At 64.8% G+C, this 57,671-nt stretch carries 54 protein-coding genes and 1 tRNA gene (2 of these 55 running past the window's edge); 28 read left to right on the forward strand and 27 right to left on the reverse strand.

Annotated elements, in window-relative coordinates; all coding sequences use genetic code 11:
- On the forward strand, positions 1 to 661 hold the 3' portion of the coding sequence (locus tag GAU_RS03210; protein WP_012682120.1) for an ABC transporter ATP-binding protein. Its footprint begins 56 nt before the window's first position; 661 of the gene's 717 nt are visible here — the last part of the coding sequence; the start codon falls outside the window, past its left edge; it ends in the stop codon at positions 659 to 661.
- Positions 658 to 2,274 (forward strand): ABC transporter permease, encoded by a 1,617-nt coding sequence (locus GAU_RS20305; RefSeq protein WP_012682121.1) that lies wholly within the window; start codon positions 658 to 660, stop codon positions 2,272 to 2,274. The genes GAU_RS03210 and GAU_RS20305 overlap by 4 nt, the downstream gene beginning before the upstream one ends.
- Positions 2,275 to 2,310: 36 nt before the next feature.
- Here the strand turns inward: GAU_RS20305 and ruvA are convergent, their stop codons facing one another.
- From ruvA to GAU_RS03245, 5 genes are all read right to left on the reverse strand, one after another.
- Complete coding sequence (ruvA, locus tag GAU_RS03225; protein WP_012682122.1) at positions 2,311 to 2,904, reverse strand: Holliday junction branch migration protein RuvA; 594 nt, start codon at positions 2,902 to 2,904, stop codon at positions 2,311 to 2,313.
- The gene (gene ruvC / locus GAU_RS03230; RefSeq protein WP_012682123.1) at positions 2,901 to 3,446 is read right to left on the reverse strand and encodes a crossover junction endodeoxyribonuclease RuvC; all 546 of its coding nucleotides are present in this window, start codon (positions 3,444 to 3,446) and stop codon (positions 2,901 to 2,903) included. Before ruvC ends, ruvA begins: the two co-directional genes overlap by 4 nt.
- A complete protein-coding gene (locus GAU_RS03235; RefSeq protein ID WP_012682124.1) occupies positions 3,443 to 4,186 on the reverse strand; it encodes a YebC/PmpR family DNA-binding transcriptional regulator in 744 nt (247 codons plus the stop codon). The genes ruvC and GAU_RS03235 overlap by 4 nt, the downstream gene beginning before the upstream one ends.
- 121 nt (positions 4,187 to 4,307) lie before the next feature.
- Positions 4,308 to 5,183 (reverse strand): DnaB-like helicase C-terminal domain-containing protein, encoded by an 876-nt coding sequence (locus GAU_RS03240; RefSeq protein WP_012682125.1) that lies wholly within the window; start codon positions 5,181 to 5,183, stop codon positions 4,308 to 4,310.
- A gap of 4 nt (positions 5,184 to 5,187) precedes the next feature.
- Positions 5,188 to 5,583, reverse strand: a complete 396-nt coding sequence (locus tag GAU_RS03245) for a hypothetical protein (RefSeq protein ID WP_012682126.1) — start codon at positions 5,581 to 5,583, stop codon at positions 5,188 to 5,190.
- 70 nt (positions 5,584 to 5,653) lie between these two features.
- Between GAU_RS03245 and GAU_RS03250 the strand changes: the two genes are divergently transcribed.
- From GAU_RS03250 to GAU_RS03270, 5 genes are read left to right on the forward strand one after another with little or no spacing between them, the layout of a single operon-like run.
- A complete protein-coding gene (locus GAU_RS03250; RefSeq protein WP_012682127.1) occupies positions 5,654 to 7,216 on the forward strand; it encodes a response regulator in 1,563 nt (520 codons plus the stop codon).
- A 28-nt stretch (positions 7,217 to 7,244) separates the two neighbouring features.
- Positions 7,245 to 9,164, forward strand: a complete 1,920-nt coding sequence (locus tag GAU_RS03255; RefSeq protein ID WP_012682128.1) for an ABC transporter ATP-binding protein — start codon at positions 7,245 to 7,247, stop codon at positions 9,162 to 9,164.
- A gap of 6 nt (positions 9,165 to 9,170) precedes the next feature.
- Complete coding sequence (locus GAU_RS03260; RefSeq protein WP_012682129.1) at positions 9,171 to 10,286, forward strand: glycosyltransferase; 1,116 nt, start codon at positions 9,171 to 9,173, stop codon at positions 10,284 to 10,286.
- A complete protein-coding gene (locus GAU_RS03265) occupies positions 10,283 to 11,122 on the forward strand; it encodes an ABC transporter permease (RefSeq protein WP_012682130.1) in 840 nt (279 codons plus the stop codon). The genes GAU_RS03260 and GAU_RS03265 overlap by 4 nt, the downstream gene beginning before the upstream one ends.
- Before the next feature lie 50 nt (positions 11,123 to 11,172).
- Positions 11,173 to 12,333: an aminotransferase class V-fold PLP-dependent enzyme gene (locus GAU_RS03270; RefSeq protein ID WP_012682131.1), complete on the forward strand. Its 1,161-nt coding sequence runs from the start codon at positions 11,173 to 11,175 to the stop codon at positions 12,331 to 12,333.
- Positions 12,334 to 12,404: 71 nt separating this feature from the next.
- Here the strand turns inward: GAU_RS03270 and tyrS are convergent, their stop codons facing one another.
- Entirely contained in the window at positions 12,405 to 13,691 is a 1,287-nt protein-coding gene (tyrS, locus tag GAU_RS03275) for a tyrosine--tRNA ligase (RefSeq protein WP_012682132.1), read from the reverse strand.
- Between the two features lie 64 nt (positions 13,692 to 13,755).
- Here tyrS and GAU_RS03280 point away from each other — a divergent pair, with 64 nt between their 5' ends.
- The 3 genes from GAU_RS03280 to GAU_RS03290 all read left to right on the forward strand — a co-directional run bounded on the left by GAU_RS03280 (position 13,756) and on the right by GAU_RS03290 (position 18,163).
- Positions 13,756 to 15,909, forward strand: a complete 2,154-nt coding sequence (locus GAU_RS03280; RefSeq protein WP_012682133.1) for a penicillin-binding protein 1A — start codon at positions 13,756 to 13,758, stop codon at positions 15,907 to 15,909.
- A gap of 87 nt (positions 15,910 to 15,996) precedes the next feature.
- Positions 15,997 to 17,346: an amidohydrolase family protein gene (locus tag GAU_RS03285; RefSeq protein ID WP_231847951.1), complete on the forward strand. Its 1,350-nt coding sequence runs from the start codon at positions 15,997 to 15,999 to the stop codon at positions 17,344 to 17,346.
- A gap of 229 nt (positions 17,347 to 17,575) precedes the next feature.
- Positions 17,576 to 18,163, forward strand: coding sequence for an HNH endonuclease (locus GAU_RS03290; protein ID WP_012682135.1), 588 nt, complete (start codon positions 17,576 to 17,578; stop codon positions 18,161 to 18,163).
- A gap of 49 nt (positions 18,164 to 18,212) precedes the next feature.
- Here GAU_RS03290 and GAU_RS03295 read toward each other — a convergent pair whose 3' ends face one another.
- The 6 genes from GAU_RS03295 to GAU_RS20310 all read right to left on the reverse strand — a co-directional run bounded on the left by GAU_RS03295 (position 18,213) and on the right by GAU_RS20310 (position 24,836).
- The gene (locus GAU_RS03295; protein ID WP_012682136.1) at positions 18,213 to 18,860 is read right to left on the reverse strand and encodes a hypothetical protein; all 648 of its coding nucleotides are present in this window, start codon (positions 18,858 to 18,860) and stop codon (positions 18,213 to 18,215) included.
- A gap of 12 nt (positions 18,861 to 18,872) precedes the next feature.
- Positions 18,873 to 20,702: a hypothetical protein gene (locus tag GAU_RS03300; RefSeq protein WP_169307577.1), complete on the reverse strand. Its 1,830-nt coding sequence runs from the start codon at positions 20,700 to 20,702 to the stop codon at positions 18,873 to 18,875.
- Between the two features lie 224 nt (positions 20,703 to 20,926).
- Positions 20,927 to 22,345, reverse strand: coding sequence for a sigma-54-dependent transcriptional regulator (locus GAU_RS03305; protein WP_012682138.1), 1,419 nt, complete (start codon positions 22,343 to 22,345; stop codon positions 20,927 to 20,929).
- A 9-nt stretch (positions 22,346 to 22,354) separates the two neighbouring features.
- Positions 22,355 to 22,939 carry a hypothetical protein gene (locus GAU_RS03310; protein ID WP_012682139.1) on the reverse strand — a complete coding sequence of 195 codons (585 nt, stop codon included), beginning with the start codon at positions 22,937 to 22,939 and terminating at the stop codon, positions 22,355 to 22,357.
- Entirely contained in the window at positions 22,936 to 23,448 is a 513-nt protein-coding gene (locus tag GAU_RS03315; RefSeq protein ID WP_012682140.1) for a hypothetical protein, read from the reverse strand. The genes GAU_RS03310 and GAU_RS03315 overlap by 4 nt, the downstream gene beginning before the upstream one ends.
- On the reverse strand, positions 23,445 to 24,836 hold the full coding sequence (locus GAU_RS20310; RefSeq protein ID WP_052574213.1) for an ATP-binding protein: 1,392 nt from the start codon (positions 24,834 to 24,836) through the stop codon (positions 23,445 to 23,447). Before GAU_RS20310 ends, GAU_RS03315 begins: the two co-directional genes overlap by 4 nt.
- Before the next feature lie 40 nt (positions 24,837 to 24,876).
- Between GAU_RS20310 and GAU_RS03325 the strand changes: the two genes are divergently transcribed.
- From GAU_RS03325 to GAU_RS03340, 3 genes are all read left to right on the forward strand, one after another.
- The gene (locus tag GAU_RS03325) at positions 24,877 to 26,466 is read left to right on the forward strand and encodes a class I adenylate-forming enzyme family protein (protein ID WP_012682142.1); all 1,590 of its coding nucleotides are present in this window, start codon (positions 24,877 to 24,879) and stop codon (positions 26,464 to 26,466) included.
- 41 nt (positions 26,467 to 26,507) lie between these two features.
- A complete protein-coding gene (locus GAU_RS20315) occupies positions 26,508 to 28,781 on the forward strand; it encodes an NYN domain-containing protein (protein ID WP_083765421.1) in 2,274 nt (757 codons plus the stop codon).
- Between the two features lie 105 nt (positions 28,782 to 28,886).
- A complete protein-coding gene (locus tag GAU_RS03340; protein WP_197526041.1) occupies positions 28,887 to 29,495 on the forward strand; it encodes a DNA-3-methyladenine glycosylase in 609 nt (202 codons plus the stop codon).
- 109 nt (positions 29,496 to 29,604) lie between these two features.
- Here the strand turns inward: GAU_RS03340 and GAU_RS03345 are convergent, their stop codons facing one another.
- The 3 genes from GAU_RS03345 to GAU_RS03355 form a co-directional block, all read right to left on the reverse strand.
- On the reverse strand, positions 29,605 to 30,801 hold the full coding sequence (locus GAU_RS03345; RefSeq protein WP_012682145.1) for a glycine C-acetyltransferase: 1,197 nt from the start codon (positions 30,799 to 30,801) through the stop codon (positions 29,605 to 29,607).
- A gap of 52 nt (positions 30,802 to 30,853) precedes the next feature.
- On the reverse strand, positions 30,854 to 31,879 hold the full coding sequence (gene tdh, locus GAU_RS03350; RefSeq protein WP_012682146.1) for an L-threonine 3-dehydrogenase: 1,026 nt from the start codon (positions 31,877 to 31,879) through the stop codon (positions 30,854 to 30,856).
- 284 nt (positions 31,880 to 32,163) lie between these two features.
- Positions 32,164 to 32,553 (reverse strand): hypothetical protein, encoded by a 390-nt coding sequence (locus tag GAU_RS03355; protein ID WP_156798882.1) that lies wholly within the window; start codon positions 32,551 to 32,553, stop codon positions 32,164 to 32,166.
- A 56-nt stretch (positions 32,554 to 32,609) separates the two neighbouring features.
- Here GAU_RS03355 and GAU_RS03360 point away from each other — a divergent pair, with 56 nt between their 5' ends.
- Positions 32,610 to 32,927 carry a histone gene (locus GAU_RS03360; protein ID WP_156798883.1) on the forward strand — a complete coding sequence of 106 codons (318 nt, stop codon included), beginning with the start codon at positions 32,610 to 32,612 and terminating at the stop codon, positions 32,925 to 32,927.
- Positions 32,928 to 33,019: 92 nt separating this feature from the next.
- On the opposite strand, the gene GAU_RS22130 is transcribed toward GAU_RS03360, so the two are convergent.
- Together GAU_RS22130 and GAU_RS03365 are read right to left on the reverse strand one after the other, a co-directional pair.
- The gene (locus GAU_RS22130) at positions 33,020 to 33,196 is read right to left on the reverse strand and encodes a hypothetical protein (protein WP_012682148.1); all 177 of its coding nucleotides are present in this window, start codon (positions 33,194 to 33,196) and stop codon (positions 33,020 to 33,022) included.
- Positions 33,197 to 33,412: 216 nt separating this feature from the next.
- Entirely contained in the window at positions 33,413 to 34,123 is a 711-nt protein-coding gene (locus GAU_RS03365) for an SAM-dependent methyltransferase (protein WP_012682149.1), read from the reverse strand.
- Between the two features lie 205 nt (positions 34,124 to 34,328).
- On the opposite strand from GAU_RS03365, the gene mutM reads away from it, so the two are divergent.
- Positions 34,329 to 35,123, forward strand: coding sequence for a bifunctional DNA-formamidopyrimidine glycosylase/DNA-(apurinic or apyrimidinic site) lyase (gene mutM, locus GAU_RS03370; protein ID WP_012682150.1), 795 nt, complete (start codon positions 34,329 to 34,331; stop codon positions 35,121 to 35,123).
- Here mutM and GAU_RS20320 read toward each other — a convergent pair.
- The 8 genes from GAU_RS20320 to GAU_RS03410 form a co-directional block, all read right to left on the reverse strand.
- The gene (locus GAU_RS20320) at positions 35,055 to 36,317 is read right to left on the reverse strand and encodes a glycosyltransferase family 4 protein (protein WP_012682151.1); all 1,263 of its coding nucleotides are present in this window, start codon (positions 36,315 to 36,317) and stop codon (positions 35,055 to 35,057) included. The two genes, mutM and GAU_RS20320, sit on opposite strands and share 69 nt — an antisense overlap.
- A gap of 118 nt (positions 36,318 to 36,435) precedes the next feature.
- Positions 36,436 to 37,719, reverse strand: a complete 1,284-nt coding sequence (locus GAU_RS03380) for a class I SAM-dependent rRNA methyltransferase (protein WP_197526042.1) — start codon at positions 37,717 to 37,719, stop codon at positions 36,436 to 36,438.
- Positions 37,716 to 38,543 (reverse strand): glycosyltransferase family 2 protein, encoded by an 828-nt coding sequence (locus GAU_RS03385; RefSeq protein ID WP_012682153.1) that lies wholly within the window; start codon positions 38,541 to 38,543, stop codon positions 37,716 to 37,718. The genes GAU_RS03380 and GAU_RS03385 overlap by 4 nt, the downstream gene beginning before the upstream one ends.
- A gap of 21 nt (positions 38,544 to 38,564) precedes the next feature.
- The gene (mltG, locus tag GAU_RS03390; protein ID WP_012682154.1) at positions 38,565 to 39,617 is read right to left on the reverse strand and encodes an endolytic transglycosylase MltG; all 1,053 of its coding nucleotides are present in this window, start codon (positions 39,615 to 39,617) and stop codon (positions 38,565 to 38,567) included.
- Positions 39,614 to 40,120 carry a Holliday junction resolvase RuvX gene (gene ruvX / locus GAU_RS03395; RefSeq protein WP_012682155.1) on the reverse strand — a complete coding sequence of 169 codons (507 nt, stop codon included), beginning with the start codon at positions 40,118 to 40,120 and terminating at the stop codon, positions 39,614 to 39,616. The genes mltG and ruvX overlap by 4 nt, the downstream gene beginning before the upstream one ends.
- A 5-nt stretch (positions 40,121 to 40,125) precedes the next feature.
- Entirely contained in the window at positions 40,126 to 41,379 is a 1,254-nt protein-coding gene (gene rho / locus GAU_RS03400; RefSeq protein ID WP_012682156.1) for a transcription termination factor Rho, read from the reverse strand.
- A 94-nt stretch (positions 41,380 to 41,473) separates the two neighbouring features.
- Positions 41,474 to 41,547 (reverse strand) — tRNA-Arg (locus GAU_RS03405).
- Positions 41,548 to 41,633: 86 nt separating this feature from the next.
- Entirely contained in the window at positions 41,634 to 42,461 is an 828-nt protein-coding gene (locus tag GAU_RS03410) for an AraC family transcriptional regulator (RefSeq protein WP_156798884.1), read from the reverse strand.
- Positions 42,462 to 42,695: 234 nt separating this feature from the next.
- Here GAU_RS03410 and GAU_RS22135 point away from each other — a divergent pair, with 234 nt between their 5' ends.
- The gene (locus GAU_RS22135; RefSeq protein WP_012682158.1) at positions 42,696 to 42,845 is read left to right on the forward strand and encodes a hypothetical protein; all 150 of its coding nucleotides are present in this window, start codon (positions 42,696 to 42,698) and stop codon (positions 42,843 to 42,845) included.
- 19 nt (positions 42,846 to 42,864) lie between these two features.
- Here the strand turns inward: GAU_RS22135 and GAU_RS03415 are convergent, their stop codons facing one another.
- On the reverse strand, positions 42,865 to 44,076 hold the full coding sequence (locus tag GAU_RS03415; protein ID WP_012682159.1) for a tetratricopeptide repeat protein: 1,212 nt from the start codon (positions 44,074 to 44,076) through the stop codon (positions 42,865 to 42,867).
- Positions 44,077 to 44,313: 237 nt separating this feature from the next.
- Between GAU_RS03415 and GAU_RS03420 the strand changes: the two genes are divergently transcribed.
- From GAU_RS03420 to GAU_RS03450, 7 genes are all read left to right on the forward strand, one after another.
- A complete protein-coding gene (locus GAU_RS03420; protein ID WP_012682160.1) occupies positions 44,314 to 44,790 on the forward strand; it encodes a hypothetical protein in 477 nt (158 codons plus the stop codon).
- A gap of 27 nt (positions 44,791 to 44,817) precedes the next feature.
- A complete protein-coding gene (locus GAU_RS03425) occupies positions 44,818 to 45,669 on the forward strand; it encodes an NAD(P)-dependent oxidoreductase (protein WP_012682161.1) in 852 nt (283 codons plus the stop codon).
- A gap of 33 nt (positions 45,670 to 45,702) precedes the next feature.
- The gene (locus GAU_RS03430) at positions 45,703 to 45,885 is read left to right on the forward strand and encodes a hypothetical protein (RefSeq protein WP_012682162.1); all 183 of its coding nucleotides are present in this window, start codon (positions 45,703 to 45,705) and stop codon (positions 45,883 to 45,885) included.
- 227 nt (positions 45,886 to 46,112) lie between these two features.
- Positions 46,113 to 47,645 carry a protein kinase domain-containing protein gene (locus GAU_RS20325; RefSeq protein ID WP_012682163.1) on the forward strand — a complete coding sequence of 511 codons (1,533 nt, stop codon included), beginning with the start codon at positions 46,113 to 46,115 and terminating at the stop codon, positions 47,643 to 47,645.
- Positions 47,646 to 47,743: 98 nt separating this feature from the next.
- Positions 47,744 to 48,562 (forward strand): DUF3108 domain-containing protein, encoded by an 819-nt coding sequence (locus GAU_RS03440; RefSeq protein ID WP_012682164.1) that lies wholly within the window; start codon positions 47,744 to 47,746, stop codon positions 48,560 to 48,562.
- A gap of 128 nt (positions 48,563 to 48,690) precedes the next feature.
- Entirely contained in the window at positions 48,691 to 49,284 is a 594-nt protein-coding gene (locus tag GAU_RS20330) for a YceI family protein (protein WP_012682165.1), read from the forward strand.
- A gap of 46 nt (positions 49,285 to 49,330) precedes the next feature.
- Positions 49,331 to 50,701, forward strand: a complete 1,371-nt coding sequence (locus GAU_RS03450; protein WP_012682166.1) for a hypothetical protein — start codon at positions 49,331 to 49,333, stop codon at positions 50,699 to 50,701.
- Positions 50,702 to 50,801: 100 nt separating this feature from the next.
- Here GAU_RS03450 and GAU_RS20335 read toward each other — a convergent pair whose 3' ends face one another.
- Positions 50,802 to 51,902, reverse strand: a complete 1,101-nt coding sequence (locus GAU_RS20335) for a cyanophycinase (RefSeq protein WP_052574214.1) — start codon at positions 51,900 to 51,902, stop codon at positions 50,802 to 50,804.
- A gap of 169 nt (positions 51,903 to 52,071) precedes the next feature.
- Between GAU_RS20335 and GAU_RS20340 the strand changes: the two genes are divergently transcribed.
- The 5 genes from GAU_RS20340 to GAU_RS03480 all read left to right on the forward strand — a co-directional run.
- Positions 52,072 to 52,917 (forward strand): DUF1028 domain-containing protein, encoded by an 846-nt coding sequence (locus GAU_RS20340; protein WP_052574215.1) that lies wholly within the window; start codon positions 52,072 to 52,074, stop codon positions 52,915 to 52,917.
- Positions 52,918 to 52,949: 32 nt separating this feature from the next.
- On the forward strand, positions 52,950 to 53,576 hold the full coding sequence (locus GAU_RS03465) for a YbhB/YbcL family Raf kinase inhibitor-like protein (RefSeq protein ID WP_156798885.1): 627 nt from the start codon (positions 52,950 to 52,952) through the stop codon (positions 53,574 to 53,576).
- A gap of 169 nt (positions 53,577 to 53,745) precedes the next feature.
- Entirely contained in the window at positions 53,746 to 55,206 is a 1,461-nt protein-coding gene (locus GAU_RS03470) for a hypothetical protein (protein ID WP_197526043.1), read from the forward strand.
- A 16-nt stretch (positions 55,207 to 55,222) separates the two neighbouring features.
- Positions 55,223 to 57,136, forward strand: a complete 1,914-nt coding sequence (locus tag GAU_RS03475) for a cytochrome c peroxidase (protein WP_052574217.1) — start codon at positions 55,223 to 55,225, stop codon at positions 57,134 to 57,136.
- A gap of 38 nt (positions 57,137 to 57,174) precedes the next feature.
- On the forward strand, positions 57,175 to 57,671 hold the 5' portion of the coding sequence (locus tag GAU_RS03480) for a glycosyltransferase family 4 protein (RefSeq protein ID WP_012682172.1). 667 nt of this gene lie beyond the right edge of the window; the window shows 497 of its 1,164 coding nt (coding positions 1-497); it begins with the start codon at positions 57,175 to 57,177; the stop codon falls past the right edge of the window.

Consider the following 57,671-nt stretch of genomic DNA (forward strand, 5'->3'; position numbering starts at 1 on the left):
CAAGGCGGGGCACGACGTGCTGTCGATCGATTCGCTGACCATCGCTCGTGGCGAGACAGTGTTTCTGCATGGGCCGAGCGGCAGTGGCAAGACCACGCTGCTCGGCCTTCTCGCAGGGGTGCTGCAAGCCACCAGCGGTGAAGTGCGTGTCCTGGGAGAGAACTTCGCCGCCATGTCGAGCGGTGCGCGTGATGCTTTCCGCGCCCGCCATCTGGGCTATGTGTTTCAGATGTTCAACCTCATCCCGTACCTCTCGGTGCGGGAGAACATCCTGTTGCCGATCCGCCTCGAACCGCTGCGTCGCCAGCGACTCGGTGCGCAGTCGTTCGATGCCGCGGTGCAGGATGTGGCATCACAGCTCGATATCGCACGCTATCTCGATTCACCCATCGCAGAACTGAGCGTGGGACAGCAGCAGCGTGTCGCGGCTGCGCGGGCGCTGATTGGGCATCCGGAAGTGGTGATCGCTGATGAACCCACCAGTGCACTCGATACCGACCGTCGGGAGCAGTTTCTCGAGTTGTTGTTCCGTTCGTGCGAGAAGGCAGGTGCCACGCTGATTTTCGTGAGTCATGATCACACGCTGATGCCCCTGTTCTCGCGCATCGTGGAGCTGGCGGAGATCAACAAGGCCGCGCAGCGCGCAGGAGCTGGCGCATGATGCTCATTTTGCGACTCGCCCTGGCGTCTTTGCGCAGTCGACTGCTCACCACGGCCTTGACGGTTGCGTCGATCGCGCTGTCGGTGACGCTGCTGGTGGGGATCGAGACGGTGCGCGCCGGTGTGCGCGAGAGTTTTGCCGGCACCATTCGTGGCGTCGATCTCATTGTCGGTGCGCGGGGTGGCACACTGCAGATTCTGTTGAGCAGTGTGTTCGGCATCGGTTCTCCGGCCGGTTCGGTGAAGGTCTCCACCATGGAACACTGGGCGGAGCATCCGGCGGTGAAGTGGGTGGTGCCGTATTCACTCGGCGACAGCCACCGCGGGTTCCGCGTGGTGGGCACCAGCACCGAGTTCTACGAGCGATATCGCTTCCGGCAGAACAATCAGATCACGTTTGCGGCCGGCCGTGCGGCACAGTCCGACAACGAAGTGGTGGTTGGCAGCGAGGTCGCGGAGCGTCTCAAGTACACGGTGGGCACGCCGGTGGTGGTCACGCATGGCATGCGCGACATCGGCACTTCCAGCCACGATGCCCATCCGTTCCATGTCGTTGGTGTGCTCGAGCGCACGTTCACGCCGATCGACCGGTCGGTGTACGTCACGCTGGAGGGCATCGAAGCGATGCACGAGGGCACGGAAACGGCGGAGCCCAAAGTGCTGTCGCCGCGCCCCGATTCAGCGCCCAAGCGTGCCACCGCTGCTCGTCCGGCGCCTGGCTCGAAGGAATCGATCATCGAGGCCAACAAGCGTCGAGCGGCTGCCGTGCCGGTGGCTCCACCGCCAGGTACACCGATGGCGATGCCCGGTGCGGAGCCGCCTCCGGGTACGCCCATGGTGATGCCGGGTGCTTCTCCGCCGCCGGCCGCTGCCGCCTCTCCAGCGCAGGGGGCACCACTGGTCATGCCCGGTGCAGAGCCGCCGCCTGCGGTGATGGAGCAGGTGAACAGGGCGGCCGATGCGGCGCGTGCCGCTGCGGCCGAGCGTCGCCAGCAGACGGCCGCACCGACGCCGGCGCCCGCGGAAGCGGATAGTGCCGAAGAACATCATGATCACGGCGACCATCAGATCACGGCGTTTTTTGTGGGCACGAAGAACCGTTTCGAAGCCCTGATGTTGCAGCGTGAGATGAACACGGATCTCGTGGAGCCACTGACCGCGATCATCCCTGGTGTCGCACTCGGCGAGCTGTGGCAGAACATCGGCAGCGCCGAGGTGGGGCTGCGGGTCATCGCGATCTTCGCGGTGGCGATCAGCATCACCGGCATGCTGGTGGCGCTGTATTCGTCGCTGGAAGCGCGTCGACGTGAGATGGCCATTCTGCGTGCCATCGGTGCCGGCCCACGCACCATCATTGCGTTGCTGGTCATCGAAAGCACGGTGCTGGCGATCATTGGCTGCGTGATCGGTGTGGCTGCCGTGTATGCGGGTCTGGCGCTTGCGCAGGGGCCCATCGAACAGCGCTTCGGCCTGCACCTCGCGCTGCGTGCACTGGGTCAGACGGAGTACATCTACCTCGGCATCATCGTCGTGTCGGGCATGCTGATCGGCTTCGTGCCGGCATGGAAGGCGTATCGCACGACACTTGTCGACGGGTTGAGTCCGCGCGCGTAGCCACGTTGTCACCGCGCGGCGGGTGCGCTCCGGGTGTTATTTCGCGGTCAACCGCGAGAGCGCACCACGCACCAGACTGCTGACATCCTTTGGCGCGCCACTTTCCACCACGGCACGCACGGCCCGGTCGGCTTCGGTCTGATTGTAACCCAACGCAATGAGTGCCCGAACGGCGTCGTCACCAAGCGGTGATGGCGCCGTTCCCGTTGCCGGGGCCGGGCCGACCGCATCGATCTTGTCGGCAAGATCGAGAATGATCTGTTCGGCCTTCTTGCGCCCCACGCGTGGCACGCGCATGAGCGTGAGCACGTCTTTTTCGTGCAACGCCCGCACCACGCGATCGGGTGTGAGGGCCGACAGGATGCCCAAGGCGAGGGCCGGCCCCACACCCTTGGCATGCAGCAGTTTCTGGAAGACCGCGCGCTCATAGGCGTGCGCGAACCCGTAGAGATGCCACGCGTCTTCGCGCACCACGAGATGTGTGTGCAGCGTGACCGTCTGGCCTTCCGAGGGCAGTGACTCGAAAACCGACAGGGGGATCAGGCACTCGTATGCCACACCACTGGCCGTCATGATCTCCACGCGATCGAGCTCGCGATGCATGATGGTACCGCGGACCTGCGAGATCATCGACGGAAGGCCTTCGAAGAAATGATGGACGGAGAGGTGGGCGCGAGCGCAGCGCCCGATGCGACAAACTTCATGCAGGCACAGAGTGCTGCCGCGACACCGTCGGCGGCGTCCGCCGGTTCCGGTGCGTGCTTGAGATGCAGCAGACGGGCCACCATGTACTGTACCTGCTCCTTGGTGGCGCCGCCGCGGCCGGTGATGGCCTTTTTGATCTCCGTCGGCGCGTACTCATGGATGGTCAGTTCCGCCTGCTGACCGGCCAACAGGATCACGCCACGGGCATGACCCAGCACCAGCGTGGTGCGCACATTGCGCGCGAAGAACACGTCTTCGATGCTGAGCGTATCGGGCCGATGGCGTGCGATGAGCTCGCGTACGCCTTCGTGGATGTCGAGCAGCCGACTGGGGAGAGGATCCTTCGCATTCGTGCGGATCACGCCGCACTCGACGAGGGTGGTGGCACGACCATCACTGGCCACCACCCCATATCCGGTCACCGCCGTGCCGGGATCGATCCCGAGCACGAGCGACGGTTGTTTCACGCGTCGGCCATCGTGTCGTCGTCCATCTCGAAATTGGCATCGACCTTCTGCACATCGTCGAGCTCTTCGAGGGCTTCGAGCAACTTGAGCAACTGCGTGGCGTTTTCGCCTTCCACCTTCACCGTGTTCTTGGGCACCCAGGCGAGTTCGGCGTTCTCCACCTTGTACTTGCGGCCTTCGAGGCCTTCCTTGGTGGCATGCAGCGCGCCCGGATCGGTGGAGATGACGAACGACTCGCCGTCATTCACCACATCGTCGGCGCCGGCCTCGAGCGCGGCTTCCATGAGCGCCTCTTCGGCGACACCTTCTGCCGCGACCGACATTTGCCCCTTTCGGTCGAACATGAAGGCCACCGAATTGATCGTGCCCATGTTGCCATGGTTGCGCGACAGCTTGTGGCGTACGTCCGCGACGGTACGTGTGGGATTGTCCGTCACTGCCGCGATCATGATGGCCACTCCACCCGGGCCATACGCCTCGTACAGCACTTCGACGTAATCCACGCCTTCGAGCTCGCCGGTGCCCTTCTTGATGGCGCGGTCGATGTTGTCCTTCGGCATCGACACCGCCTTGGCATTGTCGATGGCCGTACGCAGGCGCGGATTACCGCCTGCATCGCCGCCACCGAGCTTCGCGGCCATCGTGATTTCGCGAATCAGCCGTGTAAACAGTGCGCCGCGCTTGTTGTCCGTCGCGGCCTTCGCACGCTTGATCGTTTTCCATTTGCTGTGACCAGCCATCGTCCTGTCTCGCTACCGGGAAAGTCGTTGCACGTATCGATCCCGGAAATATGCCGATCGCCCCGCATTCGGTGAACCCGCGTGATGGGTTCTCGCCCACCGGACACGCGCGCGCCGGGGCCTAGGCTTCGAGGACGTCCTCGAAGCGGCCATATCGGCTGTCGAAGTACAGATCGACATAGCCGCGTGGTCCGTCCCGATGCTTGAGCACCAGCAGTTCGGTGGCTCCCGCCACACCCAGATCCGCTTCGTACAGTTCTTCCCGGTACAGGCCAAACACCAGGTCGGCGTGTGTGCCCACGGCACCGCCGAGTCCGAAATCGGTCAGGCGCGGACGACGATCGTGTCGCTGGCGATCGAGCGCCGGCAGGTGCGTGGCGAGCAGTACCACCACCTGCTGTCGCAACGCCAACCGCTTGAGCGACAGCACCGCATGGGCCAGCGCGTCGTCGGGAGCGGCGGGATGATCCAGCAACCCTTCCAGCGAATCCACGACGACCAGTGGTGCCTCTGGGGAGGCTTCCAGCGCACGCGCCACCGCCGGCACGCCGCCCTCCAGCAGTGTCTCCACCACGGGGGCACGATCCCGCAGGGTGAGGGCCGCGGTGGCGAGACGGGTGCGCTCGTCCGACGACACCACCCCGAGACGCAGGGCCTCGAGGGACACGCGCGCCGACATGGCCAGGGCCCGTTCGTAAGCGCGCTCGGGTGTCATCTCGCTGGTCAGCAGCAGGGCCCGGTGATCCGAACGGAGGGCGATGGCCATGGCCAATGCGGAACATCCGACGCTGTCGTCACCGCCCAGCACCACCAGATCACCGCGACGAAAGCCGTCGCCGATGGCGCGATCGAGCGAGGGAAACCCCGTGGCCACGATTCCCGGATCGATCTCACCGACGGTCACCGCGATGTCGAGACTGTCGTCACTCGCCGCCGCCATCCGATCGAGGCGGGCGACGATCCGGGTGAGGGGCGAGATGTCGCTCTCGTGACTCACCGGCTCAGGCCCCGGCCAGTTGGCGAGCCAGGCGCTCGAGCTCCTGAATGGACGGACCGTCGAGGTGATTCCCTGTGGCCGCTACCAGGCTGCGTAGGGCGCCCGCCATCTGCAGCGCCGTCCCGGTGGTGGTTTCCACGCAGCGCACAAACGGCGAGCGCGTGGCCGGCGGGAGTGCCAGCGATGCCAGCCACACCTTGGCGGCCGCCGCACGCGACGCCCGTTCTGCCGTGGGCAGCAGTTCGTCCGAGGCCAACCCCTGCGCCAACCGGGCCGTGGTCAGGGCTGCCAGCGCTACCTCACGACCACCACCGAGCGGGAGACGGCCGGCCAGTCCGGCGAGGGCCGGGAACGGGAAACGCAGGGTTTCGAGAGCGTACGGAAGGGGCTCGATATGCACGGGCGGAACATAACCTCTGCAAGTGCCTGCTCGCTGGACCACCGTTCGGCGCATCGGGTATCTTGTCCGGATGGCGCAGCCGGCAAAGACGATTCTGTGGGTGGACGACGAAGCGGAGCTCCTCGAGCCGCACCGGCTGCTCCTCGAGGACAAGGGCTATCGGGTGGAGACGGCAACCAATGCCGACGATGCCCTGGAGCTGTTGCGCCGCCATACGTACGACCTGGTGCTGCTCGACGAGCAGATGCCGGGCACGCGTGGCCTCGATGCGTACCGCGACATCCGGGAGATCTCGCCCACGCTGCCCGTGGTGATGGTCACCAAGAGCGAAGAGGATACCACGCTCAAGGAGGCCATCGGCGCCAATATCCGCGACTACCTCGTCAAGCCGGTGACGCCGCGGCAGGTGCTCACGGTCATCACCCGCATCCTCGACGGCCCCCTGATTCGCTCGCAGGCATTGGCCCGGGCTTTTGTGGAGCGGTTCCGCGCCATCGAATCGGAACGCTACGCGGGCCTCGATTGGCGCGGCTGGATCGAGCGATTCTCGGAATTGATGCAGTGGGACGTGGACCTGGCCGACGCGGGCGAACTCGGATTGCATGAGTCGCTGCGTGGGCTCTATCCCGACATGCATCGTGAGTTCGCGAATTTCATTCGCACCGAATATCCGCGTTGGCTACGAGAGCTCGACGGGGATCGCCCGCCGCTTTCGGTGGACGTGGTCACCGAGTTCCTGCTGCCGCTGCTGGCGCGCGATCGCAAGGCGATCTTCATCGTCATCGATTGCCTGCGTCTCGATCAGTGGCGTGCGCTCGAACCCTCGCTGAACGGTCTGTTCGACGTCGAGACCACGCACTACTACTCGATCCTGCCCACCGCCACGCCGTACGCCCGCAATGCCCTGTTCAGTGGGCTGTTTCCCGGCGAGATCGCGGCGCGATTCCCGGACTGGTGGGGTGAGCGCGATGACGAGGCGTTGAACGCGCACGAGAAAGAACTGCTGGTGGCACATCTGGCCGAGCTGAACGTCACGGCGAACGTGCGCTACCAGAAGCTGACCACGGCGGCCGACTCGGACGATCTCGAACGGCACCTGCCCGCGGCCATCGCCGGTGACGGGGTGCATGCGTTTGTCTTCAACTTCGTCGACATGCTCACGCATGGTCGCTCGGAGTCGATGATCTTGTACGAAGTGGCGCGTGACGAGATTGCCCTGCGGGCCCTCACGCGGCAGTGGTTCGAGCGTTCGGCCCTGTTTTCGCTGCTCAAGGAAGCTTCGCGGCGCAATGTGTCGGTGGTGGTCACCAGCGATCATGGGGCGTTGCACTGCAACTCCCCGGCCACGGTGTTCGCCAAGCGCGATGCCACGGCGAACCTGCGGTACAAGTTCGGTGAGGACATCCGCGCCGAACGACCCGAGCAGGCCCTGTTGTTCAGCAACCCCGACGACCTGCGGCTGCCGCATCGTGGACCGGGCAACAACACGCTGATGGCGGCCGGGGACACATTCTTCGTGTATCCCACGAAACTGCGCGAATACCAGAGTCGGTACCGGGGATCATTCCTCCACGGCGGTGTGTCGCCCGAGGAGTGCATCCTGCCCGTGTCGTTGTTGACACCGAAGCGGTAGTGGCCGTGCTCTCTCACCGGTATTGGTCATGAGCGCCGCAGTTGCCGCCACTGGCGCCTTCCGTACTCCTGCGTCCCGCCTCTGGCGCCGTCTCTGGCGGTTCGTCGGTCCGCACAAGGGCAAGTTGGTCGCTGTCGTGTTGCTGAACGCCGCCGCCGCCGTGGCCGACGTGTTTTCGTTCACGCTGCTCGTGCCGTTCTTCAACGCGTTCTTCAAGACCGACCAGTTGTTGCCCAGCACGGGCACCATCGGCCAGCTACTGGAGCGCACGATTGGTTTCCTGCTCGATGAGCAGGACCGGATGGGATCGCTGCAGAACGTGATGCTGATCGTGATCGCCGCGGTCACGCTCAAGAACACACTCATCTGGCTCAGTGGGCAGGTGGGTGTGCAGTTGCAGGAGTACGTGGTCCGTGACCTACGCAGCAGTTTGTATGCCCATCTGCTGCGGTTGCCGTTGCCGTGGTTCACGCGCAACAAGGTCGGACAGGTCATCTCGCGTGTCCTCAGTGACACGACCAACGCCAAGACGGTCGTCACCGAGCTGGTCACCCGATCCATGTGGAGTGGAGCCCAGGTCGTGGCCACGCTGGTGGCCATGTTCACCACGTCGTGGCGTCTTTCGCTCGCGGCACTGGTCATTGCCCCACTGACCATCGGCGCCATTCAGCCGGTGCTACGCAAGCTGCGCCGTGGCTATCGCCGCCTGGGCAATGAGCAGGGCGAGATGACCAGTCTCGTGCAGGAAGTGGTGAGCGGTGTGCGGCTGGTGAAGTCGTATCGTGCCGAGGGGCGCGAAGAGCATCGCTTCGTGACGCAGAATCAGGCCTACGCGAAGGGCTTCGTGCGGGTTGGACGGTTGGCCCTGCTGTCGGGGCCCGTCACCGAAACGCTGGGTACCTTCACAGCGGTGGCGATCCTGTGGTACGGCGCGCAACTGGTGCTGGTGCAGGAGACACTCACTGGTGCGGAGCTGCTGGTGTTTCTCGTGCAGGTGATGCGTCTCCTGCAGCCGCTCAAGCAACTCTCGCAGGTCCCGGCAGCGGCTCAACAGTCACTCGCCAGCGCCGAGCGCATCTTCGAGATACTCGATGCGCCCACGGAAACCGCCAACGATCGTGGCACGCGCACCACGGCCACGTTTGCCAATCACCTCGTATTCGAGGACGTCGGCTTTCAGTATGACGCCCACGCCGTCGCTCTGCGCGGGGTGACATTCACGGCGCGGAAGGGCGAGGTGGTCGCACTGGTCGGCGCGAGCGGTGCCGGCAAGAGCACCCTGGTCGATCTCGTGCCGCGGTTCCTCGATCCGACGGCCGGTCGCATTCTGCTCGATGGCGTGGATCTGCGGGAAATCCGTCTCGAGGCGTTGCGTGGGCTCATCGGCATTGTCAGCCAGGACACCGTGCTGTTCAACGACACGGTGCGAGCGAACGTGGCCTTCGGTCGACCGGATGCCACGCAGGCACAACTGGATGCGGCGGCGCGTGCCGCCAATGCCCTCGGCTTCATCGAGGCCTTGCCGCAGGGCTGGGACACCAATCTCGGCGAACGCGGCACCCGACTGTCCGGCGGCCAGCGTCAGCGTCTGGCCATTGCGCGCGCGCTGGTGTCCGATCCACCGATTCTGATCCTCGACGAGGCCACGTCGGCACTCGACGTGGAAAGCGAACGTCTCGTGCAGGAGGCCATCGACAACCTGCTGGTGGGCCGCACGGTGTTTGTCATCGCCCATCGCTTGGCCACGATCCAGCACGCCGATCGCATTCTCGTCCTGGACGGCGGTGCCCTCATCGAAGAAGGCTCACACGCCGAGTTGCTGACGCGCGATGGCGCGTATGCTCGGCTGCATGCGTTACAGTTCGATCGGCGTGCCGTGATCCTCGACGACGAATCCGATATGCCGGCAAACGAGACGGCGGCGGTACCCACGTCCGGGGACGAGTAAGCGGCCATGCGCGTGCTCGTGCTGACGACGGCACCGCGCTACACACCCGATGTGCAGCTATTGCTGCATCTCGCGGCCGCATTGAGCGCACGTGGTGATGTAGTGGCACTGGCCTGCGTGCAGGGCAGTGCCGTGGGCCGTGAGGTTTCCGTCGAGTGGCCGCGTCTTACACTCCGGACGTTCGGCTCCATCGGATCGACTCGACACACATCGGCTGTGCGAGAGGTGGTTGGCGCTCTGCGACCCGATGTGATGCTGGTGCGATCGGAGGCCGATGCCCGGCTCGCGTCCGCCGCGATGGGATCACGCGGTGGTGTGGTGCGCCTGGTGGCCCTCGACGAGCGCGGTCAGGCCGACACCGACGAGGCGAACGGAGGCTGGTCGTTTGGGCGAAGCCGCGCCCGCATTGTGGAGTGGGGGCGTCGCGCACCGGCACTGAGTTGGCCCGGGGCTGCTCCCGCCGACGAGATTCGCGAGTCGGGCGTGAGTTCCGAGTTGCTCGTACTCCCACCGTTTGCGACACCCGGTGAGGACTCCACGGAGCCCCCGCCCTATGACGTGCATACGGCCACCGCGTTGCGGGCGGCGGCCCACCTGCGTACGCGTCATCCTGCGCTGAAAGTGACCTTGCTGGGCGATGTGGCGGTGATGCAGGGGGCTCGGGTACATGCCGCGTCGTTGAACCTCACATCCGCTTTGTCGATCCGCCCGCTGCAGTCGTTGCTGTCATTGGCCGAGCGGGGCGCGACCGCACTGTGGGTGGCCGACCAGGGGGATCTTGGTGCGATCTGCACTCTGGCCGCGATGCGACAGGGGTTGCCCGTGGTGATGACGCACGATGCCGCGGCGTCTGTGCTGGTGGCGCCGGCCATCACCGGTGTGCTCGATGAGGTGCCGTACAGCGCGACGGCACCCGCACTGGCCGTTTCGATCGTGATGGAGTTGGCCCGCCTGCTGGGGGACCGCACCAAGCGTCGTGCCATGGATGAAGCGGCGCGCAGCAAGGCCGATCGTGAACATGGATGGAACGCCTTCGTGGACGATGCCGCCACGCAGCTTGCCAGGGCGGCGGGGCCGTCAGCGCGCACGTCCGCGGGCGCATCAACGCGGACCTCATCATGAGTGCCGCGGACCGATTGCGTCGTGATGGCCGAAGTTGGATCGGGGCCACCGTGGTGGTGTTGCTGGTGCTGCTGGCGGTGGCGGCTCCGCTCGTGACGCTGCACGATCCGTCACGCATCGACTTGCGGCACACGCTCGAGGCCCCATCGGGTACGCACTGGCTGGGTACCGACGCACAGGGACGCGATGTGTGGGCCCGCTTGATCTTCGGTGCCCGTGTCTCACTGCTGGTGGGCATTGCCTCGCAGGGGATCGCGCTCGGAATTGGCGTACTGCTGGGCCTCGTCGCCGGGTATCGCGGGCGATGGACAGACGAAGTGATCATGCGGCTCGCCGATGTCACATTGGCCTTCCCGAGTCTGTTGTTGCTCATCGCGATGGCGGCGGCGTTCGAGCCATCGCTCACGGTGGTGTGCGTCGTCATCGGTGTGGTGGGCTGGGCGGCGATGGCGCGCCTGGTGCGTGGTCAGGTGCTGGTGGTGCGAGAACTCGAGTATGTGCAGGCGATGCGAGCGCTGGGCGCGCGCGATGGTCGCATTGTGGCGCGACATATTCTGCCGAATGTGGTGGCACCGGTGATCATCGCCGGCACATTGGGTATCGCCGGTGCGATCATGGCCGAGGCGGCATTGTCGTTTCTGGGTTTGGGCGTGCAACCCCCCACCCCGAGTTGGGGGGCGATGATTGCCGACGGACGGGATCTCTCGCAGTTGCGGAACGCACCCTGGACGTCACTCGCGCCCGGTCTGGCCATTGGTGTGGCCGTACTGGGCTTCAACCTGCTCGGCGATGCCTTGCGCGACGCACTCGATCCACGCGCCGAACGACGCAGTTGACACCTTGGCGGGCCTCTCGGCCTGTTTGAACTCTCCACACTGGCGAACCTATGTCGTCGATCCTTGATGTCGCTGCACTGCGCGCGCAGGAATACCCGTGGATGGCGACGGATCCGGCCATCTACCTCAATGCCGCATCGGTCGGGCCGCTACCGCAGCGCACGGTGGAAGTCACGGCGGAATGGGCCACGATGCGGTCGCGTCCTCATCAGTTGCCATTTCCGCTGATGCAGGAGGCTGCCGCTACGGCGCGCGCGCAGTTTGCGGCGCTGGTGGGTGCCGACGCGGATGAAATCGCGCTGATGCCGAACACCACATATGGGCTCAATCTCGCGGCCCGGGCGCTTCCTTTGCGTCCCGGTGTGATTCTCACGTTCGATGGAGAGTTTCCGAGCTGCGTGTACCCGTTCCAGGCGCTGGGCTCTCGGGGGATCACGCTCGACCTCATCCCGAAGCGCGACGGCATTCCGGATGAAGATGCGCTGCTCGAAGCCATCGGCAATCGCTCCGATGTGGTCGCCGTGGTGGTTTCATGGGTGCAGTTCGCGAACGGCTTCGTGGCCGACCTCGCACGGATCGGCAACGCCTGTCGCGCACGTGGCATCTTTTTCATTGTCGACGGCATCCAGGGCTGCGGGGTGCGCCCCATCGACCTGCATGCGTTACCGGTGGACATCTTTGCGAGCGGGGCGCAGAAGTGGCAGCTCAGCCCATGGGGCACCGGTTTTGTCTATGTGCGCCGCGAACTCGTGACGGCGCTCGAGCCGCATGATGTGGGCTGGGCGTGCATGAAGGCGTCCGTCGACTACACGCGCCTCACCGACTACGAATTCGACTTTTTCGACGACGCCCGTCGCTTCGAAGTGGTGACACTCGCCTATCAGGACTTTGCGGCGGCCAACGCGTCGACGGCTCTGCTGCTGGAGCTGGGCGTGGATCGCATTGCCGCCCATCTGGAGCGTCTGGGCGATCGTGTCGTGCAATGGGCCACCAGTCGTCGCGATGTGCGTCTGGTCACGCCAGCCGCCCCGGCACGTCGGGCTGGCGTTCTGTCATTTGCACCGGAGCGGCTCGACGAGATGGCCACCGCGCTCAAGAACGCGCAGGTGATTCATGTGGTGCGCGAGGGGGCTATCCGGTTGTCGCCGCATAGCTACAACACCATCGACGAGATCGATCGGGTGCTGGCGTTGCTCGACCAAACTCGCTGATCTGGAGAAAAAACAGCGGGGGGAACACTGATCACACAAATAAGAGATCAGTGTTCCCCCCGCTGTTGCAGTTACGGAACCTGAATCAGTCCGAACTCGCGCTGTCCCTTTCGCACCAGCAGATGGCGGTCGCGTAGCAGGCGGTCTTCGCCCACCACGCGATCGGCGGCGCCGAGCTTGACGCCATTCACGCTCACACCACCCTGCTCGAGTAGCCGCTTGGCGGCACCACGCGACGCTGCAATGCCCAGCAGCGTGAGGCACTGATATACATCGATGCCTTCCGCCGGAGCGCCTTCGGCCGGCGGTTCGTACTCGGCGAACGGGATCTCGGCGCGCAGAGCCTTCAGCGCCTCACCGGACAGTGCTTGCGGATCGGCCTTTTCGAACAGCAGGGCCGACACTTCCTGTGCCACTCGCGCGGCTTCGGCGCTGTGCACACGGCTGGTGACTTCCACGGCAAGCGCGCGCTGCGCGGCGCGCTTCTCGGGCGCGGTACGCACTTCGGCGTCGAGTGCCGTGACCTCGTCCAGCGAGAACAGCGTGTAGTAGCGCAGATAGCGTGAGGCGTCCCGGTCGTCCGCGCCCATCCAGAACTGGTAGAACTGGTACGGCGAGGTGCGCTCCGGGTCGAGCCACACGGAACCGCCGCCGGTGCTCTTGCCGAACTTGGAGCCGTCGGCGTTGGTGATGAGCGGGAAGGTCAGACCGTTGGAGTCGGCGCCGCCCGAGCGCCGGATCAATTCCAGGCCCGCGGTGATGTTCCCCCACTGATCGCTGCCGCCGAACTGCAGCGTCACACCCTCGGAGCGGTTCAGCTCCCAGAAATCGTGCGCCTGCAGGAGCATGTACGAGAACTCGGTGTACGAAATGCCGCCGTCGATGCGGGACTTCACCGAGTCCTTGGCCAGCATGTAGTTGACCGAAAAATGCTTGCCGGTCTCACGCAGGAAGTCCAGCACGGACAGCTTGGACAGCCAGTCGACATTGTTCACGAGCTTCGCACCACGAGGCCCGTCGAAGTCGAGGAAGCGACTGAGCTGGCCACGAATGGCCTCGGCGTTGCTGTGGATGGCGTCGAGCCCCTGCAACACCCGCTCACTGGCCCGACCGCTCGGGTCACCGATCATGCCCGTGGCGCCGCCCACCAGCGCATACGGGCGATGCCCCGCGCGCTGGAGGTGCATCAGCCCCATGATGGGGATGAGATTCCCCACATGCAGGCTGGAGGCCGTGGGATCGAAGCCGCAGTATCCGGAGACGGTGCCAGCGGCGAGTGCCGCCGGCAGGCCTTCGGTGTGTTGGCTGATCAGCTCGCGCCACGCGAGCTCGTCGAGTAGTGATGGGCGTGCAGACATGAGCGCAAGATAACCGTCCCGACGTGGCGCGTCGCGGCCCCGGTCGGTAGCCTTCAGGACTGTTATGTCACTTTCATCGATGTTGACGCGCCGCCCCTGGATCGGGTGGGTGCTGGTAATCGGGCTCTTTGGCGGAGCGATCGGGGTCGGCGTGCTGGCCGGCGCCTGGGCGGTTATTTGCCGCAGCGGTCGCTGCCCCTCCATTGCCGCGCTCGAGCAGTACGTCCCGCGCCAGACCTCCAAGGTCTACGCCGCCGACGGGCGTTTCATCACCGAACTTGGCCTCGAGCGCCGTACGTTGGTGCGCCTGCAGGACATCCCCAAGCACGTCCGGGATGCCGTGGTGATGACCGAGGACCGCCGGTTCTATCAGCACGCCGGCATCGACTACTTCCGTATCTTCGGCGCCGCGCTGCGCAACATTCGCGCCGGTGGCTACGCGCAGGGTTTTTCGACCATCACCATGCAGTTGGCCCGCAACGTGTTCTCCGACCGCATTTCGCGCGAGAAGACGCTGCTCCGGAAGGTGAAGGAAGCCCGCGTCGCCCGTGCCATCGAAATGCGCTACTCGAAGGACAAGATCCTCGAGCTGTACCTCAATCAGGTGTATCTGGGCAACGGCGCCTACGGCGTGGAGACTGCCTCGCAGCGTTACTTCGGTAAGTCGGTGCGCGATGTCACGGTTGCCGAAGCGGCGGTGTTGGCTGGTTTGCTGAAGGGGCCTGAACGCTACAACCCACGCCGGTTTGCCGATCGTGCCATCCAGCGTCGGAACACGGTGCTGGAACTGATGCGCCGCGGTGGCGCCATCAACGACGCCGACGCCTCACTGGCCAAGGCGTACCCGTTGCAGCTCGCCGAGCGCAGCGAGTCGGGAGATATCGCGCCGTACTTCGTGGAGTGGGTGCGCCAGGAACTCGAAGCGCATTTCGGCAAGCGTCTCTACGATGAAGGGCTCAAGGTCTACACGTCACTCGACGTGGACATGCAGACGGCCTCGGAGCGTGCCCTCGAGAACCAACTGCAGGCCATTGAGGCAGGTCGGCATGGCGCGTACAAGCACCTGACCTACGAAGCGTATCTCGCCCGTAGTGCCGATGGCGGCGAGCGGGGGGCAGCCAATGCGCCATACCTCCAGGGCGCGTTCGTGGCCATCGATCCGCGCAGTGGCGCCGTGCGCGCCATGGTGGGCGGACGTGACTTCGGTGACTCCAAGTTCAATCGTGCCGTGCAGGCGCTGCGGCAGCCCGGCTCCACCTTCAAGCCGGTGGTGTATGCCACGGCCATACACGAAGGATTTGGACCGTCGCAGGTCGTGGACGATTCGCCCATCTCGCTCGATCAGGTGAGCGGCGAGACGTGGACCCCGCAGAACTACGATCTCAAGTTCCAGGGCAATGTGCCGCTGCGTCGCGCCCTGTACATGTCGCGTAACGTGCCGGCCATTCGCACCGGCATGGCGGTGGGTACGGATGCGGTGATCTCGATGGCTCGGCGTTTCGGTATCAGCACACCCATCCCGCCGTATCCGTCCATCTTCATCGGCTCGGCGGACGTGTATCCGGTGCAGATGATCGGCGCCTACTCGGTGTTTGCCAATCTCGGATTGCACACCACGCCCCACGCCATCCTCAAGGTGGAGAATGCCGAAGGCAAGGTGATCTGGAAGCCCACGCCGAACCGCGAGGCGGTGCTGTCGCCGGAAGAAGCGTGGCTGATGGTGAGCATGATGAAGGACGTGGTGGTGCGTGGCACGGCGGCACGCATCTGGAGCAATGGGTTCCGTGTGCCAGCGGGCGGCAAGACCGGCACCACCAACGATGGCGCCGACGTCTGGTTCATCGGGTACACGGCCGATCTGGTGGCCGGTGTGTGGATGGGCTTCGATCGTCCGCAGAAGATCAAATCGAACGCGCAGGGTGGTGAACTGGCCGCTCCGGCATGGGCTGCATTCATGACCGAGGTGTATCGCCGCAAGCCGCAGCCGCCCGACTGGCCCCGCCCCGATGGTGTGGTCACGCGCGAGGTCGATGCGGCCACGGGTCGCCTGGCCAATAGCAGTTGCCTTGGTGCCGTGGTCACGGAGTTTTTCGTGCAGGGCTATGAGCCCACGCAAAGCTGCAGCGATGCCTCCGGCCCCACGCCGATGAGTGCCGACAGCGCGCGCATCCGCTCCATGCGAGACACGACGAATCCGTTTCGCATTCCGCCGCAGTAGCGAACGTTCGGCATGACCGTCGGCGCGCACAGGGGGCAACCCGCAGGGTCGCCCGCAGGACAGGCCACACTCTACACCGCAGATTGGGTGCTGCCGATCTCCGCGGCACCCATCCGGAACGGTGGTGTGCTGGTGGAGCAGGGCATCATTCGCTGGGTTGGCGCCGTGCGGGAGATGCCTCCCCAAATCACGGATGCGGTGCCGGTCGAGGCCCTTGGGGCGGCCGTGCTCATGCCTGGCCTGGTCAATGCGCACACCCACCTCGAGCTCACCACACTCCGTGGGTTTCTCGAAGGGTTCGATTTTCGCGATTGGCTGCGCACGCTCACGGAGGTGCGCCGCGATCTGCTGACGATGGACGATCTCGTCGACGCCTCGCGGGTGGGCATCGCCGAAGCCCTTCGGCATGGCATCACCACGATGGCCGACACCACGGACTCGGCGGCGCCGCTACAGGCCATGCACGAACTGGGCGTGCGTGGTATCGGCTACGTGGAGGTGTTTGGTCCCGATCCCGCGCAGTGTGCGACATCGATTGCGCGCCTGCAGGAACGGGTACTGACGCTGCGCGCGCAGGATACATCGCTGGTGCAGGTCGGTGTGTCACCGCATGCGCCGTACACCGTGAGCGCCGCGCTCTTTGCGGCCACGGCGACGTTGGCCCGTGAGCAGGCCTTGCCGATGGCGGTGCACATCGCGGAGAGCGCAGCAGAAACCGCGTTCGTGCGTGACGGCGCGGGGGCCTTTGCCGAGCGATTGCAGGCGCGTGGCATTGCCGTGGCACCGCAGGCGCGCTCACCCATCGCGCTGCTCGATGCCTGCGGCGTATTGGCATGCCGGCCACTGCTCATTCACGCCATTCGCGTGGACGATGAAGATCTGGCGCGTGTGGCCGACCGTGGTGCGCGCATTGTGCATTGCCCGATCTCGAACGCCAAACTCGGTCACGGAATCGCGCCGCTCGATCGCATGCTCGCGCACGGCGTGGCGGTTGGTCTGGGTTCGGACTCGGTGGCCAGCAACGATCGCATGCATCTGCTCGACGAAGCGCGCCAGGCCACGCTGTGGCACGCGGTCCGTTCCGGCGTGCCCGATTCCCTCGATGCCCACACCGCGCTGCGTCTCGCCACCCAGGGTGGTGCGGATGCGTTGGGATTGGGAGACGTGATCGGAACGCTCGACACGGGAAAGGCCGCCGATCTCGTGGCGTTTCCGCTGGATGTGGCGCTGGTGGGGCCGGTCTTTGACCCGGCCGTCACGCTGGTCCACGTATTGGCAGGGCGTGCCGAGGCGTCGTTTGTCAGTGTGGCCGGCGCGGTGCTCGTCCGTAACGGATCGGTGACAGTGGGTGCCGCCTCACTGATCGACGGCAGTATGACACGACTGGTCGCAGCGGCATCGCGCCTCGAGCAGTGGCGGCATCGCGGTCCGGCGTGATATGCTTCGTGATGCGCATCCACCGTGTCCAGCTCCTTCAGAGCCGTCGCAGGCCGCCCAGTAGTCCGCGTCGGAGTGCTTCCAGGGACACGGTCATTCTTCGGATGGCGCGTTTCTAGTCTCCACCAATTCCCCGCTGTTTGCCGGCCGGCCTCCGAGTCGACGCACCAGCGGGGATTTGTTTTTGGGGACATCAGGTCGACTGCAGCAATTCAGCGGAGGGTAGGGCGTGATCGCCGGATGTCTCGCACTGAATGCGTCGTACGAACCACTGACGATGGTCCCGCTGCGGCGGGCCCTGCGTCTCGTCATCGACGGGAAAGCGGAAATCGTCGAAGCCGAGCGTGGAGTGCCGGTGCGGTCGGAGAAGCGGGCGTTCCCGCGCCCCGCCGTGATCCGACTCACCCGCTTCGTGCATGTGCCACGTCGCTTCCGCCGTCAGGTCACCAATACGTTTCTGTTCGCGCGTGATGACTACCAGTGTCAGTACTGTGGTCGTCGCTCGAATGAACTGAAGACGCGCGAATCCCTGACGCGTGATCATCTCATTCCGATGTCGCGCGGTGGCACCAACGAATGGTCGAACGTGGTCACCGCCTGCAGCTCCTGCAACACCCGCAAGGCGAATCGCCTGCCGGCGGAAATCGGCATGGTGCCCCTGCACGTGCCGACCGAGCCGCACTTTGTGCACCTGTCGTGGGCGGTGCGACGCCTGACCCCGATCCAGGCGCAGTACATCCGCACGTTTTATGGTGAGGACACGCTGCGGGAACTGCAGAAGATCGAACACGGAACCCCGGTGCGCGCGGCGCATTGAGCGCCCGGGGCCTGGTGTGCACCTGCACCGGGCTCCCCGCATGGGTTGGTCAGAATAAGGTCGACGGACTGCGGGCTTCCAGTCTGCGCACCTCGCCGCCCAACAAACGGCTGGCGAGTGTGCGCACACCGCGTGTGAGCGCCGAGGCCGGGCTGCGCTTACCCTGCACGGCGGGGGCCGCCTCACCTCGTAGCCAGCGATCGAGTTCGTCCAGATCACTCACCTGCAGCGATTGCAACTCGGCCTGCACGAGCACGTAGCTCTTTTTGCCACGCGGCGGGGACGGCAGTGCGGGGGCAAACGCGAGTTCCATCGCTGCACGCGCGTCAGCAAAACGTGTGTAGCTCCCCAATGAGGTGATGGCGCCGGCCACACGCCGCACCACCTCATAGCTGCGATCGATGACGTCATAACGCACGATGATGTCCCACTCGGCGCGGCCATTCACATCGTCGAACCAACGACCTTCCGACCAGAGTTCCGCGCGGACGTGCAGGCGCGCGGGAAATCCACTGCGGACCATTTCGTCGAACGGCTTTTCGGCCAGCACCCCGCGCACGGCAATCACCGGCGGATAGTTCGTCGGGCTGATACGGATATCGATCTCCGGTTTCCCCTGCGCCCATGCGGCGGCACTGCTGCTCACCAGGAGCAGCAGTGCAACCACGAAGCGCAGGAGGGGGCGGATCGAGCGCACCAGAAATTCAGATCAGAAGCGACGTGACAAGCGCACGTACACGTTGGGTGACTGACCGCTCTCGGACACCGCCTGCGCGATGTACACGCCGAAACTGCCGAAGTCGAAACCACCGCCAATGTCGGTGCGCCAGCCGCTGATCGGCGGCAACTTGCTGCGGCCGAAGGTGAGGTCCGCGATGGTCGGGCTGCCGGCATCACTCACCAGCCAGCCGCGTCCCGAGTTCGCGAAGATCACCCACGTGCCATCGCCGCGCACACCGTTGAATCCCCAGCGACGATCACCGTAGTTGTCATCGCCGAACAGGTTGATGCGGAAGTCGCCCTTCCACTCGAGCTGCGCCAGCACCATGCGGTCACACTGCGCGGGCCGTCCAAGCGCGATGTAGGCGCTCTCGTCGCCCGTGGCACAGGTGCCCACATCATTGCTGCCGATCATGCGCCGGAAGTCGAAGCCCGGCAGTGCATCGATGCCACTGACGGCGAGCCGTCGTTGAATGGGCAGGGCATCGCCGTTCACCCAACCACCAGCCACGACACGCATGTTGAGCTGCGCCTGCGGTCCAAGGCGGTTGTAGCGCCGCAGGTCCACGAACGCGCGTGAGTACTCTGTTTCGACACTGCCCTGTGGTTCGGTGGGGATGCCGCGCAATCCCGCCGTCAACGGGCCGAATCGGTCGATGGTGCCGGAGCCGCGTTCCCACTCACCGCGCAGATACCATCCCGAGCGGGGATTCTCCGGGTTGGTACGTGTGTCGAGCACCGCAGACACGGTGAGCAGGTCCATCACGCCTTCATCGGCCGCCGGGTTCACCCGCCATGGTGTGTCGCCCGAGAAGATGGACCACACGTCGCGCATGCGCCGGCTGCTCCAGCGTTCGCGGCCATACGACGCGCGCAGTTCCGAACCACGCCCGGAGAACAGCGACACATATCCCTGCCCACCATGGCGTTGCCAGTAGTCACGATAGTCACGCGTGAAGAGGAACGCGTTGAGACCCACTTCGGCGTCGGTGAGCTGCCAACGCTCCATGGCTTCCACTTCATCGAACAGACGACCGCCAACGGCCACCCCGTGGCGATTGCCCTGACGCACTTCGAACAGCGCGCGGTGGCCGAGGTTTTCGCGATCCCAACGCAGGCCGTCGCCGGTCCGGAAGATCCCGAACAGCTCGGCTCTGATGCGCGTGTCCTCTGCCCGTGCCCGGAAGCGCGGCCCAATGATGATGGGCAGACCTTCCACGCGATTGTACGTGTGGGCGGTGGTCACGAACAACTGGCTTTCGGAACTGTTGGAGCGTTCATCACGCACCCACTGCGACCAGCGGCCGAAGAAATCGGTATCGGCCACCAGCGTGTCGGCACTTTCGTGGTATCGGTAGCGGGCGCTCCACACGCGGATCTCACCCGTGACGTTGGGGCGCTCCGGAGATTCGAAGGTGCCACCGAGCACGGTGAGCGACCCATCGATGCGTGAGCCGTCCACCAACAAGGCATCACCATTGAGAACCACCACGTGGCCTGTGACCACGCCGGCGAGGCGCGTATTGCCATCCAGCACCGCCAGGTCGCCACGGACCGTGTCGGTGGAGGCGAGGTTGAACTCCCCGCGCACGCGTCGGGTGGATGCGGCGTTGAAGATGCGAGTCACCTCGAGCGCCACATCGCGCGGAACGCCACCGATGCGGCGGTCGCTGGCGCGATTGTCACGACTGCCATCACGACCGCTGTCCCGTTGCGCCTCGATCCCGGACATGGGGATCAGCGCCGCCATCATCGCGGTGAACAGCAATGCGGCGCGCAGCAAGGGGGGGAGAACAGACCGCGAACGGGACATGGACATGAGTTGACCGGAGGGACGGGCGGGGGGATTCATCATGAACTCCATCTGAAGGTCGCTGCCCGAGAGAGCAAGACACGTACCATTGGCCTTTCCCCTCCCAGCAGAGTGTGGCATGCGTCCTTCAGAGAGACACGCCTGTGTCGGAGTGCAACGCACCGCGGAGCCCCGACAGTTGCACACCAGCAAATGGTTTGAAAATGACGAATCCCGGAAACGACGAACGACTACTCGGGGGCTGATGCCAACCCGAGCCGTCGCATCCGACGATACAAGTTGGGGCGGTCCGTTTGCAGTCGTCGCGCGGCTTCGGCCACATTCCCATCACTTTGCGCCAGTGCCGCCGAGATCAGCCGTCGTTCATAGGCATCGAGGGCATCACTGAGGGGCATGTGCGCTGCCGATGCTGGATCCGGCGTGTCCACCTCCGTTCCCGCCTCGGTACCCGAGGGCACGGCCGACGTGGCGCCGGGCAGCGCCGCTGTTTCGGGCAGCACCTGACGCACTTCGGTGCGGGTGACCTCGGAGCCGGCGTGCAGAATGGCCAACCGTTCCACGACGTTGGCCAGTTCGCGGATATTGCCGGGCCACCGGTAAGCGCTGAGCGCCCCGAGCGCACTTTCGTGCCACTGCACCAGCGGCCGACCGGTGCGGGTGCGATGACGTGCCGAGAAGTGACGCACCAGTGCCGGCAGGTCGCCCGGCCGGTCACGCAGCGGCGGCAAGTGAATGGGGATCACGTTCAGACGGAAGAACAGATCCTCTCGGAAGCTGCCGTCGGCCACGGCACGTGTCAGATCCTTGTTGGTGGCTGCCAGGATGCGCACATCCACCTTGATCGGCTTTCCACCACCCACACGTTCGATCTCACGCGCCTCGATCGCTCGCAGCAGCTTGGCCTGGGCTTCGGCCCCGAGATCACCGACCTCGTCGAGAAACAGGGTGCCCGTATGGGCCAGCTCGAACCGACCAATGCGGCGCTCAGTGGCCCCGGTGAACGCGCCCCGCTCGTGCCCGAACATCTCGCTCTCCACGAGATCGCGCGGAATAGCCGCACAATTGACGCGCACAAACGGCCGATCCCGACGGGCGCTCGAGACATGCAAGGCTGCCGCCGCGAGTTCCTTGCCGGTGCCGGACTCGCCGGTGATCAGCACGCGGGCATCGGTGGGGCCAACACGCGCGAGCAGCGCCCGCACGTCGCGCATCGCGGGCGAGTCGCCGATCATCTCGCCGGAGATGCCCAGATCTTCGCGCAGGGCGGCTGCGGCCCGTCGCGCCTGACGCAACTCGAACGCCGAAGCCAGTGCGAGCAGCACGCCCTCAGGCGTGAGCGGCTTTTCGAGGAATGTGAATGCCCCCAGTCGGGTGGCACGCACCGCGTCGGTGAGCGCCGCCCGCCCGCTCATCATGACCACCGGCATGTCCGGGCGTCGCTCGCGCAGCTTTTCCAGCAAGCCCAGCCCGTCCAGATCGCCCGGCATCATCAGGTCGATCAGCGCCACGTCCGGCTCCGAGGTCTCGGCAAGCGCGAGACCCGTGGAGCCGTCGGAGGCATCACGCACGTCGTAGCCTTCGGAGCTCAGCAACGCTCCGACCATACGCCGGATATTGGGTTCGTCGTCGACGATCAGGACGCTGGGCACGGCCGTGAACTAGCGCGACGCCGTGTGTGACGACACGGGCACCGGCTCACCGCGCTCCGTCAGCACCCGCGTGGTGAAACGCTGAGCCTCGGAGACTTTTTCCATCTCCACCGCCACCGTGTCGAGATTGCGTTCCATGTTCTCGAAGCGTGATTCGAACTGCTGTCGCAGTGCCGACTCCTGCGCGGCTGCACTGCCGCGACGATCGATGTACCGCGCGATGGCCCGCGCAATCGGCCAACCGATGCAGAGAAATCCCACGGCGGCGGCGAACGCCCACGAGATCTTCACCAAGCCATCGGGTACGACATCGCGAATGGGCACCGTCGTGCTGGTCTGGCCCTGCTGCACATGGATGCCGAGACCATCGACGCGCACCGTGATATCGGGGTCCGGGCCATTGGTGGGAAAGACAATGGTGCCGGGCTGCCGCTGCGCCTGGGCCTCTGCCCGTGCGGCATCCTGGGCCGCCGTGCGTGCGGCCTGCGTCGCATCGCGCGCGCCTTCCATGGCAGCACGCACGGCCTCGTTGATCTCCTTTTCGAGCTGCGCGCCATCGAGTGACCGCGCTGGCTGACCGGCCTGCTGCATCATCGTACCCGCTCCATGTCCTGGGCTGACCGCTCGGCCAGCAACTTGGCGGTGAATCGCTGTCCTTCACTGATGCGTTCGACTTCCACGGCTACGAGCTCCACCGCCTGTTCGATCGCCGCGAGGCGCTGGGCGACATCATTGGGCGTGCGCGACTGATCACCGCGGCGATCAAGCCAGCGGGCAAAAGAGCGCACCAGCGGACTGCCCAGCGTTATCGCCACGACCATGGAACAGCCGATGGCGATGACGGCAATGGCGCCATTGGGGACATCCTTGCGGGCCCGTGCTGGTGCGAACTCCGGTCGGCGGGAGGCTTCGGTGATGGCGCGGGCTGCGGCTCCACCGACTTCCTCACCATTGATGCTGATGCCCTGATCGTTGATGACGATGCGGTTCACGTTGCCTTTGCCATCGGGCACGGTGATCACCCGCTCGCCGCCTGCGCCCGGTTGCTCCGAGATCTGCGGTGCGGCGGCGTCACCGCGCTGCTGCCCTGAACCCTGTGTCATGTGCCCACTCCTATGTTCGACATCGGCGAGCGTGGTCCGCCGGATGTGTCTGTCCCAATCGGGAGTCGTACGAGCATCACCGTGCCGTGGCCGACGATACTCGATGCCACCACCGTGCCGCGGTGGGCTTCGATCGTTTGCCGCGCGATCGCCAGGCCCAGACCTGTGCCACCCGGCTTGGTGGTGACGTACGGTTCGAAGATGCGTTGCAGCACTTCCGGCGTCATGCCGGTGCCCGAATCGCCAATGCGGATCGCGACCATGGACGGCTCTCGGTACACCGCGACCTGAATGGTACCGGCGCCGGGTGTGGCATCGACCGCGTTGATGAGAATGTTGGTCACCGCCCGCACGAGCGACTCGTGGAAACCGACCACCAGCGGCAACTCCTCGCCACAGGACAGGTCGAGCGTGAGTCGCTCAGGCACCACGGCCCGTGCCACCCGGGTGACCAGCTCCGATACATCGATTTCAGCCGGTGGGCCATCGGGCAACCGACCGAACTGGGCAAAGCTGCGCGCCATGGTCTCGAGGCGTGCCGCTTCTTCGGCCAGGACATCCACGGTGTCACGCAGTTCTTCGGGAGCCTGGCGTCGCAGCCGATCCACGGCGAACCGAATGGGGGTCAGCGGGTTCTTGAGTTCGTGCGCAAAGCGGCGGGCGGACTCACGGAATGCCTCGGCGCGCTCCGCTTCCAGCGCGCGGCGTCTCCCGGTTTCCAGTTCCATGGCCATGGTGCGCATCCCCGATCTGAGTACTTCGAACTCCGGAGCGCCGCGGCGATCCGTCTGTTCCGGAATAGGCCGCCCCATGCGGACCAGCCCTGTCCAGCCGACCAGCTCATCCAGCGGACGGCTGAGCTGTCGGCTGAGATGTCCTGCCACCCGCGAGGCCCCGATGGCCACCAGCACCACCACAAACAATCCGCCCACCAGCACCAGGCGCATCGAACGCCCCGCCACAAAATCGAACCGTCGGGCCAACTGCGCCGACTCACGCAACTCGGCCTCATGCCGCTCGAGCGCCTGCCGTTGCGCCGGCGACAGCGGAGCCCGGTCGACGGCCCGGAGGGCCTCCTCGCCACTGTGCGCAATGCGTTCCCACGCTGATCGCGCCGAGAGCAGCGAGAGTGTCCGGGCGGCGAGCCCGGTCCACGCCAGCGTGACGACGACCGTGGGGATCAGCGCGAACAGCAACAACATCGCAAACAGGCGCGTACGAAAAGGAGCACGCGTACCGTCTCGGGGCGCCGCGTGACCTGGCCCCCGCACCCCCTCACGCGAGGCGAGGGGATCGAGGGCGGATTCCGCAGCAGATCCCGGACGGGATGCCGTACGCGAGGGCTCGGCGTCCGGTTTCGTGGCGGTCTGCTTCCGCATCTCGTTCATAGTCAGTAATTTACGTGGCTGTACCCGATCCCGGAGTGAGATGGCAACCTCGTGGTCCCTCGCCCCTCTCGTCGAACAGCGCGCCCAGGACACTCCTGAGCGTGTGTTGGCAACGAATGGAGCACGGACATGGACGTACCGACAGGTGGACGCTGACGCGTCCGCCCTGGCCGTGTCGTTCACGGAGTTGGGGTTGGGAGCCGGTGATCGCATCGCCGTGCATCTGCCCAACGGCATCGAGTGGATCGTGGCCACACTGGCCGCGGCCAAGCTCGGCGCGGTGGTGGTGCCGGTCAGCCCGCAGCTCAGCATTCACGACCTGCGCTATCAGCTCCGGCATGCCGAAGCGAGTGCCGTGGTCACCATCGAACGATGGAACGGCGTCGACTACCTGCAGCGCTTCGAGGAGCTGCTCGGCGACCTGCCCGACCTGCAGTACGTGGTCACGGTCGGGGAAGAGGATTTGTGGTACGACGATCGGATCTTTCAGTTCGAAGACCTGATCTCCCGTGGGGCCGGCCGACCGGTGCCGCCGCGTGCGTCCGATGAAGACACGCGGGATCTCGCGTTGATGTACACGTCGGGCACGATGGGCAAGCCCAAGGCGATGCAGCTTTCGCATCGCGCCATCGTGGAGAACGCCGTCCGTACGGCGGCCGTGCTGGTGGTCCAGCCGGACGACCGGGTGCTCACGCTGGTGTCGTTCAGTGCCATCTTCGGGTTCAGTGCGATGGTTGGCACGATGGTGAGCGGTGCGACGATCGTCTTGCAACCGTCGTTCGATGCACCGGAAGCCCTGACGCTCATGGCGACCACGCAGACCACGGTGCTGCTGGGTGTTCCGGCGCAGTACCACCTGCTCATGCGCGAAAGTGCGTTCGATCCAGCGCGGTTGCGCGCCATCCGCACCGGTCTGATGGCCGGCAGCGCAGTGGCGGAAGCGCTGGTGCGCAAAGTGCGTCGCTGGTGCGATGTGCTGGTGGCGTGGGGCCTCACGGAAACGGGTGGCGCGGTCACCGTGACCCGGCTCGATGACAGTGAGGAACGGCGGCTGCATACCGTTGGCGTCCCGATGCCTGGCATCGAGGTGATGGCGATGGACTTGTTGTCCGGACAGTTGCACGGACCCGAAGCGGTGGGCGAGCTCGCGGTGCGCGGCTCGAATATCATGGGCGGCTATCTCCGGATGCCGACCGAAACCGCCAAGGTGCTCACGCCCGACGGGTTCTTCCTCACCGGAGATCTCGGCATCATCGACGAAGACGGATGCGTGCGCATCCTGGGCCGTCGGCAGGAAACCATCTCGCGGGGCGGGTTGCAGCTCTACCCGCGCGAGATCGAGGATCGCCTTCGGGCGCATCCGGCAGTGGACGATGTCTGCGTGATCGGCGTGCCCCATGACGTCATGGGAGAGCTGGTCTGCGCGTGCATCGTTGCGGTGGAAGGGGCAGTCATCACGGGCGACGAGATCAAGCGTTTTGCCCGCGATACGATGGCTGCCGACAAAGTTCCCGATCTCGTCCGCTTCTTCGACGCGTTCCCGATGACCGGGAGCGGCAAGGTGCGTCGGCGAGAGCTCTCGCGCGCGATCGCGCTGAGTGCGAATGCCCTGAGCGCCACGGCGCTGTAGGCGATGCGCTCGATCACACCGTTTCAAATCCAGGCTGGTTCATGAGTCGCCATCTTCCCCGGTCGGGCGCGCCGTCGCCGTCCCGTTCCGTTGCGCCGTTCCATCGGGGGCCGCAGGCCGTCGCCCCCATGACGTCGCCCAATGCCGCCCCGCCGGCGCACGCGCCCAATGCCGCGTTGCTCATCGACTTCGACAACGTCACGATGGGCATCCGCTCCGATCTGCAGGAGGAGCTCAAGAATCTCCTCTCGTCGGATATCGTGAAGGGCAAGGTGGCGGTGCGCCGCGCCTACGCCGACTGGCGCCGCTACCCGCAGTACATCGTGCCGCTCACCGAGGCGTCGATCGACCTCATCTTCGCGCCGGCCTACGGCTCGTCGAAGAAGAACGCGACCGACATCCGCCTCGCGATCGATGCGCTCGAACTGGTGTTCACGCGCCCGGAGATCGGCACGTTCGTGTTGCTCTCCGGTGACTCCGACTTCTCGAGCATGGTCATCAAGCTCAAGGAGTACGGCAAGTACGTGATCGGCGTCGGCATCCGCGAATCGTCGAGCGACCTGCTCGTCATGAATTGCGACGAGTATTACTCGTACAACGCGCTCGCCGGCCTCGTGAAGACGGGCGAAGACGAGACCACACGCTGGGATCCGTGGCAGCTCGTGACGGAAGCCATCGGTCGCATGAAGCGCAACGGTGACGTGATGCGTTCCGATCGCCTCAAGCAGGTCATGCAGGAGATCGATTCGTCGTTCGACGAAAAGAATCTCGGGCATCCCAAGTTCTCGCGTTTTGTGCAGGAAGCGCAGCAGCGCGGCCTGTTGCACGTGACGAAGCTCGACAGCGGTCAGCTCGAAGTCGATGCACCGGAAGGCACGCCGTCGGCGCTCGTGCCGTCGACACCCGCGGCCTCCGCTGATGCCGAGCCGCGGCGTGATGGTGAGCGCGATCGTGATGATCGGCGTGGCCGTCGCGGCCGTCGCGGCCGTGGTCGTGATCGGTTTGATCGTGACCGGGAACCGCAGGAGGGCACATCGAATGGTGAGGTGTCGTCGGCGGCGGATGGAACGGAGGTGCCGCTCGATGTGACTGCCGAAGTGGCGATCCCGCAGACGGGTTTGATCGTGCCCGAAGGGATCCGGCCGTTGCCGGGTGAAGAAACCGCCGGTGTGTCCGAGGGTGATGTGGCGACGGAAGCGGCCGATGATGCGGCCGGCGCTACGGCGGAAGAGCGTGCGGAACGCCGCGATCGTGGTCGTCGTCGTGGCCGTGGTCGAGATCGTTTCCGTGATCGTGGGCCGCGCGCCGAGTCGGGCGCAGAACCGGGAGCGCCGGGTGCCGATACGGGAGCTGCGGTTGCTGCGCCGACGGCGGTTGCGCCGGTTGCCTCAACACCGGCGCCGGGTGGTCATGCGTTGGGCGCACCATTTGGCACGCCAGTGGCTGATACGGTCGGCCGCAGTGGTGAGCGGCTGACGCGCAGCGATGCCTTCGATCTGGTGCGTCGTTCGGTGGAGTCGCTGGTGAGCGGTGACGCCGTGACGAGCGCGAGCGCCGCGCGGCAGCGTGCCGTTGAATTGCTGGGTCGCGACAGCGAGTCGCTGAGTGCGCGCATGTTCGAGCGCATCCTGCAAGACGCCCATGATGCCAATCTCATCGACCTGCGTCGCCGCGGCGACGACTGGGAATTGGCGCGCGCGGCCGATGCGGCCAGCATCGTCGAGCAGCTCAAGACGGTGGATGATGCCCAGAAGGCGGCGGCTGCTGCACTGGCGGCTTCGCAGCCGGCGGCGCCTCGTGGCATGGGAGCGCGCGGTGTCAGTGGGCGTGGTATGGGCGCCCGTGGCAAGAGCGCTGGGTTGCCCCCCGAGCTGCTGATGGTGGGCGTGGTGGGTGCCGCGCCGGTGGTGACACCGGCCGCGGTCGTTCCGACGCCAGCCCCGGCGGTGATCCCCGCCGCGGTGGCGACGCCGGTGGTGGTGGAGACCCCGGTGGCGGCAGCTACCGAGCCCGCAGCGGCGGTTTCTGACGCACCGAAGGGTGCAGCCGTGGCTCCGGCTCCGGCGGCTCGGAAAACGGCTGCCAAGAAGGCTGCCAAGGCCCCGGCCAAGGCTCCCGCGAAGTCGGCGGCCCCGAAGGCAGCGGCCAAGGCGCCTGCCGCGAAGTCGGCGGTGAAGACGCCGGCCAAGGCGCCCGCGAAAGCTCCGGCCGCCAAGACCGCGGCTAAGGCTCCTGCGGCAAAGAGCCCGGCCAAGAAGGCTGCTGCCAAGGCTCCGGCCAAGGCTCCCGCAAAGAAGGCGGCCGCACGGAAGTGAGGTGAAGCCCGCGGGACGAGGGCGAACATGTGAGGGCGTCGACGGGTCACCGTCGACGCCCTTCATGTTTTCATGGCATTCCGGGCACTCCCGGGCCAGCTTGCCATGGTGACTGCTCATGACGTCGAGATGCGCACCCCGTTGCCGCCATCCTTCTACCTGCGCGATGCGGCGATCGTCGCGCGTGAGCTGCTGGGGGCTGTGCTGATGCACGATGACGGAGCGCAGGTGGTGTCCGGTCGCATCATCGAGACCGAGGCCTATCTCGGCCCCCACGATCCGGCATCACATTCGGCCGCCGGACGTACGGCGCGCACCTGGCACATGTTCGGGCCGCCCGGTACGGCGTATGTGTACTTCATCTACGGCATGCACTGGTGCGTGAACGCCGTGACCGGCGATGAGGGATACGGCAGTGCTGTGCTCATTCGGGCTCTCGCGCCATTGGCCGGGCTCGAGGTGATGCGTGCCCGACGCCCCAAGGCGCGCACGGATGCCTCACTCTGCGATGGTCCGGGCAAGTTGTGCGCGGCGCTGGGCATCACGCGCGCGCACGACGGTCTCATGCTGACGGGGGCCTCGCCGCTCACCATCTACGAAGGCCCGCCGGTGCCGGACGATGGTGTCGTGATCGGGCCACGTATCGGCATCAGCAAGGCAGTGGACTGGCCACTGCGATTCTGTATCGCGCCACAACGACAGACCTCCGCGTGAGGATGTCGCCGGTGATGCGATCCGGCGATCCTCGGTGCCGCGATGGGAGACGGAATCGTTCGTGCCGGTGCGTCCTGGCCGACGTGACGCAACCGTCCGGCACCTGAGACTACAGAATGCCCGCCACCCGTCCCGCATCCTTGAATGCCGCTACCACCGCATCGAGGTCGTCCTTCGTGTGTGCGGCACTCACCTGGCAGCGCACGCGTGCCTGGCCCTGTGGCACCACCGGGAACCCGAAGCCCGTGACGAACACTCCGCGTTCGAGCATCAGTTCACTCATGCGGATGGCCAGTGCCGTTTCGCCCACGATGATCGGCACGATGGGCGTTTCGCCGGGCAGCGGATGGAAGCCGGCCTCCTGGATGGCGCCGCGGAAGTACCGCGCATTCTCGGCCAGTCGCGTCACCAGTTCCGGATGCGCTTCCGCGTGTTGCACGGCCGCCAAGGCACTGGCGGCCACCGTGGGCGGCAGCGCATTGGAGAACAGTTGCGGGCGTGAGCGCTGCGTCATGATATCGCACAACGACGCCGGGCCGGCGATGAACCCACCGGCGGCACCGCCCAGAGCTTTGCCGAGTGTGGAGGTGATGATGTCGACTTCACCGACCACGCCGAAATGTTCGGCGGTGCCACGGCCGGTCTTGCCCAGCACACCGGTGGCGTGGGAATCGTCCATCACCACGATCGCTCCTTCGTCCCGCGCGATCTGCAGGATCTCGGGCAGTTTGGCGATGGCGCCTTCCATGGAGAACACACCATCGGTCCAGATGATCTTGCGCTTGGCGTCCTTGTTGGCGCGCAGCTTTTCGCGCAGGTCGTCCATATCGGCGTGTTTGTAGACCGCCGTGGTGCACTTGGTGATGGCCTTGGCGAGGCGCACCGAGTCGATGATGGACGCGTGATTGAGCGCGTCCGAGATGACAAAATCGCCTTCGCGCGCAATGGAGGGCGTGAGGGCTTCGTTGGCGTTCCAGGCCGACACGTAGCTGAGGCTCGCCTCGGTGCCGACAAAACGCGCGAGGGCCGCCTCGAGTTCACGATGCACCGTGAATGTGCCGCAGATGAAACGCACGCTGGCCGTCCCAGCACCAAAACGGTGCAGCGCATCAATGCCGGCGTTGACCACCGCCGGTTCGTTGGCCAGTCCCAGGTAGTTGTTGGACGACAGCACGATCACCTCGCCGCGTCCCTCCATGCGCACACGTGCGCCCTGGGGGCCTTCGAGGTGGTTCAGGTGTTTGTACGTGCCGGCCGCCTGGAGGGCGTCGAGTTCGGCCTGGAGTTCGGAAAACAGTGCGGACATCAGCGGGGGCGGAGTCGGGAAACGATCGGAGCGGCTCAGGTCGTACTACGGCTCAGTCGATCGTGAAAATGATCTTGCCGGCCTCACCGCTGCGGATGAGGCGCATGGCCTCATCGACAGCTTCGAGTGGCAGGCGGTGCGTGATGACGGGTGTTGGATCGAATGCGCCCGACCGGATGAAGCGCGACATCTGGTGCCAGGTGTCGTACATGCGGCGGCCGACCACCCCGTAGATCGTCAGTCCCTTGAAGATGATCTCGGTGGCGAAGTCGATGTCGATGGTCTTGGACGGAATGCCGAGCATGTTCACGCGGCCCGCCGGGCGAGCCAGCGCAAACGCCTGATGCACGGCGCTGGGCACACCGGACATTTCGAGCACCACATCGGCGCCGTGACCATCGGACGCGGCCATGACGGCGTCACGCGCCTGGTCGGGGTGCACGGCATCGTGGGCGCCCATGGTGCGGGCGAGTTCGAGGCGGCGCGGATTCACGTCGGTGGCGATGATGCGGGCCGCGCCAGCGGCCTTGCAGATCCCCACGGCAAACGCGCCGATGGGACCGCAGCCGGTGATGAGCACGACCGCACCGGGGATGTCGGCGGTGAGGGCGGTGTGGAAGGCGTTCCCCATCGGATCGTGGATACCGCCGATGTCGTAGCTGATCGCATCATCGAGGTGCCAGACGTTCGTGGCGGGCATCGCGATGAACTCCGCGAAGCAGCCGTCCCGGTCGACGCCGATGATACGGGTGGACGGATCGGCGTGGGCGTTGCCCGTGCGACTGAACAGGGAGCGTTCGTCGACGATGTGGCCTTCGGCGGTGACGCGGTCTCCGACCTTCACGGTCTCCACGAAACTGCCGACGGCGACGACGTCGCCGGCAAATTCATGGCCGACCACGAACGGCGGCTTGCAGCGCCCTGCGGCCCAGGCGTCCCACTCGTAGATGTGCACGTCGGTGCCACACACGCCGGCGCGACGGACGCGGATGAGCACCTCGTCGTCGCGGATGGTGGGCACGGGAACGTCCGTGAGAGTGAGACCGCGACCGGCCGTCTGCTTCACGAGCGCTTTCATGGAGCTCCAAGAGAAAGGCCGACGCGGGAGTCGGCGCAGAGTGTGGCGTGCATTGAGAAGGCGAAAAGTCGCATGTGCGACAGGCCGGTGGAAGGCGCGGAAATCGTGTCCGGATGGTGCGCGGCGAGGATGTTGCCTTTAGTAATCGCGCGCGTTCTTTATACGCGCTATTGCGCGTTGGAATTATCCACGCGTATATTCGCGTCAATTCAACGACTTGCGCGCGCTGTCCACATCGAACTCCCCGAGCGTTTTGCAGTTCACCGTCTCGGGGCGCGCAGTCCTCATCGGAAACGCGTGGCCATAGTTCGGCACGAGTTCCACCCGCAGTCCCTCGTCGCACTCGCGACCCACTCATCCGAGACCTGCCGCTCCACCGAGCGGGTCTCCGGTTCACCGTCGTTGATCGCGCCTGCGCGCGGAACGATGGTGTGCTCCGCTGTCCGCCCTTCGCAGCGTTCGAGCCGGATCGTCGCCTTCGCGACGATCGTCCCATCTCCTGCCGTAATGCACGCCGACCAGCTCGCCGACATGGCGCGCCAGTCCATCACCTCGTTCGTGTTGTCTCGCGCCGTCGTGCGGCGCTCAACGCGAACACCTGCCTGCGCGCGCCTCCTGGAGGCCGCGTAGCGCAAATCGTGGCAGCGCATGCGCTGCGCGGTTTGTGCGCTCACCTTTCCACCGGGGGAAAGGGAGCACGATCCACCTCCTCGAGAGGAGAGTTGTTCCAATGGCTCCTGCCAAGAAGGCCGCTAAAAAGGCGGCGAAGAAGGGTGGCCGCAAGGTCGCGAAGAAAGCCGCTCGCAAGACGGTGAAGAAGGCTGCCAAGAAGGCTGCCAAGAAGGGCGCGAAGAAGGTTGCCAAGAAGGCGGCCAAGAAGGGCGCCAAGAAGGCTGCCAAGAAGGGCGCGAAGAAAGTAGCGAAGAAGGGCGCCAAGAAGGCGGCCAAGAAGGGTGCCAAGAAGGGCGCGAAGAAGGCGGCCAAGAAGACCCGCAAGACGGCCAAGCGCGCCAAGAAGGTTGCTGCGCCGGCGCCTGTCGCTGCGTAATTCGGTCGTTCGCGACGTCGCAGTACCCATACACGCGAAAGGCGCCGGCATGTCTGCCGGCGCCTTTCACGTCTTCGTCATCCCGTCAGCGCTCAGTACGCTGCAGCGGCAAGCGGTTCGGGTTCGACGATCACGTCGAGATCTTCGGGAACGGGGCCCCAGACAAACGCCGAGAAACGCGGCAGCGCGTCACCACGACCGCCGTCTGCGATCACGATGCCGAGGGGTTCCTGCTCTTCAGTCTGCTGAAAAAGATGCTGGATACGCATTAGGGGTGAACCTCCACCCTGGATGTTGAGTGTTACGGCCTTCCGGCCTGCAACGCATTCCAATGCACGCTCAATGCCATGTTTGACATGGGACGGTAAGTTGTTGTCTTGTTGTGCTTTGTGATGACTTTTGCGGTCTGTCCCGGGACGTCGGGTGTCCTGTTGACACATCACAAACCCGCTTGTTCGTGTCATCGTGACACGAACGCGTACCTATCAGGCGACAGCCGCTTCCTTGCGAGCCATGAACGTCTGATGCAGACCGGTGCTGCGCTCCACCGAGATCGTCCATCCGTGATAACGTGATGCCAGCTCTTCGATGCGCGGGGTGGCCTGCATGCTGTCGTTGCCAGCCGCAATCGTCTCCACGAGGTGCACACCACCATCGGCCGTGGCGCTCTGCAGCACTTCGATCACGCGCGCCCGGTCCTGGGCATCGAGACCGGCAAAGGCTGATGGCGAACAGACCACCGCATGCAGCTCCACATCGGGTGCCCATGCGCCCAGATCGGCGCAGTAGCCACGAATCCGCTCGGTGAGCCCTGCGGCCTCGGCCGCCCGCACGACGCGCTCCACAGCCTCTTCCGCGGGCTCCAGCGCCGTCACGGCAGCGCCTCGCGCGGCCAGATAGAGAGCGGCCCCTTCACGCTCCGCGCCCGCCACCAGCACATGGCGATCACCAGAATCCGCCAAGGCCCGGACAAACGCCGCGTTCGGATCGATACCCCAATGTTCGGGACGCTGGTATTCGGCCAGTATCTTGAGCCGGCGTCGCTTCCACGTCGCGTACGTCGGGAGCCGCAGGCGTCGCGCAATGATGCGATCGACTTCCTGCCAGACGAGAATCTCCGTCAAAGCGATCTGGTCAGCCCGGCGCAATGCCTCGACTGCCTCGTCGCCGATCTTCAGGAGCGAGCCACGCGACACCGAGTCCTTGTAGTCCTCGATTTCCCGCTCGACGTACAGCTCGTACTCGTACTTGAGGGACCGGGGCGAACTGATGGGGGTACCCCTGTGGGCTGTGGAAGAATGTGGATAACTTACCGCTTATCCCCGTTTGCGCAACCCCCATTTTTGTGATCCTGCGCCATTTAAGTGGCTATCAGGAAACTGCTTGGACCAAGGCCCAGCCATGCCGGAACTGCCCGAGGTGGAATATGCGGCATCTCAACTTCGTGATCGGGTTCTGGGGCAAACCGTGCAGGCTGTACGGGTCACCCATGCCGCACAGGCGCGCCACCTTCCGTCCACCGACCAGCAGGCCATCGTCGGCCTGACGCTCGACCGGGTGGAGCGTCGGGCCAAGGTCCAGCTCCTGCACTTCGGCAGCGGTGTTCTGGAGGTGCACTTCCGGATGACTGGCGACTGGGTGTTCTCCCGGGTCACCGATCCGGTGCCACCGTTCGAACGGTTGGCCCTCGAAACCGATGCGGGGCTGCGCGTCAGTCTCGTCGACCCGCGCGCGCTCAGTGTGGTGCGCTGGCACGCTGCCGGTTCCTACCGCGGTCTCGAGGTGGGACCCGAGCCGTTGTCCGACGCGTTTTCCGTCGACGTCTTTCGGCACGCGCTCACACGACGGCGTGGTCCCATCAAGCCGGTGTTGCTCGATCAGCGGGTGGTTGCCGGCATCGGCAACATCTATGCGTCGGAAGCACTCTGGGAAGCGGGGATCGCTCCCACGGCCATCGCGAACACCATCACGAAGCCCCGACTGACGCGTCTGCGTGACGCCATCCGTGTCGTCCTCGAGACGGCGCCCGATGCACGCTATTTCGAACGCGATACACCCGACGAGCAGGAACGCGATCGACGTTGGCGCGTGTACGGACGTGATGGTCGACCGTGCCGACGCTGCGGGTCAGCGATCCGGCGCCTCGTGCAAGCGGGTCGCAGTACGTACTACTGTGCGGTGTGCCAGCGGCGATAGCCGTGGTGTCTGCGTCATCTGCGCCAGCGCGTGCACGATCGGGCGTGTCATTGGCTGCACGGTCGAACGCCATGTGCGTGGTGAGCTCCTCGCCCGATGCCGTTCGACGGCGCGTTGCATGGCGTCGAAGGTTTCACTCGCCGTGCGGGCCCATGAAAATCCCGACGCCTGTACCAGTCCGCGCGCACGCAAGTCGTCGCGCAGTGCCGCATCGTCGACGATTCGGTGCATCGCCCTGGTGAGTGCCTCGACGTCGTTCCATGCCACACTCAACGCCGCTGCGCCGCTCACTTCGGGCAATGAACTCGCCGTCGAGCACACCACCGGTGCCCCGCTGCGCATGGCTTCGAGGACTGGCAGGCCGAACCCTTCGTATCGAGACGGAAAGACCAGCGCGGTGGTGCGGCGATACAGTGTCACCAGTTGTGCGTCGGTGACATAGCCGATGTGACGCAGCCATGGCGCACGACCCTGTATGGCGCGCGTCTCCTTCGAGAGACCTGGCCCACATTGCACCAGGGGTACGCGAACCCCGCGCGCCCACAGGCGATCCATGGCGGCATACAGCGTCGACAGATTCTTGCGTGCTTCCTGACCACCGACCGACAGAAAAAATCCGTCGTCGCAATCGCTGCGCTGCAGCGCGCTCGCATCATCCGGCGCCGACAGGGCGAGATCATCTGCTGCCAGCAATGTCACCGACAGCTTTTCGGCGGAAGCGGGAAAGCGTTCGAGGACTTCGTCGCGTGTGAACTGCGAGATGGTGAGGATACCGTCCGCGCGCGCGATGCTGCGCGCATACCGTCGACGATATTTGGCGCGCTTGATGATCTTCCACCACCGATGATCGTGCTGCAGCATCGGCGCAATGTCATGAATGGTGACGACATTGGCAGCCCGGGTATTCGCGTGGAGCACCTGATTCCACGGATGCCATATCACGTCGGCCTCCGTGTGCGCCAATGCACTGATCGGCTCCACAGCGGCCCAGTCACCGAGACCGGTGTGCAGTCCGTCCAACAGGTCTCGCATCGCGGCGATGTCCCGGGTTCGTTGCACGAACAGGGTGAAGCGCAGATGGGGTTGCTGTTGCGTCAACTCCCGCAAAACGTTTCGCACATATCGGCTGATCCCGCGTCGTTCACGCAGCAGGCGAGTGGCTTCGATCGCGAGATGACGGACAGTGTGCGACACGGGAGCAGGGCCGAGGTCATGGAAGGTTTCCTCTCCACGACACCGCACCGGAATGGCACCCTACCGCCGGTCTTGCGGTTGCCCGCAGGACCAGTGGGCGGGTCGTCCTCCGTTCGAATCAGCCCATGGCTTCCAGCAGGGCGCCTTTGAGATATCCGGTCTCCGGCACCGTGATCAATTCGGGATGATCGAGCGGTTGTCCGGTGATGGCGCGCAACGCGAAGCGTCGGCCACTGTCGGCCGATGCTTCCTGCAGCATCTCGAAAAACAGTCCGCGGGACAGGTGAAAACTGCACGAGGCGGTGAACAGCAGTCCGCCCGGCGCGAGCAGCCGCATAGCCTGCAGGTTGATGTCCTTGTACCCGCGCAGGGCCCCCTCGATGGCGTTGCGATTCTTCGCAAACGCGGGTGGGTCGACCACGATGGTGTCGAAGCGGCGGCCTTCGCGATACCACGCACGCAGGACATCGAAGGCATCGCCTTCCACGGGCTCGATGTTGGTGAGTCCGTTGCGTTGCGCATGTTCATGCACACGTGCCAAGGCGGGTGCCGAGATGTCGACGGCCGTGACATGTTCGGCGCGATCTGCGAGATGCAACGCGAAAGATCCATGGTACGCGAAACAATCCAGTGCGCGACCTCGTGCCAGACTGCCAATCAGGACACGATTTTCGCGTTGATCGAGGAATGCACCGGTCTTTTGCCCGTCCCAGGGCGCGGCGAGATAGCGCACGCCGTGCTCAACCACTTCGATCACGCGGGGCACGTCGCCGTGCAACAACCGGACTTCGCGTGGCAGCCCCTCACGATCCCGCGCAGCCGGATCGTTGCGCGCGAGAATTCCGGTGCATCCCGTGAGCTCCTGCAGTGATGCCACGATGGTTTCCGTCCAGGCATTAACGCCCGCCGACAGCAACTGCACGACCAGCGCATCGCCGTACCGATCGACGACCAGCGACGGCAGTCCGTCGCCTTCGCCATGCACCAGGCGATAGGCGTTCGATTCCGTCGCCAGCGGGGCCCGTCGGGCAATGGCCGTTCGCAACTGCTCGTGCCACCACGCCGCATCCGGTGCGCGCGAGGCATCCGCACTCACGTGGCGCAGCGAGATCTCGGACTGGGGGCTCCAGAGCGCAAAGCCCAGCGGCGCACCTGTGTACTCCTCAACACGCACGAAACCGGCGGCGACGGCAGGCGCTCGCTCGAGATCGGAGCGGAACACCCACGGATGTCCGTTGCGGATGCGCTGAGCCCCACGGCGATTGACCACGGCCACTTCGCCTTCGATCACGGGATCGGCCGAGCGCGCCGCACCGCCGCGACCGGATGCTCCGCGATGGCCTGAGGGACGCGCACCGCGCGGACGGGACGATGAATCGTGGCGCGGTGGGCGGGGAGTCACAGTGCGGAGGTGGTGGAAGACGGGAGATAGTGGTCGAGGCCGCGCGCCGCGCGCGTGAGTTGTTGCTCACGCGTGCGGACCAGTCGCTCGTGATTGCGCTCGACATTGTCGAAGTTCGCTGGCTGGTGCCACAGATGGTAGGCAACCGCACTGAACTTGATGTTCCGCCGGCGCACCCCGGCGTTGATCAGGCGCGTCGCCAGCTCACTGTCTTCGCGCCCCCAGCCCTCGATCTCTTCGTCGTAGCCATTCACGCGCACGAGATCATCACGCCAGAACGCCATGTGCGCACCGCGGATACGTTTCATGCCGTCACGCGGCCCACGAACGAATGGTGTGATCCAGGGCGCGTAGAAGGCATTGGGGCGACCGTTCAAGTCATTCGTGAACACACCGAGCGGACACTCATCGCCGGCCATGAGTCTAGCCGTGCAGTCACGCCCAAGCAGCGCACGAGAACCCTGTGCCCATGCTCCGCGTTGTGCGAACTGTGCATGCCCTTCGAAGAAGTGCGGGTGCAGCAGGATGTCGCCATCGATTTGCACGATGTACTCGCCACGTGCTGCCGCGATGGCCTTGTTGCGGATGGCTGCCAGTCGGAATCCCGTGTCTTCATGCCACACGTGCTGGATCGGCACGGGAAATGACCGGGTTTCCCGCTCAATGACGGCGCGGGTTTCTTCTCCTGACCCGTCGTCGGCAATGACGACTTCATGCGGCAGTGTGCGCTGGCGGCGTACTGATCCCAGCACCAACTCCAGCGCACGTGGCCAATTGTAGGTCGAAACGAGAAGCGAGATTGCGGTCGGCGGGAAACGCATCATTGGCCCGGCACGGGCTGCAGGTCAGGGAGAGGGACTGCGCTTGGATTGTTCCGCGGCGCGGCGCGCGGCTCGGATCTGGGCAATCGCCCGGGTGTGCTCATCGAAGGTCGTACGGAATTCGTGGCTGCCGTCGGCGCGCGCCACAAAATACAGGTACGGCACGTCGGCTGGCGCGAGCGCGGCCGCAATCGACGCCGCGCCTGGCGAGGCAATCGGACCGGGTGGCAAGCCGGCGTATCGGTACGTGTTGTATTTCGAATCGACTTCGAGATCCCGAAACAGCACCCGCTCCACGTGCTGCGGCAGCGCATACTGCACCGTGGGGTCGGCCTGCAGACGCATCCCTTTTTTCACGCGGTTCCAGTACACCGCGCTGATGAGCGGCCGTTCTTCGGCCTTGCGCGCTTCTTTCTCGACAATGCTGGCCATCGCCATGACGTCATGGCGCGAGAGATTCATCGCGCGTGCACGCTCGGTCCACTCCGGCTTCCACTGGGCTTCGAACTGTTCGAGCATGGCCGTGACAGCTTCCCGCGCGGTCGTGCCGTCGGGAAACGTGTACGTGGCGGGGAACAGATATCCCTCGAGCGTGGGCGTGGGAATGTCGAGCTTGTGCAACCATGCCGTGTCGGTGGCGGCGGCCCGCACCGAGTCTTCGCTCACACCCAACGTCTTCACCAGCAGCGGCGTGATGTCGCGCAGGTCGAACCCCTCAGGAATCACCACGGTGCGCATGAGGCCGCGGCCGGTCACGAGGGCGTCCAGGACCTGTCCGTACGCCGAACGTTCGGCGAATTGGTACGTGCCAGGCTTGATCGCACGTTCACTGCCGGTGAGGGCGGCAAACCAGCGGAAGAAGCGTGACGACCCCACCACATTGTGCGCGGCAAGGGAATCGGCGGCGGCCCGCATGCTGGCACCGCGTGGCACAACCACCCGCGCCGGTGTGTCCGTCGCTGACGCCGACCCACGTACTTCCCGCCACAGGGCGAAGGCACTGGCGCACACCACCACCGCGCCAACCATGCTGATGGTGCGCCATCGCGATCGACTACCCGAACGACGAGCCATCATGACACTTCCTCCTCACCACGGCCTGCTGCTGGATCAGATGCCGTCGCAGTGACAGCCTCGCCCACCGTGACGCCTTGGCTGGACGCCCGCAGGACCCCCTCCAGCAGCACACAGGCTGCGAGGGCGTCGACATCTCCCTTACGACCACGCGTGCTGCCACCCTGTTCCCGGATGCTGCGCAGCGCGGCGGAGGTCGTGAAGCGTTCGTCGACGAGGCGCACCGGCAGGGGCTGCCGTGTGGCCAGTTTGCCAGCCACCTCACGCACTTCGCGGGATCGATCCGTTTCGTCGCCGCCTGGATCGAGGGGCAGGCCGAAGATGTATCCGCTGACGCCCAGTGCTTCCGCCTGACGCATGATTTCGGCGATCGGCGGCCGCTTGCCGGCGCGTCGTGCAATCACGCCGGCCGGTGAGGCGAGCATTCCTAGTTCATCGCTGACCGCGAGACCAATACGCTTGTCTCCCCAGTCCACTGCCAGCAGGCGCCCGACGGGCGTCGACATGCCGACTATGCCTCCGCCATCTGTTCGAAGAAATCCTGGTTGTTCTCGGCCCGCTCGAGGCGCTTGAGCAGGAACAGCAGGGCTTCATCGCTGGGCATATCAGCGAGGAACGTGCGCAGCAGGAAGACACGCTGCTGCTCGAACGGTGTGAGCAACAACTCTTCGCGTCGGGTGCCCGACTTGTTGATATCGATCGCAGGGAAGATGCGCTTTTCGGCGAGTTTGCGATCGAGCACGAGCTCCATGTTGCCGGTGCCCTTGAACTCCTCGAAAATCAGCTCGTCCATGCGCGAGTTGGTCTCGACGAGGGCGGTGGCGACAATGGTGAGTGAGCCACCCTCGACCAGATTGCGTGCCGCACCAAAGAACGCCTTCGGCTTCTGCATCGCGGTGGCTTCCATGCCGCCCGACATCAGCTTGCCGCCCTGCGGCGCCACGGCGTTGTGCGCGCGGGCGAGGCGTGTGATGGAATCGAGCAGGATGACTACGTCCTTGCCGGACTCCACGAGTCGCTTCGACTTCTCGATGACCATCTCCGCCACCTGGACGTGGCGATCGGCCGATTCGTCGAAGGTGGAGCAGATCACCTCGGCCTGTGGGCAGGACGCCTGCATGTCGGTCACTTCTTCAGGGCGCTCATCGATCAACAGGATGATGAGCGTGACCTCCGGATGATTCTCGACGATCGCGTTGGCAAACTGCTGGAGGAGGATCGTCTTGCCACCCTTGGGAGGGGCGACGATCAGGGCACGTTGTCCCTTGCCGAGTGGGGCGATGATGTCGCAGACACGGGTCGAGAGGTCCCCGTTCTTCCGTTCGAGGCGAATGCGCTCGTCCGGATACTTGGCGGTCAGGTTGTCGAAGGCGCTGCGCAATTTGGACTGCTCGGGGTCACCACCGTTGATGCGCTCCACCTTGAGGAGCGCGAGATAGCGTTCCCACTCCTTGGGTGGGCGGACTTCGCCCATCACCGTATCGCCGGTGCGGAGATCGAAGCGCTTCACCTGAGAGGGAGAGACGTAGATGTCGTCGGGGCCGTGCAGGTAGTTGAAGTCCTGGGCCCGAAGGAAGCCGTAGCCTTCGGGGAGCACCTCGAGGACGCCCTCGCCATAGAGCGTCGTTTCCGCATCGAGCAGAGCCTGTTCGATGCGGAAGATGAGTTCCTGCTTGCGAAGGCCATTGACGCTGCTGATCTGCAGGGACTCGGCGAGCGCCAGCAGTTCAGGAACGGACTTTCGCTTCAGCTCGGCGACGTGCACGTGGCTAGGGAACGAGAGGGATCGAAGGCCAGTGCCAGAGAGCATTTTGCCTCTGGTGGCGCATCCCACAACCAACCCCATGGGGGCCGGGCCATGCGCACGGCAGGACTCGAACCTGCGACCTTCTGCTCCGGAGGCAGACGCTCTATCCAACTGAGCTACGCGCGCGTTGCGGCACCGTGAGCACCTGCAATTCTCACTGTACTCCGCCTGACGAACTCAGGTGAAACCTGATCGTCGTCAGAGCGATCAAGCTAACCGCGGACGCCGGGCAGGGGCAAGGAATGTGTGGTGTTGGGCGTCGGCTTTGGGGCGGGGTTGGCCGTCGTGTCCGATGCCACGCTGTCCGTCGGGGCATCCGAGGCCGCGCCGAGCTCGGTGGCGGCGGCGGTCCGTGCCGCCTCGGCGAGTTCCGCGAGCTGGCTCCGCAGCGCGCCGATCGTGGTGTGCAGGATGCCGCGGTCACGGAGCTGCGTGACATTGCTCCCCGTGTAGCGGCGCAGGTATTGGCCCAGCGACCCCCCATCGGGAAAGTCGAGTACGCCGGCGACCGAGTCGAGCGTGTGTCCGGGCTGTTCGAGCAGGGCGCTGGCCACCAACAGGCGACACCACGTCAGGAACGGACGGGGAGAGGGCAGGCCGGCGCGGAGGAACCGATTGTGCAGGGTGCGGCGGGTCATGCCGAAGACGGCCGCAAACTCATCGCGATCGATGTGCTCGCCCGCGTGCTCCAGGCCGTGTTCGAGCATGGGCCGCAGGCGGCGCGGTACAAGATCTTCGAGCAGGACGACGATCTGCGAGGCCACACTGCGTTGACGCGCGGTGGCCAGAATGCGGGAAAAGATGTGGGGCAGTTCGTCTTGTTCTTCACGGACGATATCCTGAATGCCGGCCCGTGCCAGTTCGAGCAACTGACCGGTGTCGATGCGGCGCAGGTCGCACCAGGCAACGAGGGCATGGGCAGGAAACGCTTCCCGCAACTGCAAGACGGCGCGAACGCTGGAAGTGTGATGTGGGCCACCGGCTTCTGCGACGGTAAGTGATACACTGCCTGAAGCGACGGCGGCCAGGAGCGAAGCCACGTCGTCAAACGGTACCACCCGATACCCCGGCGGGGCGATCCGTTGGGCGCGTGCCTGCGCGGCAGAGCGACCAGGGAGCCAGGCGATTTGCAGGGCCGGGCGGGACGCCGGCCCTCCTGTTTCAGTGGTGGTCAAAATCGGTTTCCCACGGGAACCGATGATTTCCCACGGTAGCGAGGCATTGGCGGCCGTGTGATGACATCTAAGGGCACACCTTTACTGGAGTGTTTTTCGATGTCCATCACACGTCGCCTGCTGCTGCTCGCCGCCATCACGATCACTCCCCTGGTTGCTGCCTGCAGCCTGCCAACGGCCGCCGATGATCCGAACGGTGGTGGCAGCGGTTCAGACTCGAGCGCCTTTGATGTGAAGCCCTGGGGATGACGGCGAGCGCGGGTCATGCCTAACGGAGCGCGGTCAGTCTAGCGATAGAAGTTCGCATCGATGCACTCGGCCGTGAGAACGGCACGGGCGCTTCGTCAAACGACGGCTGCAGGGTGGGCGACGCTGCCCAATCCCGCTCCATCGCATCCACCCGAAACTCGTACTCGTGATAGCGATACGTGGTGGCGAGTACGCGGGCACGCTCGAGCGCGCCGCGCGCTGCCACGCGCTCTCCGATGTGCCAATGCGCTTCCGCAAGGTACATCAGGACCTGTGCGGCGTCATGCGGCTGGTTGGCACGGGCGATTTCCGTGTCGATGGCCTGCCCCAATTGCCGTATATCATCTGTATTGTCGAGTCTTGCTGCCGCGCGCACCGCTCCGCCCAAAGCCAGGAGCAGCGCACGGGGGGCCGGGCGCATGTTGATGACCTGTGCAAAGCCGAGCTTGGCGGGCTCGAAAAAGCCTGCCCGCAGCGCAACCACGGACAGATCCGTGAGCGCACTGGCACGCGTTTCCGTGTCCTGTTCGCTGGCATCATACAACTTCCAGCCGAAGAGCAACGCGTCGGCCAGCCGGTTGTCGCTGATGGACAGCGTCATGAGCCCCTGACACGCATGTACGTAGGCCCCGCCGCCGAACACCGCGGCACGGAGTGCCTTTCGGTATAATCGTTCGGCGGCGGGTCGATTGCCTCGCATGTCGTGAATCAGTGCCTGACCGATGTACCCGCGTGCCGCGAGCGGTCCATCGCGCTCATGGATGGTTCGTTCGACTGCCGATTCGTAACACTGCTCGGCGCTGTCATAGTCGTTCATTTGCCGAGCGACACGACCAAGATGCACCGTGGCCAGCGCCAGCGCCGCGTACCCCGAGTCGATCGCCAGCCGACAGACCGCCGACACGGTTGTGAAGGCGAGTTCGAAGCAGCCTGCGAGTTCCATGTCCTCAGCGGCCGACCGGAACCGTTCATACAACTGGTCCAGCGACTCGGTGGGCGCAGGTTGTGCGTCGTGCGTCAATGTCGGTCGACGTCCCCGATACTCCGGGAGCAACGACTCGATATGCGGCAGGTCCTGGCGCAGACGCCAACGCGGAGCGCTCGACAACGCATCGGCCGCCTGTGCGATCGACAGCCAAGGCAGCAGCTGGTGATCGAGTGGCACGCCGCGCGTGGTCGCGCCCTGCGCATCGGCCGCGAAGGCCTGCAATGGAGACAGTGGCTTACGCATGTGGTTGTCGAAAGAGTGGCAATACTGCCAATGCAATGAACGCCATGAAGGCCTCCGACGAGGGAATGCGAGAATGCGAGCGCATGGATGGGCAAACACCCATCATCTGCAACATGGTGTGCAGGGAAGAGCAGCAACCGGTAATGGTGGGAAAATACCGGTAACGGTGGGCAACGGCTTTGGTCCCTCCAGTGAGCACTACTTGACTCACTTCTGAGCGCTCCGGAAACTGCGCCTATGGACTTACGCCGTGTCGCAATCGCACTGGTGGTACTGGCTGCTGCGTTGGTGCTGACGCTTCATGGCGGCGGCAGCGGTGATGCTGCGCCATGGGCCGATCTGCGTACCTCGGCACCCTCCGGTGTGGCGTTGATCATCCGACCCGAAGACCCGCTCACACGATTGGCCGACCTACGCCTCGTGCAACGCGTGTTGCCCATCTCCGCAGTGGTCGTGGTCAGCAACACCGAAATGACGCGGTCCGATTCGGTGCGCATCCGCGAGATCTTTGGTACCCAGCCGGTGCGATTTCTGCGCACCATCAATGACGCGTCGCTGCAGCGTCTTGGATTGGATGTCACACCAGGCGTCTTTGTCTGGAACACGGTCAATCACATGTCGACCGTCATGAGTGTCCAGAAAGACCGACACAAGCTGCAGGATCAACTGCGGCGCATACAGTATCTCACGGCGCTCGATGGCTTGACCTGGTAACGCCGGTCGATCCACTAGGTTTCCGGCATGGCCACCATCGCGTATCTCGGCACGGGGCTGCTCGGCTCCGGCTTTATCGAAGCGGCACTCGGTCGCGGCGATTCCGTCACCGTCTGGAATCGCACGCCTGCCAAGGCTGCTGCCCTCGTCGCCTTCGGGGCGACCGTCGCATCGACGCCGGCCGACGCCGTACGCGGTGCGGAACGTGTCCACCTCGTGCTCAAGGACGACGCCGTCGTCGAAGAGGTGATCGCGGCCCTGCGCCCCGGGCTCTCGGCCGACGCCATCATCGTGGACCACACCACGACCCAGCCGGTGCTGACCGCCGAACGGGCCGCGCGGCTCTCGGCGGACGGGGTGAACTACCTGCATTGTCCCGTCTTCATTGGTCCGGCCGCGGCACGGCAGGGGCAGGGCATCATCATGGCATCGGGCGCCCAGGCGCTGTTCGACGCCGTCCGACCCGCCCTCGAGCAGCAGGCGCAGCGGGTGGTCTATTGGGGCGAGCGCACCGATCTGGCAGCGGCATACAAGCTGATGGGCAACGCCTTCATCATTGGATTGGGCGCTTTGGTGGCCGATGTGTTCACGATCGCGGCTGGCAGCGACGTGGAGGCCCCGGACGCGCTCAAGCTGCTGGAGTTCTTCAATCCCGGCAGCATGCTGCAGAACCGGGGCCGGAAGATGTCGGAGGGGGATTTCGAAGCCAGCTTCGAGCTGGTGATGGCCCGCAAGGACGTTCGTCTCATGCAGGAGACGGCCGGACCACGTCCGCTGGCGGCTCTGCCCTCGATCGCGGCCCGGATGGACGAGGTGATCGCGCAGGGGCACGGCGCCGAAGACTTCGGGGTGATTGCCCGGGACGCGCTGCGCCGCTAGTGTATTTCTCCTGACCCCAATCGAGGCCGCCCGATGCCGTTTTTCAGTCACCCCATCAACGCCGATTGGCTCCTGCCGATCGTCAAGCTCCCCCTGATGCTCATGTCGGGGATCTTCAGCGTGATTCTCGCCGTCGGTCCGATCGGCCAGATTGCCTTCATCGCGATCTTCATGGCGCTGTTCGCGCGCAATATCATGGGGCCGCACCGTCCCTGACCGGGTGGTTGAGAAGTGTTGAGCCCGCTGCGAGAGGTTGTCGCGGCGGGCTCTGTTGTTTTGCGGAGCCCGCGTGCGGTGGTCGACCGAGATCCGGTGGGTCACGAAACGAAATAGGGCTTTGGGGGTGTCCAATTGTTCGACAGAGTGAGGTCTGTCACCCTTGCCGAATCAGGCGACGGGCCCGTCGTGTCACCTGACCACCGAACCACCCGATTCCGCCCATCGTGGCCCAGTTGATCGAATCCCTGCAACGTCACCTCGGTGACGATTTTGTCGTCGAGCGTGAGCTCGGTGGCGGCGGGATGTCGCGCGTCTTCGTGGCCTTCGATACGCGGCTCGATCGTCGGGTGGTGGTGAAGTTGCTCCGGCCAGAGCTTGGAGCTGGTGTGAATGCCCAGCGCTTCCGGCGCGAGATCCTGACGGCGGCGGCGTTGCAGCATCCGCTGATTGTGCCGGTGCTCGACACCGGGGAATTGGACGGCGTGCCGTACTTCCTGATGCCGTTCGTGGAAGGCGAGTCGCTGCGTTCCCGATTGCAGCGTGGCGCGCTCACGGTGGTGGAGACAGTGCGCATTCTGCGTGACGTGGCCCGTGCACTGGCGGTGGCGCATGCGCGTCAGGTGGTGCACCGCGACATCAAGCCGGACAATGTGTTGCTCGCCAACGAGGCAGCGGTGGTGGCCGATTTTGGCGTGAGCAAAGCGTTCGCCGTGGCCCGGCACGAGCATGATGCCCGCATGATCGGTAGCAACCACTCGGGTTCGACCACCACGGCTGGCGTGTCCCTGGGCACGCCGGCGTACATGGCACCAGAACAGGTGGCCGCCGACCCGCAGGCGTCGTTTCCCATGGACATCTACGCCGTGGGTGTGCTGGCGTACGAAATGTTGGTGGGTGCACCGCCGTTCACGGGCCGTTCGCCGCAGCAAGTGATGGCTGCCCATATCACCGAGCTGCCGGCGCCGATCGACGAACGACGCGCCGAACTGCCGCCGGCGCTCTCGGCACTCGTCATGCAGTGCCTTGAAAAAGACCCGGCTGATCGGCCGGTCAGTGCGGCGGCGCTGGTCACGGCACTCGATGACCCGCAGGTGATGAGCGGCAGCTTCACCCCGGTGGCGGAGGGCAGTGGGGCGGTGGAGGTCCTGCGCGCGCTCACCGGCGGACAGCGGTCGGCCGCCAAGAAGCGCCGCACCGTGTGGCGCTGGCTGATCGGCAGCGCCGTCGTGATCGCCGTGCTGACGATGGTGTGGTGGTCGGGATTCCGGGATGGCACCCGAGAAGCGACCGACGGTGCTGCGCTTCCGGGAGCCGTGGAATCGGGCACTGCGGCACTGTCGTTGGCGTCGGCGCCCAGCGTGGCAGTACTGCCTTTTGTGTATCTGAGTGGCGACAGCACACAGGCATACATCGCCTCAGCAATCGCCGATGCCATCACCGGGGCGTTGGCCGCCGAGCGCGACCTGCGGGTGAGCTCACGCTCCGCCGCGGAAGCCCTGCAGCGTCGCATCGCATCCGGCGACACCACCCAACTGCCGGTGCAAACGCTGGTGGAAGGTGTGGTGGAAGTGGAAGGCAATCGTGTGCGCTTGTCGGTGCGGTTGGTGAACGCGGCCGACGGGTTCACGCTGTACGCCGATCGTGTGGAAGGTGAGCGCGGCAATCTGTTCGCGCTGGAAGACGATGTGGCCCATGGCATGCGGGAGTTGCTGCGCGCGCATTTCCGCCTCCCCGCGCCAGACAGCGTGCGCCGGTAGCCGGTTACCGCTAACCGGTTGGTGTCGGGGGATTCCGCACAGCGCAGGCGGAATTCACCTGCTGTCTTACGGGTCGCTCTGTGGCGACCCTCAGGGCAATGGTCACTGCCCGTCACTCCACCCATGCATCGCGTACTCATGCGCGCTGCCTGCTCCTGACACTCGCGCTGCTGGCGTCGTCCCCCGGCGGGATGGACGCGCAGTCCGGCGCGACAACGGATTCCCTGCCCGGACGACTGCCGTTCGGCCTTGGTGAAGTGCTCGACTATCAGGTGCATGTCTCGCTCGGCGGTAACATCGGCCGTGGCCAGATGCGCGTGGAAGGTCCGGTGATGGAGCAGGGCGTGCCGCTGTGGCGCCTGGTGTCGGAAATGCAGGCCCGGCGCGCCTTTGTCCGGGCCAGTGATCGCAGCAGTTCGTGGGTGGATGCCGAACGTCTCGCCACGCGCCGCTTTGAAAAGGTGGAGCGCAGCCCGTTGGGCAGTGGCACCGAGCGCGTGGAGATCGATGCCGTGGCGGGGGTGTGGCGTGGAGCCGACGGACGGGAGAGTCCACTCGCCTCACCGCAGCCGCTCGATGAACTGTCGTTTCTGTACTTCCTGCGCACACTGCCGCTGGACGCCGAAGGCACCTTCAATCTCACGCGTCACTATGACGAAGCGCGCAATCCCACGCTGGTGAGTGTGGGCGCAGAAGAGACGGTGCAAACACCATCGGGAACATTCACCACACGCATGGTGGTGATGCATGTGCGCGATCCCAAGCACTACAAAGGCATTGGTCTGATCAAGGTGAACGTGGACCTGTCGCCATGCCGTCTTCCGGTGCGCATCGTGAGTCGCATGCCCATCGTGGGCACCACGACACTGACACTGATCTCCCGTGTCGGGACCTGTGCGGGGTCAGCAAACCCCTGACGCAGCGGGGGATAGAGCCTCACGAAAGTTCCAGATCCGCCTGACCGGATTTTCGTGTGAGAAATGCGAATCTCATCTCCAGAGGTGACTGACTCACTTCTTTCTCGATAGACACTGGAGATGGCACCATGCGGTCCTTCAATCCTTTTCTGCTCATTGGCGCTGGCGCGCTGATCCTTGTTGGGGCAACCCCGAACGCGGTCAATCCCCTGACGCTGCGCGAAGGCAGCCGCCTGTGGTTCGAGGGCACATCGACGGTGCGCTCGTGGAACTGCACCGCCGAGCGCATCGAGGCCACGATCAACGCCAGCGAGAGTGCTGTTCCGGTGGCGGTGCTCGATGGCCGGAAAGTCGAGGGGTCGGTGGAGCTCGATTTCCCCGTGGCGAAGCTGGAGTGCAAAAACGGCACGATGAACGAGCATATGCGCAAAGCGCTCAAGGCGACGGACAATCCGAACATCCGCTTCGTGCTCGAGGGATATGACCTGACCAAGACCACCGGCGTGAGCGGTGCGCTGCGTGGGTCCTTGCAGATGGCAGGCCAGAGCAAGCCCATCACCATCCCTGTGCAGTTCGCGTCGGCCGAAGGGGGCCTGCGCGTCACCGGCAAGGTGCCGATCAAGATGACGGAGTGGGGCATGAAGCCGCCCACTCTCATGCTTGGCACACTCAAGGTCGGTGAGACCGTCACCGTGAACTTCGATCTCTCCCTGCAGCACTGAGTTCCGGTCGTTTCCCCTCTCCATCAGTCGATTCCGGTATCTGACCATGACCCGTTCACGTTTCTTTCTCGCCGCGGTGATGAGCGTTGCGCTCTCGCCCCTTGGCGCACAGACCGCCACACAACCGGCGGATACATCGAAGTCTTCGCAGCGCAAGCTGACCATCCAGTACCTACGTCCGCAGGATCAGCGCGGCATCAACATGTTCGAGACGCCGAAGGTGGCGGGCGCCGAGTACAATGGGTTCGCGATGCAGTTTGGTGCAGCGTTTGCCCAGCAGTTTCAGGGACTGACACACCAGAACACCGCGGACTCGGTGTTTCAGGCGGCCGTTCCTGCGGTGCCGGGCAATGCGGGCACGGCGTCATCGGCGAACAAGAATCGGTTGATGGCGATCAGCAACGGATTCAACAACGCCACCGCCAATCTGTACATGCACGCCCAGTTGGCGCGTGGTGTACGCATCCAGCTCACCAGCTATCTGTCGGCACGGCACCACAACGAAACATGGGTGAAGGACGGTTTCATCCAGATCGACGAATCGCCCATCGACATTGGGCTGCTCAACTCGATCATGAAGTACACGACCGTGAAGATCGGGCACTTCGAGGTGAACTACGGGGACTTCCATTTCAAGCGGTCGGACAATGGTCAGGCGCTGTACAATCCGTTGGTCGGCAACGCGATTCTCGATGCCTTCACCACGGAAGTGGGCGCGGAAGCCATCGTGCAGCACAAGGGTTTGCTGGGTGTGTTTGCGCTGACCAACGGCGAGATCCGTGGCAACATCACCCGGCCGGCCGATCGTTCCCCCGCGGTGATGGCCAAGCTGGGTTTTGACCGTCAATTGAACGACGATGTGCGTGTGCGTCTGACGGGTTCGTGGCGCAATCAGGGGAGCGCGATCAGCAACACGCTGTATGCCGGTGACCGTGCGGGATCGCGGTACTACTTCGTCATGGAGAACTACCAGGCCACGGAGTCCGCGCAGCAGTACTCGGGCAACATCAATCCGGGCTTCAGCGACAAGTCGAGTTCGTACATGATCAACCCGTTCGTGAAGGTGCGCGGTCTCGAGTTGTTCGGCATGGTGGAGAAGGCGAAGGGGCGTGCCGCCCCGAACACCAACCCGGTGCGTGAAGTGAACCAGTACATGGCCGAGGCGACGTACCGGTTCCTGCAGAACGACAAGCTCTATCTGTCGGCGCGCTGGAACCGCGTGGATGGGGATATTGGTGGTCTCAACAACGACATCAAAGTGACACGCGGCAATGCGGGTGCGGGTTGGTTCATCGCTCCGACACTGCTGCTCAAGGGTGAATTTGTGAACCAGACGTACGATGGGTTCGCACGAACCGACATTCGCAATGGTGGCAAGTTCAAGGGCTTCATGCTGGAAGCGGTGACGGCGTTCTGAGGCCGCTGCGGCTTTCTCGAGAATCCAACGACAGCGCCCCGTCTCGGCATCACCGAGACGGGGCGTTTTCCTTTTGGCTCAGAGCATCACGCCAGGCGGTTCAGTAGATGGCGCCATCCGAAGAACTGACCACGCCGCCCCGCACCTGCAGCGTGTAGCGGCGCGCGGAGGGAGCCGACCAACGTCCCAGATCGAAGGTGCTGCCCGTGCCCACCAACTGCACCTCCACGGGAGACAGTTCGAGCGCGGTCTGCGCCTTGCATACACGTGTGGCGGTGGCGGCCACCGACACCAGGTATGCGCCATTGCCCGGGCCAAACACTGTGGCGGTACCATCACTGTTCACGCCCACGGCCGATCGTTCGTCGACGGCGAGCGCGCGAGGCGCCGAGGCCGCGCCGTCCTGCTGCAGGCGGGCCAGGAATACCATCAGTCGGCCCATACGATCGCGCACGGCGAAGTGTGAGTCGGTGATCACATTGCGCAGCACGGGCAGCGTGAACAACGATCGCGACAGCGTCACCGACGCATCATAAGGGTTCGGGAGTACCATGACCGACGTCGAAGACACGTTGAGCGCCGAGTACACGTGTTCGCCGAGTACCGCGAGTCCGGCGCTGGTGCCACCCACCGGATAGCCTGCCGCGATACGCGCATTGAGCTCACGCTGCAGCGAGGTGCCCCGCCAGCGGGTTTCGTAGGTGGACTGGTCACCGCCTGCGATGAACACCACTTCCGCGCGGCGAATGGCTTCGGCGATCTCCGGCCGTTCCGCCCCGTCGCGGGAAAAGATCACGAAGCTCCGCACCGAATGTGCGCCCATGCCGGTCAACATGGTGTGGTAGCCGTTCGATCCACTCGAACGCAGCACAACCACATCGCCAAACGCCCCATTCGATTGTGTGCCGCCCTGGGCCAGCAACCACCGCATCCCGGGCTCGATGTCGGTACCGCCGCCCGCGAGATAGGCACCGCCCTTGGGTGTGGTCTGCGCATCCGTCAGGCTGCCCGAATGGTACAACGTGTAGCCCCGCGTGCTGTCGGCTCGGGCGCTGTCGGCCGGTGAGCGGGGTGCTCCCGCAGTGGGGGCTGTGGCCTCGGACGAGTTCCTCGACGTGGCGCAGGCTCCGGCGGTTGCCAGCGCGGTTGCGAGCGCGGTGAGCAGGGTGGTCGTGCGCAGAACGCGTGATGGGAGAATCATGATCGCAGCCGGGTGATGGAAACCGCTGGACGGGGAGCGGTCGCGGGTGCACCTATTGGGTCCAGCCGTTGGAACTGCCTGGGGCCATCCTCGGGTCGGTTCTTCCGGATGCGCCGTGTGACAACATAGCGCCGGCGTTCTATTGTCGTTGCCCTCCTCCCCCTCCCGCATGCGCCTGCTGCGAATCGTACTCGCCTGTTGTGCCTTGATGCTGGGTCTGCCCAGCACGGCACACGCCACCTGGTCCGTGATTGCCGTTGATATGGCGACCGGCCGCGTGGTGATCGCGTCCGCCACCTGTGTGGACCGCGACGACATGTTCCTCATGGGTGTGCAGGCCGTGGTGGTGCCCGGTTTTGGTGTCGCCGCCTGCCAGGCTGGTGTCGACGGTACCCACGCCAACCAGATGCTGGTTTACCGGGAATTGAAGGCCGGCACCGATCCCAAACGCATCATCGAGATGCTGTCGGCAGATCCGGCCTTCCAGAGCCGGCAGTTCGGCATTCTGGATCTGAAGGGACGCTCGGCTGGTCACTCAGGCCTTTCGAATGGTTATGTCACTCAGGACATCCAGGGTCAGGTGCCAGGCACCCAGATCTACTATTCCATTCAGGGCAACATCCTGCGCACGGGCGATGTGGTGCCCAACGCGGTGAAGGCCTTTCTGCACACCACCGGGTCACTCACCGACCGGGTGATGGCCGCCTTGGAAACGGCCGATCGATTTGGTGGCGACAGCCGTTGTGTGTGTCCGCCGCTGCCGGCCGACAATGCGCGTCCCATCAATCCGTGTGAAGGGCGCACGGCGTATGTGGCGTACATCCTGATGGCCAATGCCAACGACACCAACGGCGACTCGCACAACGACGGCAAGTACTCCATGTACCTCACCGTGGCGCAGCCGGAACAGGGAGGCCCGAATGCCATCAAGCCGGGCGAGAATCTCAATCCGGTGAAAACCCTGCGCGCGCGTTACGACGTGTGGCGCAAGACGCAGCCGAGGGATTTCAAGTGAAGACGTCACGCCCAGCAGTTTCACGTGCACGTGTGATCGTCTTGGGGGCGATGTGGTTTGGCCTCTCCGCTGAGGCGCACGCGCAGGCCGCGGGTGGGGCTCGCCCCGCTGGTCAACCCGCACCGGCCGCGGCGCAGCCACCGCGGGCACCAGCGCGCGCGCCGATGCGCACGATGACGCTCACGTCGCCTGATTTTGTGGATGGTGGCGCCATGCCTGCCGCGTTGGCGCAGACCGGTCGCGATGTGTCGCCCGCGTTGAGCTGGAGTGGTGTGCCCGACTCTACGCGCAGCTTTGTGCTCATCGTGCACGACGCGGATGCGCCGATGGGTGATGGCCTCGATGATCTGCTGCACTGGATGGTGTGGAATATCCCAGCGACCGCCACCTCACTGCCGCGTGGCGTGGCGCAGGGGACGATGGCTGATGGCATGCGCCAGATCAGCGTGAGTGGACCGTACTACCGTGGCCCGGCAGCGCCGAGCACCGGGCCGGTGCATCACTATGTCTTCGAGCTGTATGCGCTGGACATTCCGCTCAATGTGGCGGCCACCGGCATGTCGCCCGCCGCCACCCGGGAAGCCGTGATGCGCGCCATGGCGCAACATGTGCGCGGCAAGGGTGTCCTGGTTGGTACGTATCGACGTCCGGCCCCCTGAACGAGGGCTGGTCGCGCATCTCCAACGCGTCATTTCACGTCCGCAACAAGATGTAGCCGGCACGTGACACGGGTGTGACGTGTCAGTGTCGGCTTTGTTGTCAGGACCGGTGAACGTCACGGACCCATGCGAACCCCGCATGGGCACCCTTCACCGGATGACCGTCGCCATGCGCGTGCCCGCCCTCCAATCGTCCATTGCCGCAGCCCTGTCGTGTGGGTTGTTGTTTGCTGCGTGCAGTGATTCCACCACGGATTCACCCTCGGTCGCCCCCGTCGCGTTGACCAATCAGTCGGTCACGCCGTCGTTGGTGCGGTCGCTGGTATCCGGCGTCGAGATCTACAGCCTGATCGGCAGCGATGACAAACTGCCCGGTTCACCGAATTTCGTGTTTGGTGGGTCCGCCGATGGTTCCGGCTTCATGCGGCACGCCGACGGGTCGTTCACGGCATTGGTGAATCACGAAGACAACTTCGCGGTGTCACGCGTGAAGTTCGACAAGTCGCTCAAGCCGATCTCGGGTGAGTACATCGTCAACTCCACCGCGGGCCGCTATCGCCTGTGCTCGGCAACGCTGGTCACCCCGGAGATTCACGGCTTCGGTCCACTGTACATCACGAACGGCGAAAGCAGCGAAGAGTCGGAAATTCTCGCTGTTGATCCGTCAGGTGCCGCCAATACGCCGCGCTATCTCGCGGGGCTCGGCCGCTGGAACACTGAAAACTCGGTGCCGCTGCCGAAGACCGCGTTTCCCAACCGGACCGTGGTCGTGATTGGTGACGACGATTCCGGCGCGGAAGGCGGTCAGTTGGCGTTGTACGTGTCCAACACGGTTGGTGATCTGGAGAACGGCAACCTGTATGCCCTGGCGCGTTCGGACAACAACACGCGTGAGCGCGACATGGTGATCGGTCAGACGTATCCGGTACAGTTCCGCCAGATCCAGAATCAGCGCACGCTCACCGGCCGGCAGATCAATCAGGCCACGGTGACCATCAATGCCGTGCGTTTTGGTCGTGTGGAAGACATCGACTATCGCAAGGGCAGCGCTGCGGCGAATGCACGTGAGATCTATTTCACGGTCACGGGGCAGAACAACTCGGGCGTGAATGCCGACTACAGCCGCACCAAGTACGGCCGTGTCTATCGCGTGAAGTTCGACGAGTCGAACCCACTGCAGGGCACCATCGAGGTCATCCTCGACGGTGATGATCGCACCGGACCCGCGCGGCAGTTCCAGAACCCCGACAACATCTACGTGGGTGAGAACTACGTGTACGTGCAGGAAGACGACAACGGCTACGGCGATGAAACGCACGATGCCTACGTCTACCAGTACAACATCGCCACCAAGGATGTGCGTCCGGTGCTCGAACTCGACCACCGCCGGACCCAGGCCGATGCCGCGATCTACAACGCGGAAGGCGCGCGGCCGGCCGGCAAGGCCGGCTGGGAATACGGCGCGATGATCGATGTTTCGGCGGAAGTGGGTCACGCCAACACGTTCATCCTGTCGATTCAGCCGCACTCGTGGCGCGCCCCCAAATACGCTGGGGTGGACGGCGGCACGATCCGTCTTTCCGAGAATCAGGCGAGCCAGTTGGTCGTTGTGAAGGGATTGCCGCGCTGAGCGCGGTCGTACGGGAATGCACACTTCGCGATGGACCATTGGTGCCATCGTCGCGTTCGTGGGGCTCGCGTCATGCGGCCCCACGAATGGCGATGGGCACAGCGACACGGCGGCGGCCGCACGAGCCGCCCACGCAGCGGGGGATTCCCGCGCCATGCAAGCTCGGGCGGTCTGGGAAGCTCAGCTAGACACGCTCGATATGCGCCTCGGAGCACTCGATTCGGCCGTGCGCACCCTGTCAGCGTCATCTGCCGAGAGTACGGGGCGCCACGAGACACGTGCAGAGGCACAGACACGCTTTGCCGAAGCCCGCGACAGCTTCAAGCGTGTCGAGCTGGCCATCGAGTACTACACGCCTTCCGCTGGGCGAGAGCTGAACGGCCCCGCGTTGCCTGAAGTAGAAGACGGTGAGGGGCCAGAGGTGGTGCTCGAACCCACCGGCTTTCAGGTCGTCGAAGAGATGCTGTTCGATGACGAGGCCCAAGAGATCGCCCCCGCGCTGGTCGAAGAGACGGCGACCCTGCGTGTGATCGCGTCCCGGGCGCACACCATGCTCGCGGCACAGGCTGTGACCGACGATCGGGTGTGGGATGCCGTGTCACTCGAGATCGCCCGCATCATGGCATTGGGTGTTCCCGGCTTCGATTCGCCGGTGGCAGGACATTCACTCCGGGAAGCCGCTTCGGCGTTGGAAGGCGTCGCGGCGACGCTGAACGTGTATCGCACCGATGATGGTTCCTGGCGCACCCTCGATACGCTGGTGCGTGGCGCGCGCGCCGCATTGGAAACGACGACGTCACGCGAGGCGTTCGACCACTTCGACTTTCTCGTGCGTCATGCCAATCCCGTCGCCCACGAGATTCGTGCACGCCGGGTGGCGCTGGGTATTGGACTGCCCACCGAACGACGGGCTTTTCGCCTCGAAGCCGCCAGTCTCCTGGATTCCGCCGCGTTCGATGTACTGGCCTTTGCGCCGGTCGACGCGACACCCGGCACACCAGCGCAGGTACAGATTGGCGAGCGTCTCTTCGCCGATACCCGGCTGTCTGGTGATGGACGACGGGCCTGCACGTCCTGTCATCTGGTCGAACGTGGATTCACCGATGGGCTGCGCGTGAATCGTACCCGTGCCGGCGCTCCATTGCTGCGGAACACACCCACGGTACTAAATAGCGCCCTACAGGTGGGCTCTTTCACCGACCTGCGGGTCACCTATCTGGAAGACCAGATCACCGCGGTCATCGAGAACGTGGACGAGATGCACGGGCACCTCGAAGAATCGGCCCGCGTACTGAGTGCCGATACCGCCATGCGCCGGCAGTTGCACGAGGCCTTCCGCGGGACGGCGATGGCCAACGACACGGTGGTCACGGGCGCTCAGGTCCGTCATGCGCTGGCTACGTACATCCGCAGCCTCACGACCATGAACAGCCCCATGGACCGTGCCCTGCGTGGCGATACCACCGCCCTCTCGGCGGAGCAGCGGGCAGGGTTCAACGTGTTCGTGGGCAAGGGCAAGTGCGCCACCTGTCACTTCCTGCCGCTCACCAACGGCACGGTGCCACCGATGTATCAGAAGACCGAAGTGGAGGTCATCGGTGTTCCCACCGCGCCGGTTGTGGCGAAGGGACGCATCGATCCGGACGAAGGCCGGTTCCGCATCACCCGATCAGCGCCACATCGGTTTGCTTTCCGCACACCGTCCCTGCGCAACGTGGCAATCACGGCGCCGTACATGCACAACGGGGTGTACCGCACGCTGGAGTCTGTCGTGGACTTCTACAATCGTGGTGGTGGAGCGGGGATCGGCATCGCGCTCGAGTATCAGACATTGCCCCCGGATACGTTGGGACTGACCCCCAAGGAGCAGCGCGAACTGGTCGCCTTTCTCGGTGCGCTGACAGATACAAGTCGAGTTGGTCGACGTTGACCGACGTCGGCCGCCGTTCTTTCCGCTGATCACGCCGTATGCGTCTGCTGGTGTGCACCGACACGTACCCACCGTTGATCAACGGCGTCAGTGTGGTCACCGCGCTGACCGTGGAGGGGCTGCGCCGGCGTGGTTGGGAGTGCCTGGTGGTGATGCCAGGTATGGACGCGCGTGGCATACCGCATCCGCCCAGCGACCGTGAGGTGGAACGACTACCCGCGGTCTCGTGGCATGCGTACCCCGATGTGCGCGCCGCCCTCTGGCAGCGCCATCGGGTACGGGCCTTGATCAACGAATTCCACCCGGACGTGGTGCACTGTGCCACGGAGTTCGTGGTGGGTTGGTATGGCCGGCAGGAAGCGCGTCGTGCCGGCGTGCCATACACCACGTCCTATCACACCGACTTTTCCCGGTACACGGCCTCGTGGGGGGTGCCGTGGTTGCGCCGTCCGGTGCAGTCGTGGATCAGGTACTTTCATCGCCACGCGGCGAGGGTCTTCACACCATCGGTTTCCGCACGGAATGACCTGCGGGC

Origin of the sequence: Gemmatimonas aurantiaca T-27 (assembly GCF_000010305.1) — a bacterium.
Taxonomy (GTDB): Bacteria; Gemmatimonadota; Gemmatimonadetes; order Gemmatimonadales; family Gemmatimonadaceae; genus Gemmatimonas; species Gemmatimonas aurantiaca.

Coding starts and splice junctions, on each gene's coding strand:
- GAU_RS20305 (WP_012682121.1), top strand. CDS start 658: ATGATGCTCATTTTGCGACTCGCCCTGGCGTCTTTGCGCAGTCGACTG.
- ruvA (WP_012682122.1), bottom strand. CDS start 2,904: ATGATCTCGCAGGTCCGCGGTACCATCATGCATCGCGAGCTCGATCGC.
- GAU_RS03235 (WP_012682124.1), bottom strand. CDS start 4,186: ATGGCTGGTCACAGCAAATGGAAAACGATCAAGCGTGCGAAGGCCGCG.
- GAU_RS03250 (WP_012682127.1), top strand. CDS start 5,654: ATGGCGCAGCCGGCAAAGACGATTCTGTGGGTGGACGACGAAGCGGAG.
- GAU_RS03255 (WP_012682128.1), top strand. CDS start 7,245: ATGAGCGCCGCAGTTGCCGCCACTGGCGCCTTCCGTACTCCTGCGTCC.
- GAU_RS03260 (WP_012682129.1), top strand. CDS start 9,171: ATGCGCGTGCTCGTGCTGACGACGGCACCGCGCTACACACCCGATGTG.
- GAU_RS03265 (WP_012682130.1), top strand. CDS start 10,283: ATGAGTGCCGCGGACCGATTGCGTCGTGATGGCCGAAGTTGGATCGGG.
- GAU_RS03270 (WP_012682131.1), top strand. CDS start 11,173: ATGTCGTCGATCCTTGATGTCGCTGCACTGCGCGCGCAGGAATACCCG.
- tyrS (WP_012682132.1), bottom strand. CDS start 13,691: ATGTCTGCACGCCCATCACTACTCGACGAGCTCGCGTGGCGCGAGCTG.
- GAU_RS03280 (WP_012682133.1), top strand. CDS start 13,756: ATGTCACTTTCATCGATGTTGACGCGCCGCCCCTGGATCGGGTGGGTG.
- GAU_RS03300 (WP_169307577.1), bottom strand. CDS start 20,702: ATGTCCATGTCCCGTTCGCGGTCTGTTCTCCCCCCCTTGCTGCGCGCC.
- GAU_RS03310 (WP_012682139.1), bottom strand. CDS start 22,939: ATGATGCAGCAGGCCGGTCAGCCAGCGCGGTCACTCGATGGCGCGCAG.
- GAU_RS03315 (WP_012682140.1), bottom strand. CDS start 23,448: ATGACACAGGGTTCAGGGCAGCAGCGCGGTGACGCCGCCGCACCGCAG.
- GAU_RS20310 (WP_052574213.1), bottom strand. CDS start 24,836: ATGAACGAGATGCGGAAGCAGACCGCCACGAAACCGGACGCCGAGCCC.
- GAU_RS03325 (WP_012682142.1), top strand. CDS start 24,877: ATGGCAACCTCGTGGTCCCTCGCCCCTCTCGTCGAACAGCGCGCCCAG.
- GAU_RS20315 (WP_083765421.1), top strand. CDS start 26,508: ATGAGTCGCCATCTTCCCCGGTCGGGCGCGCCGTCGCCGTCCCGTTCC.
- GAU_RS03340 (WP_197526041.1), top strand. CDS start 28,887: ATGGTGACTGCTCATGACGTCGAGATGCGCACCCCGTTGCCGCCATCC.
- GAU_RS03345 (WP_012682145.1), bottom strand. CDS start 30,801: ATGTCCGCACTGTTTTCCGAACTCCAGGCCGAACTCGACGCCCTCCAG.
- tdh (WP_012682146.1), bottom strand. CDS start 31,879: ATGAAAGCGCTCGTGAAGCAGACGGCCGGTCGCGGTCTCACTCTCACG.
- GAU_RS03360 (WP_156798883.1), top strand. CDS start 32,610: ATGGCTCCTGCCAAGAAGGCCGCTAAAAAGGCGGCGAAGAAGGGTGGC.
- GAU_RS22130 (WP_012682148.1), bottom strand. CDS start 33,196: ATGCGTATCCAGCATCTTTTTCAGCAGACTGAAGAGCAGGAACCCCTC.
- mutM (WP_012682150.1), top strand. CDS start 34,329: ATGCCGGAACTGCCCGAGGTGGAATATGCGGCATCTCAACTTCGTGAT.
- GAU_RS03385 (WP_012682153.1), bottom strand. CDS start 38,543: ATGATGCGTTTCCCGCCGACCGCAATCTCGCTTCTCGTTTCGACCTAC.
- mltG (WP_012682154.1), bottom strand. CDS start 39,617: ATGATGGCTCGTCGTTCGGGTAGTCGATCGCGATGGCGCACCATCAGC.
- ruvX (WP_012682155.1), bottom strand. CDS start 40,120: ATGTCGACGCCCGTCGGGCGCCTGCTGGCAGTGGACTGGGGAGACAAG.
- GAU_RS22135 (WP_012682158.1), top strand. CDS start 42,696: ATGTCCATCACACGTCGCCTGCTGCTGCTCGCCGCCATCACGATCACT.
- GAU_RS03415 (WP_012682159.1), bottom strand. CDS start 44,076: ATGCGTAAGCCACTGTCTCCATTGCAGGCCTTCGCGGCCGATGCGCAG.
- GAU_RS03420 (WP_012682160.1), top strand. CDS start 44,314: ATGGACTTACGCCGTGTCGCAATCGCACTGGTGGTACTGGCTGCTGCG.
- GAU_RS03425 (WP_012682161.1), top strand. CDS start 44,818: ATGGCCACCATCGCGTATCTCGGCACGGGGCTGCTCGGCTCCGGCTTT.
- GAU_RS03430 (WP_012682162.1), top strand. CDS start 45,703: ATGCCGTTTTTCAGTCACCCCATCAACGCCGATTGGCTCCTGCCGATC.
- GAU_RS03440 (WP_012682164.1), top strand. CDS start 47,744: ATGGTCACTGCCCGTCACTCCACCCATGCATCGCGTACTCATGCGCGC.
- GAU_RS20330 (WP_012682165.1), top strand. CDS start 48,691: ATGCGGTCCTTCAATCCTTTTCTGCTCATTGGCGCTGGCGCGCTGATC.
- GAU_RS03450 (WP_012682166.1), top strand. CDS start 49,331: ATGACCCGTTCACGTTTCTTTCTCGCCGCGGTGATGAGCGTTGCGCTC.
- GAU_RS20335 (WP_052574214.1), bottom strand. CDS start 51,902: ATGATTCTCCCATCACGCGTTCTGCGCACGACCACCCTGCTCACCGCG.
- GAU_RS20340 (WP_052574215.1), top strand. CDS start 52,072: ATGCGCCTGCTGCGAATCGTACTCGCCTGTTGTGCCTTGATGCTGGGT.
- GAU_RS03470 (WP_197526043.1), top strand. CDS start 53,746: ATGCGCGTGCCCGCCCTCCAATCGTCCATTGCCGCAGCCCTGTCGTGT.
- GAU_RS03475 (WP_052574217.1), top strand. CDS start 55,223: ATGCACACTTCGCGATGGACCATTGGTGCCATCGTCGCGTTCGTGGGG.